Annotated in this window: 49 protein-coding genes and 1 pseudogene (2 of these 50 cut by a window edge); 34 read left to right on the top strand and 16 right to left on the bottom strand. The window is 72.8% G+C overall.

All coding sequences use genetic code 11. From position 1 onward, the window contains the following. The 3 genes from IE277_RS09130 to IE277_RS09120 form a co-directional block, all read left to right on the top strand. Positions 1 to 759, top strand: the 3' portion of a protein-coding gene (locus IE277_RS09130) for an SCO1167/SCO6262 family helicase (RefSeq protein ID WP_189950356.1). It extends 2112 nt beyond the left edge of the window; 759 of the gene's 2871 nt are visible here — the last part of the coding sequence; the start codon falls outside the window, past its left edge; its stop codon occupies positions 757 to 759. A gap of 650 nt (positions 760 to 1409) precedes the next feature. Beyond that, entirely contained in the window at positions 1410 to 3230 is a 1821-nt protein-coding gene (locus IE277_RS09125) for an SWIM zinc finger family protein (protein ID WP_229881056.1), read from the top strand. Between the two features lie 278 nt (positions 3231 to 3508). Beyond that, positions 3509 to 6238 carry an MFS transporter gene (locus tag IE277_RS09120; protein WP_189950354.1) on the top strand — a complete coding sequence of 910 codons (2730 nt, stop codon included), beginning with the start codon at positions 3509 to 3511 and terminating at the stop codon, positions 6236 to 6238. Between the two features lie 92 nt (positions 6239 to 6330). Here IE277_RS09120 and IE277_RS09115 read toward each other — a convergent pair whose 3' ends face one another. Beyond that, entirely contained in the window at positions 6331 to 6669 is a 339-nt protein-coding gene (locus IE277_RS09115; protein WP_189950352.1) for a hypothetical protein, read from the bottom strand. A gap of 303 nt (positions 6670 to 6972) precedes the next feature. Between IE277_RS09115 and IE277_RS09110 the strand changes: the two genes are divergently transcribed. From IE277_RS09110 to IE277_RS09070, 9 genes are all read left to right on the top strand, one after another. Continuing rightward, positions 6973 to 7500 carry a hypothetical protein gene (locus IE277_RS09110; protein ID WP_189950350.1) on the top strand — a complete coding sequence of 176 codons (528 nt, stop codon included), beginning with the start codon at positions 6973 to 6975 and terminating at the stop codon, positions 7498 to 7500. Positions 7501 to 7669: 169 nt separating this feature from the next. Beyond that, entirely contained in the window at positions 7670 to 8959 is a 1290-nt protein-coding gene (pcaDC, locus tag IE277_RS09105) for a bifunctional 3-oxoadipate enol-lactonase/4-carboxymuconolactone decarboxylase PcaDC (protein ID WP_229881054.1), read from the top strand. 35 nt (positions 8960 to 8994) lie between these two features. Beyond that, the gene (locus tag IE277_RS09100) at positions 8995 to 9630 is read left to right on the top strand and encodes an MBL fold metallo-hydrolase (protein WP_189950345.1); all 636 of its coding nucleotides are present in this window, start codon (positions 8995 to 8997) and stop codon (positions 9628 to 9630) included. Between the two features lie 36 nt (positions 9631 to 9666). Beyond that, entirely contained in the window at positions 9667 to 10446 is a 780-nt protein-coding gene (locus IE277_RS09095; RefSeq protein WP_189950342.1) for an exodeoxyribonuclease III, read from the top strand. 15 nt (positions 10447 to 10461) lie between these two features. Next, positions 10462 to 10881 carry a DUF6278 family protein gene (locus tag IE277_RS09090; RefSeq protein WP_189950341.1) on the top strand — a complete coding sequence of 140 codons (420 nt, stop codon included), beginning with the start codon at positions 10462 to 10464 and terminating at the stop codon, positions 10879 to 10881. Between the two features lie 132 nt (positions 10882 to 11013). After that, positions 11014 to 11757, top strand: coding sequence for an amino acid ABC transporter ATP-binding protein (locus IE277_RS09085; protein ID WP_189950339.1), 744 nt, complete (start codon positions 11014 to 11016; stop codon positions 11755 to 11757). 17 nt (positions 11758 to 11774) lie between these two features. Further along, positions 11775 to 12698, top strand: a complete 924-nt coding sequence (locus tag IE277_RS09080; RefSeq protein WP_189950337.1) for a glutamate ABC transporter substrate-binding protein — start codon at positions 11775 to 11777, stop codon at positions 12696 to 12698. A 10-nt stretch (positions 12699 to 12708) separates the two neighbouring features. Then, positions 12709 to 13353 (top strand): amino acid ABC transporter permease, encoded by a 645-nt coding sequence (locus IE277_RS09075; RefSeq protein ID WP_189950336.1) that lies wholly within the window; start codon positions 12709 to 12711, stop codon positions 13351 to 13353. Further along, entirely contained in the window at positions 13350 to 14228 is an 879-nt protein-coding gene (locus IE277_RS09070) for an amino acid ABC transporter permease (RefSeq protein WP_189950334.1), read from the top strand. Before IE277_RS09075 ends, IE277_RS09070 begins: the two co-directional genes overlap by 4 nt. A gap of 61 nt (positions 14229 to 14289) precedes the next feature. On the opposite strand, the gene IE277_RS09065 is transcribed toward IE277_RS09070, so the two are convergent. Further along, positions 14290 to 15858: an alpha/beta fold hydrolase gene (locus IE277_RS09065; RefSeq protein WP_189950332.1), complete on the bottom strand. Its 1569-nt coding sequence runs from the start codon at positions 15856 to 15858 to the stop codon at positions 14290 to 14292. Positions 15859 to 15966: 108 nt separating this feature from the next. Further along, positions 15967 to 16710 carry a hypothetical protein gene (locus IE277_RS09060; protein ID WP_189950330.1) on the bottom strand — a complete coding sequence of 248 codons (744 nt, stop codon included), beginning with the start codon at positions 16708 to 16710 and terminating at the stop codon, positions 15967 to 15969. A 142-nt stretch (positions 16711 to 16852) separates the two neighbouring features. Between IE277_RS09060 and ggt the strand changes: the two genes are divergently transcribed. Continuing rightward, entirely contained in the window at positions 16853 to 18679 is a 1827-nt protein-coding gene (gene ggt / locus IE277_RS09055) for a gamma-glutamyltransferase (protein WP_189950328.1), read from the top strand. A gap of 3 nt (positions 18680 to 18682) precedes the next feature. Here ggt and IE277_RS09050 read toward each other — a convergent pair whose 3' ends face one another. After that, positions 18683 to 21259: an ATP-dependent Clp protease ATP-binding subunit gene (locus IE277_RS09050; RefSeq protein WP_189950325.1), complete on the bottom strand. Its 2577-nt coding sequence runs from the start codon at positions 21257 to 21259 to the stop codon at positions 18683 to 18685. A gap of 197 nt (positions 21260 to 21456) precedes the next feature. Between IE277_RS09050 and IE277_RS09045 the strand changes: the two genes are divergently transcribed. From IE277_RS09045 to IE277_RS09005, 9 genes are all read left to right on the top strand, one after another. Then, positions 21457 to 21708, top strand: a complete 252-nt coding sequence (locus IE277_RS09045; RefSeq protein ID WP_189950323.1) for a helix-turn-helix domain-containing protein — start codon at positions 21457 to 21459, stop codon at positions 21706 to 21708. A 140-nt stretch (positions 21709 to 21848) separates the two neighbouring features. Continuing rightward, complete coding sequence (locus tag IE277_RS09040) at positions 21849 to 23696, top strand: hypothetical protein (RefSeq protein ID WP_189950322.1); 1848 nt, start codon at positions 21849 to 21851, stop codon at positions 23694 to 23696. A 207-nt stretch (positions 23697 to 23903) separates the two neighbouring features. Further along, on the top strand, positions 23904 to 24746 hold the full coding sequence (locus tag IE277_RS09035; RefSeq protein ID WP_189950320.1) for a nitrilase-related carbon-nitrogen hydrolase: 843 nt from the start codon (positions 23904 to 23906) through the stop codon (positions 24744 to 24746). Beyond that, a complete protein-coding gene (locus IE277_RS09030; protein ID WP_189950318.1) occupies positions 24743 to 26026 on the top strand; it encodes an aspartate aminotransferase family protein in 1284 nt (427 codons plus the stop codon). Before IE277_RS09035 ends, IE277_RS09030 begins: the two co-directional genes overlap by 4 nt. Positions 26027 to 26044: 18 nt before the next feature. Continuing rightward, entirely contained in the window at positions 26045 to 27610 is a 1566-nt protein-coding gene (locus IE277_RS09025; RefSeq protein WP_189950316.1) for a PucR family transcriptional regulator, read from the top strand. A 155-nt stretch (positions 27611 to 27765) separates the two neighbouring features. After that, the gene (locus IE277_RS09020) at positions 27766 to 28608 is read left to right on the top strand and encodes a nitrilase-related carbon-nitrogen hydrolase (RefSeq protein WP_189950314.1); all 843 of its coding nucleotides are present in this window, start codon (positions 27766 to 27768) and stop codon (positions 28606 to 28608) included. A gap of 72 nt (positions 28609 to 28680) precedes the next feature. Next, positions 28681 to 30084 (top strand): dihydropyrimidinase, encoded by a 1404-nt coding sequence (gene hydA, locus IE277_RS09015; protein WP_189950312.1) that lies wholly within the window; start codon positions 28681 to 28683, stop codon positions 30082 to 30084. Positions 30085 to 30095: 11 nt separating this feature from the next. Continuing rightward, positions 30096 to 31115, top strand: coding sequence for a TIGR03842 family LLM class F420-dependent oxidoreductase (locus IE277_RS09010; protein ID WP_189950310.1), 1020 nt, complete (start codon positions 30096 to 30098; stop codon positions 31113 to 31115). A gap of 121 nt (positions 31116 to 31236) precedes the next feature. Further along, positions 31237 to 32763: an NCS1 family nucleobase:cation symporter-1 gene (locus IE277_RS09005; protein ID WP_189950308.1), complete on the top strand. Its 1527-nt coding sequence runs from the start codon at positions 31237 to 31239 to the stop codon at positions 32761 to 32763. A 19-nt stretch (positions 32764 to 32782) separates the two neighbouring features. Here IE277_RS09005 and IE277_RS09000 read toward each other — a convergent pair whose 3' ends face one another. Further along, complete coding sequence (locus tag IE277_RS09000; RefSeq protein ID WP_189950306.1) at positions 32783 to 33466, bottom strand: hypothetical protein; 684 nt, start codon at positions 33464 to 33466, stop codon at positions 32783 to 32785. Between the two features lie 261 nt (positions 33467 to 33727). Here IE277_RS09000 and IE277_RS08995 point away from each other — a divergent pair, with 261 nt between their 5' ends. From IE277_RS08995 to IE277_RS08980, 4 genes are all read left to right on the top strand, one after another. Beyond that, a complete protein-coding gene (locus tag IE277_RS08995) occupies positions 33728 to 35533 on the top strand; it encodes a gamma-glutamyltransferase family protein (protein ID WP_189950304.1) in 1806 nt (601 codons plus the stop codon). A 117-nt stretch (positions 35534 to 35650) separates the two neighbouring features. Then, positions 35651 to 36496 carry an inositol monophosphatase family protein gene (locus tag IE277_RS08990; RefSeq protein WP_189950302.1) on the top strand — a complete coding sequence of 282 codons (846 nt, stop codon included), beginning with the start codon at positions 35651 to 35653 and terminating at the stop codon, positions 36494 to 36496. A gap of 115 nt (positions 36497 to 36611) precedes the next feature. After that, positions 36612 to 38030: a phytoene desaturase family protein gene (locus tag IE277_RS08985; protein ID WP_189950300.1), complete on the top strand. Its 1419-nt coding sequence runs from the start codon at positions 36612 to 36614 to the stop codon at positions 38028 to 38030. Then, positions 38027 to 38536, top strand: coding sequence for an O-acetyl-ADP-ribose deacetylase (locus tag IE277_RS08980; protein WP_189950298.1), 510 nt, complete (start codon positions 38027 to 38029; stop codon positions 38534 to 38536). The genes IE277_RS08985 and IE277_RS08980 overlap by 4 nt, the downstream gene beginning before the upstream one ends. Positions 38537 to 38565: 29 nt before the next feature. On the opposite strand, the gene IE277_RS08975 is transcribed toward IE277_RS08980, so the two are convergent. Both IE277_RS08975 and IE277_RS08970 read right to left on the bottom strand, forming a co-directional pair. After that, on the bottom strand, positions 38566 to 39210 hold the full coding sequence (locus tag IE277_RS08975; protein WP_189950296.1) for a response regulator: 645 nt from the start codon (positions 39208 to 39210) through the stop codon (positions 38566 to 38568). Next, positions 39207 to 40388, bottom strand: a complete 1182-nt coding sequence (locus IE277_RS08970; protein ID WP_229881052.1) for a sensor histidine kinase — start codon at positions 40386 to 40388, stop codon at positions 39207 to 39209. Before IE277_RS08970 ends, IE277_RS08975 begins: the two co-directional genes overlap by 4 nt. A 123-nt stretch (positions 40389 to 40511) precedes the next feature. Between IE277_RS08970 and IE277_RS08965 the strand changes: the two genes are divergently transcribed. The 3 genes from IE277_RS08965 (at position 40512) to IE277_RS08955 (ending at position 43197) form a co-directional block, all read left to right on the top strand. Beyond that, the gene (locus tag IE277_RS08965; RefSeq protein ID WP_229881049.1) at positions 40512 to 41441 is read left to right on the top strand and encodes an ABC transporter ATP-binding protein; all 930 of its coding nucleotides are present in this window, start codon (positions 40512 to 40514) and stop codon (positions 41439 to 41441) included. Beyond that, complete coding sequence (locus IE277_RS08960) at positions 41438 to 42295, top strand: ABC transporter permease (RefSeq protein WP_189950293.1); 858 nt, start codon at positions 41438 to 41440, stop codon at positions 42293 to 42295. The genes IE277_RS08965 and IE277_RS08960 overlap by 4 nt, the downstream gene beginning before the upstream one ends. 71 nt (positions 42296 to 42366) lie before the next feature. Beyond that, entirely contained in the window at positions 42367 to 43197 is an 831-nt protein-coding gene (locus IE277_RS08955; protein ID WP_189950291.1) for a hypothetical protein, read from the top strand. A gap of 180 nt (positions 43198 to 43377) precedes the next feature. Here IE277_RS08955 and pdxR read toward each other — a convergent pair whose 3' ends face one another. The 4 genes and pseudogenes from pdxR to IE277_RS08935 all read right to left on the bottom strand — a co-directional run bounded on the left by pdxR (position 43378) and on the right by IE277_RS08935 (position 48069). Further along, a complete protein-coding gene (gene pdxR, locus IE277_RS08950) occupies positions 43378 to 44847 on the bottom strand; it encodes a MocR-like pyridoxine biosynthesis transcription factor PdxR (protein ID WP_189950920.1) in 1470 nt (489 codons plus the stop codon). Positions 44848 to 44891: 44 nt separating this feature from the next. Then, on the bottom strand, positions 44892 to 45593 hold the full coding sequence (locus IE277_RS08945; RefSeq protein ID WP_189950289.1) for a B3/B4 domain-containing protein: 702 nt from the start codon (positions 45591 to 45593) through the stop codon (positions 44892 to 44894). A gap of 78 nt (positions 45594 to 45671) precedes the next feature. Beyond that, positions 45672 to 45878: pseudogene (locus IE277_RS08940) on the bottom strand (respiratory nitrate reductase subunit gamma); the annotation flags it as partial. Between the two features lie 325 nt (positions 45879 to 46203). Beyond that, positions 46204 to 48069, bottom strand: a complete 1866-nt coding sequence (locus tag IE277_RS08935; RefSeq protein WP_189950286.1) for a chloride channel protein — start codon at positions 48067 to 48069, stop codon at positions 46204 to 46206. Between the two features lie 509 nt (positions 48070 to 48578). Between IE277_RS08935 and IE277_RS08930 the strand changes: the two genes are divergently transcribed. The 4 genes from IE277_RS08930 (at position 48579) to IE277_RS08915 (ending at position 52216) form a co-directional block, all read left to right on the top strand. Further along, on the top strand, positions 48579 to 49136 hold the full coding sequence (locus IE277_RS08930) for a MarR family winged helix-turn-helix transcriptional regulator (RefSeq protein WP_189950284.1): 558 nt from the start codon (positions 48579 to 48581) through the stop codon (positions 49134 to 49136). A 78-nt stretch (positions 49137 to 49214) separates the two neighbouring features. After that, entirely contained in the window at positions 49215 to 50099 is an 885-nt protein-coding gene (locus IE277_RS08925) for a methylenetetrahydrofolate reductase (protein ID WP_189950282.1), read from the top strand. Positions 50100 to 50185: 86 nt separating this feature from the next. Then, on the top strand, positions 50186 to 51667 hold the full coding sequence (locus tag IE277_RS08920; RefSeq protein WP_189950280.1) for an AlkA N-terminal domain-containing protein: 1482 nt from the start codon (positions 50186 to 50188) through the stop codon (positions 51665 to 51667). A 33-nt stretch (positions 51668 to 51700) separates the two neighbouring features. After that, the gene (locus IE277_RS08915) at positions 51701 to 52216 is read left to right on the top strand and encodes a methylated-DNA--[protein]-cysteine S-methyltransferase (protein ID WP_189950278.1); all 516 of its coding nucleotides are present in this window, start codon (positions 51701 to 51703) and stop codon (positions 52214 to 52216) included. Here IE277_RS08915 and IE277_RS08910 read toward each other — a convergent pair. From IE277_RS08910 to IE277_RS08895, 4 genes are all read right to left on the bottom strand, one after another. Next, a complete protein-coding gene (locus IE277_RS08910) occupies positions 52208 to 53194 on the bottom strand; it encodes a molybdopterin-dependent oxidoreductase (protein WP_229881197.1) in 987 nt (328 codons plus the stop codon). The genes IE277_RS08915 and IE277_RS08910 overlap by 9 nt on opposite strands. A 116-nt stretch (positions 53195 to 53310) precedes the next feature. After that, a complete protein-coding gene (locus IE277_RS08905) occupies positions 53311 to 54045 on the bottom strand; it encodes an SIR2 family NAD-dependent protein deacylase (RefSeq protein ID WP_189950274.1) in 735 nt (244 codons plus the stop codon). A gap of 82 nt (positions 54046 to 54127) precedes the next feature. After that, positions 54128 to 54622: an NUDIX domain-containing protein gene (locus tag IE277_RS08900; RefSeq protein ID WP_189950272.1), complete on the bottom strand. Its 495-nt coding sequence runs from the start codon at positions 54620 to 54622 to the stop codon at positions 54128 to 54130. Positions 54623 to 54649: 27 nt separating this feature from the next. Further along, positions 54650 to 55726 carry an ADP-ribosylglycohydrolase family protein gene (locus IE277_RS08895; protein ID WP_189950270.1) on the bottom strand — a complete coding sequence of 359 codons (1077 nt, stop codon included), beginning with the start codon at positions 55724 to 55726 and terminating at the stop codon, positions 54650 to 54652. A 165-nt stretch (positions 55727 to 55891) separates the two neighbouring features. Here IE277_RS08895 and IE277_RS08890 point away from each other — a divergent pair, with 165 nt between their 5' ends. Beyond that, entirely contained in the window at positions 55892 to 57028 is a 1137-nt protein-coding gene (locus tag IE277_RS08890; protein ID WP_189950268.1) for a glycerate kinase, read from the top strand. A gap of 89 nt (positions 57029 to 57117) precedes the next feature. Here IE277_RS08890 and pssA read toward each other — a convergent pair whose 3' ends face one another. After that, positions 57118 to 57356 carry the final stretch of a CDP-diacylglycerol--serine O-phosphatidyltransferase gene (gene pssA / locus IE277_RS08885; protein WP_189950918.1) on the bottom strand. 583 nt of this gene lie beyond the right edge of the window, so only the last 239 of its 822 coding nucleotides appear in the window; its start codon lies off the right edge, out of view — the gene reads right to left on this strand; it ends in the stop codon at positions 57118 to 57120.

The following is a 57356-nucleotide window of genomic DNA, read 5'->3' as shown; positions in this document are numbered from 1 at the left end:
ATCGTCCCGGAACTGCCCCCCAAGACCGAGACGGACCACCCGGTGCCCCTCACCCGCGAGCAGGCCGCGCTGTACGAGGCGGTGGTGCGCGAGTCGATGCTGGCCATCGAGACCGCCGAGGGCATCGCGCGCCGGGGCCTGGTCCTGAAGCTGCTCGGCGCCCTGAAGCAGATCTGCGACCACCCCGCGCTGTATCTGAAGGAGGAGGGCGACATCTCCCGGGCGGCCCACCGCTCCGGCAAACTCGCCCTGCTGGACGAGCTGTTGGACACCCTGCTCGCCGAGGACGGCTCGGCGCTCGTCTTCACCCAGTACGTCGGCATGGCCCGCCTGATCACCGCCCACCTCTCCGCCCGCGCCGTCCCGGTCGACCTGCTGCACGGAGGGACCCCGGTCCCGGAGCGCGAGCGTATGGTGGACCGCTTCCAGAGCGGCGAGACCCCCGTCCTGGTGCTCTCCCTGAAGGCCGCCGGCACCGGCTTGAACCTCACGCGCGCGGGCCACGTCGTCCACTTCGACCGTTGGTGGAACCCCGCCGTGGAGGAGCAGGCCACCGACCGCGCGTACCGCATCGGCCAGACGCAGCCGGTCCAGGTCCACCGCCTGATCACCGAGGGCACGGTCGAGGACCGCATCGCCGAGATGCTCATCGCCAAGCGCGCCCTGGCCGACGCCGTCCTCGGTTCCGGCGAGGCGGCCCTGACCGAACTGACCGACCGTGAGCTGTCCGACCTCGTCTCGCTGCGGAGGCCGTCATGACGAGCGCGGAACAACGCCCCGGTGACGCCGCCCGACGGGCCCTGCGGGAGGCCCGGCAGCGGGCGGAGGCCGAACGCGCCGAATCCGAACCGCGGGGGACCGAACCGCCGGGATGCGAACCGCCGGGGTCGGAACAGCCGGGTGCCGAGCGGGCGGAGACCGGGCGGAAGAAGCCTGGGCAGGCGAGGGCGGCGTCCGGGTACGCGGCACCGCGGGCCGGCACCGTGGGGCCGAGGCCCGCGGATGTCGTCCGGGCCGCTCTCCGGTCGGCCGTATCGGCACTGCCCGCCCGGCCGGGCGGGGACGGCGCGACGGAGGAGACGGCCGGCGCGGCGGACGAGCGCGGAGAGTCCGCCGCATCTGGCGACGGCGACACGACCGACGCTTCGGCGCACCCCGCGCACCCCGCGCACCCCGCGCACCCCGCGCACCCCGCGCACCCCGCGCACCCCGTGAACGTTGTTGACGGTGTGTGGCCCGGTGCCACGACACAGTCCGCGGACACGGGTGACGGGGGCGCGCCCGGAGCCGCTGGTGTGGTTGACAGGGCTGTGCCTGGGACCGCTGGTGCGGATGAGCGGGCCGTGTCCGGGGCCGCTCGTGCGGATGACCGGGCTGTGCCCAGGGCCGCTCGTGCGGATGACCGGGCCGTGCCAGGGACCGCTCGTGCGGATGACGGGGAGGCGCCCGGGAGCGGTCGCGCGGATCATCGGGGCGCGCCCGGAGCCGCTCGTGCGGAACGGCTCACCGGGAGCCCTGCCGACCGGGCCCGAGAGGCGCTCCGGGCCGCCCGGCGGGAGGCGCTGCGCGCCGAGGCCGAGGCCGCCGCGCGCGGCGAGCAGACGGCCGAGCCGGGCAGGCGGCGCGGCCCCCGCGCCACGGGGAGTCCCGCTCCCGCGCCGCGCGTGACACCCGCCCCTGGACCGGGCTCCCCGACAGCCCGCGTCAAGGCCGCCCAGGACATGCGCCAGTACCTGGCGAACGCCTTCCGCATGCCGGCCTGCTCCGACACCCCGGAAGAGGAGCCACACCCCGTCGCCACCGGTGCCGCCACCGACGGCACGGATACCACCGACGGCACGGGCACCACCGGCGGGACCGACAGCACCGGCACCACCGACAGCACCGGCGCCACCGACACAGCCGAGCCGCCCCCCGTGACCGAGACCGCGACCGTCGGATCCCCGCACGTGCCGTCCACCATGGCCTCCCCTCACCGCGACAGCGAACTGCGCCGCACTTTCCCGGCGTTCCCGCCCCGCGCGGCCGGTGCCGAGGATGCGCCGTTCGCCGCCACCTGGTGGGGCAACGCATGGACGGCCGCGCTGGAGCGGGGCGCGCTGGACGCCAAGCGGGTGGCCCGGGGCCGCGGCTATGCCGACCAGGGGCATGTCGACGCGATCACCGTGACACCGGGGCTCGTGCTGGCGTACGTGCGCGGGAGCCGGCCCCGCCCGTACCGCGTGCAGATGCGGGTGCGCACGCTGGAGGGCGAGGACTGGGCGCGGTTCCTGGACGCGGCCGCCGACCGGCCGGGGGACATCGCCGCGCTGCTCGACAAGGAACTGCCCCAGTCCCTCGCCGACTGCGGTGTCCCGCTGCTGCCCGGCCCCGGCGACCTCGCCCCGCGCTGCAGCTGCCCCGACTCCGGTCACCCCTGCAAGCACGCGGCCGCGCTGTGCTACCAGACGGCACGACTGCTCGACACCGACCCGTTCGTGCTGCTCCTGCTGCGCGGCCGCGGCGAGAACGACCTGCTGGACGCGCTGTCCCGGCGCAGTGCCGCCCGCGCGGCCCGGGCCGCCCAGGAGCGGCAGCCGCGCTCCCTGCCCGGGGTACGCGCCGCCGACGCCCTCGCCCCGCGCCAACTCCCCCCGCTGCCACCGCCGCCCGCGCCGCCCCCGCACCCCGAGCAGCCCCCGGTGTATCCGGCGGCCCCCGGCGGCCCGGACCCCTTTGCGCTGGACCAGCTGGCGACCGACGCCGCCGGCCGTGCCCACGCCCTGCTCACCACCGGAGCCGACCCGGTCGGCGAACTGACCCTGTGGCAGGACGCCGTGCGACTGGCCGCCGCCCGCCCCGGTTCCGGACTCACGGCCGCCACCCGCACGCTGTACGCCACGCTCGCCACGGCCGTCGGCCGCACCCCCGCCGACCTCGCGCGTGCCGTCGCGGCCTGGCGGCAGGGCGGGAGCGCGGGGCTCGCGGTCCTGGAGGAGGCGTGGGACCCGCCGGCCGGGCGCTTCGACCGGGCCCGCCCGCTGCTGCTCGCCGCCGACCTGCCGGCGTTCCGCCCCTGGCGCAACCACCTCACCCACCCGCGCGGACATGTCCAGCTCCGCCTCGGCCGGGACGGCCTGTGGTATGCGTACGAGTCGGAACCCGGCCGCGACGACTGGTGGCCCCGCGGCACCCCGGACCTCGACCCGGTCGGCGCCCTGACCGGCCTCGGCACCCCGGACGACACCTGAGCGACCCACGACCACGGCCAAATGCCCCCGAGGAAGGGGCTCCTGGCCCGCCGCCGCGGCCGTGACCTCGTCGCTCTCGGCTGTCGGCAGAGGGGTGACGCGGCCCGTGCCGGCCGGGCCTACACTCACTTGGTAGCCGCAAGCAACAGAATGTGGCGCGGCCGCGGCGGGGTCGCCACGACGACCGGTTCACCGCAGCACACGAGTTCACCGCACAACACGAGCCTCGGGGCCGGGCAGCGCTCGGGCGGCGAGGCGAGGCAAGGAGATCCGCACGCATGACCACGTCCGCATCCCCGGCCCGCGGGGGAACCGTAGCGATATCCGGGTCGGCGCCGCCGGCCGACGGCAGGCTGACCCATCGTCAGATCATGACGATCCTCAGCGGCCTGATGCTGGGGATGTTCCTTGCGGCGCTCGACCAGACGATCGTCAGCACCTCGATCCGTACCATCGCCGACGATCTGCACGGCCTGAGCGCACAGGCGTGGGTCACCACCGCGTACCTGATCACCTCCACCATCAGCACGCCGCTGTACGGAAAGCTCTCCGACCTCTACGGCCGTAAGCCCTACTTCCTCGCGGCCATCACGATCTTCGTCATCGGCTCGGCGGCCTGTTCGTTCGCCACCTCGATGACGGAGCTGTCCGCCTTCCGGGCCTTCCAGGGCATCGGCGCCGGCGGTCTGATGTCCCTGGCGCTGGCGATCATCGGGGACATCGTCCCGCCCCGCGAGCGGGCCCGCTACCAGGGCTACATGCTCGCGACGTTCGGCTCCTCCAGCGTGCTCGGCCCGCTCATCGGCGGCTTCCTGGCGGGCCGCAGCAGCATCCTGGCCATCTCCGGCTGGCGCTGGGTGTTCCTGGTCAACGTGCCCATCGGGATCATCGCGCTGTTCGTCGTCGCCAAGGTGCTGAACCTCCCGCACACCCGGCGCGAGCACCGCATCGACTGGTGGGGCGCGCTCACCATCGCGATCGGCGTGGTGCCGCTGCTGCTGGTGGCCGAGCAGGGCCAGAGCTGGGGCTGGACCTCCACGAAGGCCTGCGTCTGCTACGGGGTCGGCGTGGTCGGCCTGATCGCCTGGGTCTTCATCGAACGGGCCATGGGCGAGGAGGCCCTGATCCCGATGCGGCTGTTCCGCAGCCCGGTCTTCAGCAAGATGAGCCTGCTGTCCGTGATCGTCGGCATGGGCATGTTCGGCGGGCTGATGATGGTCCCGCTGTATCTGCAGATCGTGAAGGGCGTCAGCCCCACCAAGTCCGGTCTGCTGATGCTCCCGTTGATGATCGGGATGATCGCCGGGACCGTCGTGGTCGGCGGCATCATCCAGAAGACCGGCAAGTACAAGGTCTACCCCGTCATCGGCACCCTGCTGATCATCGCCGCGCTGCTGCTGTTCCACTACCGGGTGCAGTGGGACACGGCGCTGCCGGAGACCATGGCCTACATGGCGCTGTTCGGCGTCGGCCTCAGCGGCTGTATGCAGATCCTGACCCTGGCCGTGCAGAACGACGTCGAGCCCAAGGACATGGGCGTGGCGACCGCCTCGGCCACTTTCTTCCGGCAGATGGGCGGCACCGCCGGTACGGCGATCTTCCTCTCCGTGCTGTTCAGCACCGTCGGCGACAAGATCGGCTCGGCCTTCCGGGACGCCGCGCGGACGCCCGCGTTCCAGGCCGCGCTCCATGACCCGGCCGTGCGCGCCGACCCCGCGAACAAGCCGGTGCTGCAGATGCTGTCGCACCCCGGGGCGAGCGGCGGCAGCGGCTCGGGCGTCCTCGACGACTCCTCGTTCATCCAGCGGCTCGACCCGCGGCTGGCCCAGCCGTTCAAGGCCGGCTTCACCGACTCGATGCAGCTCGTGTTCCTCATCGCGGCGGCCGTGATGGTCCTGGGCTTCCTGGTCGCCGTGTGGACCAAGGAGGTGCCGCTGCGCCAGGTCTCCGGACTGGAGGCACGGGCGGCGGAGGAGAACGGCACCCCGGCGCCGGCGCCGGCGGCGACCACCGCCGAGCCGACCACCGCCGAGCCGACCACCGCCGAGCCGACCACCGCCGAGCCGGTCGTCGCCCATCCGGTCGTCGCCGAGTCCGCCGCGGCCGAGTCCGTCGCCGCCGAGCCTGCCGCGCCCGCGCGCACCGCCGCCGAATCGGCACCCGGCGGGAGCCGTCCCCCATCCGGCCCGGTGGCCGACCGGTTCGAGCCCGTGCCCGGTGCCGGGCGGCACAGCGTCCACGGCCGGGTGCTGGACGGCACGGGCGCCGCGGTGCCACAGGCCGTCGTCACCCTGATCGACGTCAAGGGACGGCAGCTCGGCCGTGCCGTCAGCGGCGCGGACGGCGGCTACACCCTGGCCGTCGGCGGCCCCGGCACCTATGTGCTGATCGGCGCCGCCGGTGCCCGGCAGCCGCAGGCCGTCACGGTGCTGGTCGGCGAGGAGCCGGTCGAGTGCGACCTCGCGCTCAGCGGCACCGTGGCCCTCACCGGGTCCGTGCGGGACGCCGTCGACGGACGCCCGCTGCCGGGAGCGCTGCTCGTCGCCACCGACGTACGCGGCGAGGTCGTGTCCTCCGGAACGTCGGCCGCGGACGGCGCCTTCGCGCTGAGCGACCTGGTCCCCGGCGGCTACACGCTCGTGGTGAACGCGCCCGGATACCGCCCGGCCGCCCTCGCGGCCGACGTCGCACCGGGAACCGGCGAGGCCTGCGAGGTCCGCCTCGAACCGGGCGCCCGGCTGGGCGGCGTGGTCAGCACCGCCACCGGCGACCCGCTCGACGAGGCCAAGGTCACCCTGCTGGACTCGGCCGGGAACGTGGTCGGCACCGCGATCACCGGCCCCGACGGCGCCTACGGCTTCACCGACCTGGACGGCGGCGAGTACACCGTCATCGCCAGCGGCTACGCCCCGGTCGCCGCGTCGCTGCGCGTGGACGGCGGCGGCACCACCGGCTTCGACCTCGAACTGTCCCACCAGGACGCCCACCAGGACGAAGCGGCCCGATAACACCCACGCCCGGGCCGCGCCCACGAAGCCCCGCCGGAATCTTCCGGCGGGGCTTTCGCGTACGGCGGAGCGGGGAAGCGGGGCTTCTCGGTCTACCCCGGTCGTCCCTCCGTCTCCTCCACCGCCCCGGTCTGCTCCGGCGCCCGGCCGAGGGCGAGACGGCACTCGGCCTCCGAGACCCGGTTGGCGAACTCCAGCAGGGGCAGATGGTGCGACACGGCCAGCCGATGGCTCTCGGCGTGCAGATCCAGCGCCGTCTCCAGCCGCCCCAGGACCCGCGCGGTGACGGCGAGGCCGCGCAGCGCGGCGCACTTGCCGCGGGGGTCGCCGAGTTCCTCGAACGCGCGCAGGGCGGCGCGGCCGGCCCGGAGGGCTGCCCCGGGCCGGACCCGGTGCGGATTCACCATGATCGAGACCTGTGCGTCGGCCACGGTCCAGCGGCTGTGGTGCGCGCGCCCCAGTTCGACGGCCCGCTCGTAGCACGCGCGCGGTGTCCTTGTCGCCCTGGTAGGAGGCGGCTGTCCCGCGGCAGATGACGCTCTCCGCGTGCCCACCGCATCGCCGCGAACCACATCGGGGTGCCCGTGGGCACGGTGAAATCCCGCACCCACTACGCGATACGCACCCTCCGGCCGATTCCGCAGCGGCACGGACTCGTACCCCAGTGCGCCTGAATCGCCGTAGGGACCACGTCGTTGGGCCTCTTGCCGAAGACCTTTCGAGAGACGGACGGAATGCGCAGAACTTTCCTGGCGACGGGCGTCGCACTGGCCGCCACCCTCACCGGCTGCACCGCCGCACAACCCCCGGCCGCTGGATCGCCCTGGAACGCCGAGGCCGTGCGGGAAGCCACCGAGGAGTTCACCTCCCTCTGCGCCGAGCCGGCCGGACCGCCCGGAACCGGCGGCGGCGCTCCGCCGGCCGCCCAGGCCGTCGCGAGGACGGGCGCGGCGAGAACCCTCGCCGCGCGGACAGAGCCGAGCGAGGGCGACGAGGAACCCATGCCCCCCTTGCCGGACGCGACGCTCCTCGTCTTCTGTGTCTACAGCCCACCGCCCGTGTCCACGTCCCCCGTCCCGGCACCCGAGCCGCCGTCCTGCCCGGCCCGGCAGGTCTCCGTCGCCCGGCCGAGGGCCGGGGTCGCCTGGGCCGTCGCACCCGACGGCACGCCCACGCCCTTCCCGTACCCACGGCTCGCGGCCCTTCACGAGGAGAACTGCGCCCCCGTGGTGGAGGACTCCGAGGCCTGGCTGTGGCATTGAACTCCCTTAGAATTCCACGGAGTTGATCCCCGCGGCCGGGATCAATGCGAGGTGCCGGTGACAAGAACGAGAAGGCGAAGGACACGTGAAACGGCGCGCGTGACGTGTTCACCCCACGGCCTCCCGCCCCCGGCGCAGGCCCGGCCGTCAGATGTGGCACCGTGAGCGGGTGAGCACGACGACGACCAAACCCCTGGAATACGGCTTTGACGGGCCGGACGGCGCCCCGGTCCTGGTTCTCGGACCCTCCCTCGGCACGACACGCCATATGTGGGACCGTCAGGTGCCGGAACTGACCAAACAGTGGCGAGTCCTCCGGTTCGACCTGCCCGGCCACGGCGGCGCCCCCGCCCACCCGGCCGGTTCCGTCGCCGAGCTGACCACCCGGCTGCTGGCCACGCTGGACGCCCTCGGCATGCAGCGGTTCGGCTACGCGGGCTGCGCGCTGGGCGGTGCGATCGGCGTCGAGCTGGCCCTGCGCCACCCCGAGCGGCTCGCCTCGCTGGCGCTGGTCGCGACCTCGCCCCGGTTCGGGACCGCCGACGAGTTCCGCCAGCGCGGGGTGATCGTCCGTACGAACGGCCTGGAGCCGATCTCCCGGACCGCCCCGGAGCGCTGGTTCACCGGCGGGTTCGCCGCGGCCCAGCCGGCGATCACCGAGTGGGCGGTGCAGATGGTCCGCACCACCGACCCGGGCTGCTACATCGCCGCCTGCGAGGCCCTCGCCGCCTTCGACGTGCGGCCCGAGCTGGGCCGGGTCGGCGTACCGACGCTGGTGCTCGTCGGCTCCGACGACCAGGTCACCGGGCCCGCCGAGGCCCGCACCCTGGTCGCGGGCATCCCGGACGCCCGGCTCGCGGTCGTCCCCGGGGCCTCCCATCTGGTCCCGGTCGAGCAGCCCGCGGCCGTCACCGACCTGCTGGCGCACCACTTCGCCACCGCCTGGCAGCAGCCCTACGACACCGGCCAGACGGTCCTGCCGACGGCGTCGGCCCTGCCCGTCCCCGCGGTGGCGCCCGCGCCCATGCCGCGCGCCGAGATAGCCCCGCTCGCCGTACCGGCCCAGCCGGCCGCGCGGGCCGACCGGTACGAGAACGGGCTCAGGATCCGCCGGGAGGTGCTGGGCGACGCGCACGTGGACGGGCAGCTGGCGCAGTCCGACGGCTTCACCGGGGACTTCCAGGACCTCGTCACCCGCTACGCCTGGGGCGAGATCTGGGACCGGCCGGGTCTGGACCGCCGTACCCGCAGCTGTGTCACCCTGACCGCGCTCGTCGCGGGCGGCCACCTGGAGCAGCTGGCCGTGCACACCCGGGCCGCCCTGCGCAACGGGCTCACCCCGGACGAGATCAAGGAGGTGCTGCTGCAGACGGCCGTGTACTGCGGAGCGCCGGCCGCGCAGAGCGCGTTCCGGGTGGCCCGGCAGGTCATACAGGAGGAGACCACCCCCGCGGAGTGAGCCGTCCGCCGCCGCACGGGGCAGGATGGGGAGCCATGAAGCTCACGAAGAAGTCCCATGCCTGTGTGCGGCTGGAGAAGGACGGGCGGACGCTCGTCATCGATCCCGGCGGGTTCAGCGAGCAGGACGCGGCGGTCGGCGCGGACGCCGTCCTGGTCACCCATGAGCACCCGGACCACTTCGACGAGGGCCGGCTGCGGGCCGCCCTGGAGGCGAACCCGGCCGCCGAGATCTGGACGCTGAAGTCCGTCGCCGACCAGCTCACGGCGGCCTTCCCGGGCCGGGTGCACACCGTCGGCCACGGCGACACCTTCACCGCCGCCGGCTTCGACGTCCAGGTCCACGGCGAGCTGCACGCGGTGATCCACCCGGACATCCCGCGCATCACCAACGTCGGCTATCTGATCGACGGCGGCCGGGTCTTCCACCCGGGTGACGCCCTCACGGTCCCCGACCGGCCGGTTCAGACACTGATGCTTCCGGTGATGGCCCCATGGAACAAGATCTCCGAGGTCATCGACTATGTCCGGGAGCTGAGGCCGCAGCGCGCCTACGACGTCCACGACGCCCTGCTCACCGACCTCGCCCGCCCGATCTACGACCGCCAGATCGGCGCCCTCGGCGGCACCGACCACCAGCGGCTGACCCCGGGCGCCTCGGCGGAGCTCTGAGGCCCGTTGTCAGACCCTCCGGGTAGGTTGTGAGACATGCGCATCGCTACCTGGAACGTGAACTCGATCACCGCCCGCCTTCCGAGGCTGCTGGCCTGGCTGGAGAGCAGCGGCACCGATGTGCTGTGCCTGCAGGAGGCCAAGGTCGCCGAGGAGCAGTTCCCGTTCGACGAGCTGCGCGAACTGGGCTATGAATCGGCGGTCCACGCCACCGGCCGGTGGAACGGCGTGGCGGTGCTCTCCAGGGTCGGCATCGAGGACGTCGTGAGGGGCCTGCCCGGCGACCCCGGTTACGACGGGGCCCAGGAGCCCCGCGCCCTCTCGGCCACCTGCGGCCCGCTCCGCGTCTGGTCGGTGTACGTCCCCAACGGCCGCGAGGTGGAGCACCCGCACTACGCGTACAAGCTCCAGTGGTTCGAGGCCCTCAGAGCGGCCGTCGCCGGCGACGCGGGCGACAGCCGCCCGTTCGCCGTCATGGGTGACTACAACGTGGCGCCGACCGACGACGACGTCTATGACGTGGCCGCCTTCGAGGGCTCCACCCACGTCACCCCCGCCGAGCGCGCCGCCCTGGCCGCCCTGCGCGAGGCGGGCCTGAGCGATGTGGTGCCCCGCCCCCTGAAGTACGACCACCCGTACACCTACTGGGACTACCGCCAGCTCTGCTTCCCGAAGAACCGCGGCATGCGCATCGACCTGGTGTACGGCAACGAACCGTTCGCGAAGGCCGTCAAGGACGCCTACGTCGACCGCGAGGAGCGCAAGGGCAAGGGCGCGTCCGATCACGCTCCGGTGGTGGTCGACCTCGACGTCTGATGCCACGCTGGGTCCATGAACCTTCCGTTCCTGGGCCACCGGCACAAGAAGAACGGTGACACGGCGCTCCCCTCGGACCCCGAGGCGGTGGCCGCGCTGCTGTCCGAGTGTGAACTGCTCCGCTCGCAGGCGGCCGAGGCGGGCGTCGGCCTCGATGACACCCCGGCCTCCCTGGAGGCCCTGGACCAGCTCGTCCCGCGCTGGCGCGACGACGCCGAGACCCTGCCCTGGCTGGGCCATGACGCGGGGCTGTATCTGGGCACGGTCGTGGTGCGCACGGTGCCCGGCGCCGCCTGGCTGATCCGCCCCGACGGCGAGCCCGTCCTCCGGCTGGCCTCCGGCCGTGAGGTCGAGGTCGCGGGCGCCGGACGGGACTGGGCCGCGAGCGGTGTCCCCGAGCTGTCCCAGCTGTACGCGGAGATCGCCGAGCCCTGAGCCCCCTCCTGCCGCCCCCTACCGGGCTTAAATACGGCTTATGCCCGAAAAGTGCGTGTCGTCCCTGAACTCCGTCGGCCGCTGGATAGTTTGCGGCGACCACGACACAGCGGAGAGTGGGTAGGGCTGCTTATGGCCGTCGATCCGTTGATCGAGCTGCAGGGCGTCAACAAGTACTACGGAGAACTGCACGTCCTCAAGGACATCGATCTCGCCGTCGGCAGGGGCGAGGTCGTCGTCGTCATCGGCCCGTCGGGATCGGGCAAGTCCACGCTGTGCAGGACGATCAACCGGCTGGAGACCGTCCAGTCCGGCACCATCACGCTCGACGGACGGCCGCTGCCCGAGGAGGGAAAGGCCCTCGCCCGGCTCCGCGCCGAGGTCGGCATGGTCTTCCAGTCCTTCAACCTCTTCGCCCACAAGACGGTCCTGCAGAACGTCTCCCTCGCCCAGGTCAAGGTCCGAGGACGCAAGAGGGACGAGGCCGACCGCCGCTCCCGCGAACTGCTCGAACGCGTCGGTCTCCGCGCCCACGCGGCCAAGTACCCCGCCCAGCTCTCCGGCGGTCAGCAGCAGCGTGTCGCCATCGCCCGCGCCCTGGCCATGGAACCCAAGGCGATGCTCTTCGACGAGCCCACCTCCGCCCTCGACCCGGAGATGATCAACGAGGTGCTGGAGGTCATGCGGCAGCTCGCCCGCGACGGCATGACCATGGTCGTCGTCACCCATGAGATGGGCTTCGCCCGCGCCTCCGCCAACCGGGTCGTCTTCATGGCCGACGGACGGATCGTCGAGGACCGCGCCCCGGAGGAGTTCTTCACCGACCCGCGCAGCGAGCGCGCCAAGGACTTCCTCTCCAAGATCCTCAAGCACTGACCGGGGGAGTGCGACCCATGTTCCGTACCACCCGGGTGCCCCTCGGACCGCGCGCCGCGCTGTGCGCCGCGCTCGCGCTGCTCGCCGTCGCCTGCGGCAAGGAGGGCAGCCCGCCGGGCAAGGGCCCGGCGGCCGACAAGCTCCCGCACTACCAGGTGGCCCAGGGCTACCGCCTGCCCGCGTCCGCCACCTGGCAGCGGGCGAAGCGGCGCGGCCACCTCGTCGTCGGCGCCAAGGAGGACCAGCCCTACCTGGGCGAGAAGGACCCGGCGACCGGCACCTACTCCGGCTTCGACATCGAGATCGCCAGGATGATGTCCGCCTCCCTCGGCTTTTCGCCGCAGTCGGTCCGCTTCCGCACCATCGCCTCCGCCAACCGCGAGACCGCCCTGCAGAACGGCCAGATCGACTACTACGTCGGCACCTACACCGTCAACGCGGGCCGCAAGAAGCTCGTCGGATTCGCCGGCCCCTACTACCTGGCCGGCCAGTCCTTGCTGGTCCGCAAGGACGAGAACGACATCCACGGCCCCCGGGACCTCGACGGCAGACGCGTGTGCTCGGCGGCCGGTTCGACGCCGTACCAGCGCATCAGGGCCGACTACCCGAAGGCGGACCTGGTGGCCTACGACACCTACTCCGTGTGCGTCGACAACCTCCTCACCTACCAGGTCGACGCGGTCACCACCGACGACGCCATCCTCATCGGCTACGCGGCGAAGGCCCCGGGCGAGCTCAAGGTCGTCGGCCGGCCCTTCTCCGCGGAGCCGTACGGCATCGGCGTCCCGCACGGCGACACCACCCTGCGGTTCGCCCTGGACGACGCGCTGGAGGCACGGGAGAAGAACGGCGACTGGAAGAAGGCGTACGAGGCCACGCTCGGCCTGTCCGGCGTGCCCGCCCCCGCCCCGCCCGCGATCGACCGCTACCCGGCGAGCTGACGAGGACGGCATGAACGTACTGACAGACAACCTCTCGACCTACTGGGAAGGTTTCCTCGGCACGGTCGAACTGACCGTCTACTCCTCCCTGCTGGCCCTTGTGCTGGGCTTCGTGATGGTGTCCTTCCGGGTCGCGCCCGTCGCGTCGCTGCGCGTCTTCGGCACGGTGTGGGTCACGGTGCTGCGGAACACCCCGCTCACCCTGCTCTTCTTCGCGGTGCTGCTCGGACTGCCGCGGTTCGGACTCGTCCTCCCCTTCAAGGTGTTCGCGGTCCTCGCCCTCGGCTGCTACACCTCCTCGTTCATCTGCGAGGCGCTGCGCTCGGGCATCAACACCGTGCCGACGGGACAGGGCGAGGCGGCCCGCAGCCTCGGTATGACCTTCGCTCAGACGCTGAGCGCGGTCGTGCTGCCGCAGGCCTTCCGCTCGGTGATCCCGCCGATCGGCTCCACACTCATCGCGCTCGCCAAGAACTCCGCGATCGCGGGCGCCTTCAGCGTCACCGAACTGCTCGGCACCTACAAGACCATGAGCGAGCTCGGCTACAACATCGTCTGGACGTTCGCCTGGATCGCCCTCGGCTACCTCGTCGTCACGCTCGCCATCAGCGCGCTGTTCCATGAGCTGGAACGGACCTGGGGGGTGGCGCGATGACCGGCGCCACCGCCCTGTACGACGTCCCCGGTCCCCGCACCCGGCGGCGGCACCGCCGCTACGGCGTCCTCGCCACCGCCGTGCTCCTCGGCCTGCTCGCCTGGGTGCTGTATCTCCTGTTCAGCACCGGGCAGTTCACGTACACCAAGTGGATGCCCTTCGCGTACAAGGGCATCCAGGAACTGCTGCTGCGCGGCCTCGGCAACACGCTCAGGGCCTTCGGGCTCGCCGCCGCCTTCTCCCTGGTCCTGGGCGGGGCGCTGGCGACGGGCCGGCTGTCGGACCACCGGCCCGTGCGCTGGGCGGCCACGGTCGTCGTGGAGTTCTTCCGCGCCATGCCCGTACTGGTGATGATCTTCTTCATCTTCGTGGCGCTGAAGGTGCAGCCGCTGCCCGCGCTGGTCGCCGGGCTCACCCTCTACAACGGCTCGGTGCTCGCCGAGGTCTTCCGCTCCGGGGTGAACGCCGTCGAACGCGGCCAGCGCGAGGCCGCGTTCGCGCTCGGCATGCGCAAGACGCAGGTCATGGCGCACGTCCTCGTCCCGCAGGCCGTACGCGCCATGCTGCCCGCCATCATCAGCCAGTTGGTGGTCGCCCTGAAGGACACCTCCCTCGGCTATCTCATCACCTACGAGGAGTTCCTCCATGCCGGGAAACTGATCGCCTCCAACCTCGACTACGATTTGCCGTTCATCCCCGTGGTGATGGTGATCTCGCCGATCTACATCGGGATGTGCATGCTGCTCTCGTGGTTCGCCGGCTGGGTGTCCCGCCGTGAGCAGCGCAGTCCCAAGACCGAGGCCGTGGCTGTCGCCGCGGCCGAGCCTGGGACGCTGCTGCCGGGTGGGGAGCCCCCCACGGCCCCGAGACCCTAGGTCCCGGCCCCCAGGGGGCAGCAGTTCACACGGGCCAGGCTCGTCCGGCGGCAGCCGGAGATCACTGCTCGCGCACGGGGACGGACACGTACGACGGGTCGTCCGGGGGCGAGGAGAAGGTCAGCTGCGCGCCGGACGGGTTGTGCTCGATGTACAGCGGGTCGACCGTGTCGGCCACGACCGCGAGGCGGTGCCCCGCGGGAACGTCGTAGGCTGTGGAGAACAGATCCAGGTCGACGTCGAACGGCTCGCCGGGCGTCCGCCCGTGCCAGGTGTACGGCGCGTGCGTGACCAGCTTGCCGACGCCGAGCGGCCCCACGTCGTACAGATAGGCCACGAGCGTGCCGCTCTCCGCGCTCGGGGTGAGCGTGGTGTGCAGGGCGGCCGTGCCGCGCACCTGCTGGGCGCTGCCGTACGTCTGCGACTGCCAGACGGCGGCCCAGCGGCGCGGCAGCAGCGGGATCGCGGCCATGGGCGGCAGCTGGGCCACCTGGTCCAGGATGCTGGAGAGGAACACGATGCCGCCGTCCGCGCCCGAGTCCACGCCTGCGTGGATGGTGGTGGAGCCCGCGAGCGCGATCTTCCGGCGGGTCGCGGCGACCGACTTCCAGTCCGGGTAGCCCTCGTATCCCCCCGCGCTACGGGACTTCAGCTGGACCGGCTGCTCGCGGTCGATGCCGTTGTCGGCGTCCTTCAGATAGTGGTCGAACCAGCGCTCGGTGTCCGTCCAGACGTCGTTGGGCAGCCCGAACAGGCCGGTCAGCTCGGCGGTCGCGTGGTCGCCGGGGCGCAGCTCCAGGCGCTTGGGCACCTTCAACTTCTCGTAGAAGTCGGCGTACTGGTTCGCCGGGAAGATGGTGTCGCCCCAGGCGTTGGCGAGCATGACGGCCGCGCCGTTCTTGTTCAGCTGGTCGACATAGGTCATGGCGGAACGTTTCCGCCCCCAGTCGATCATCTGCTGTTCCTTGGCCAGGTTCGACGAGTACAGGTTGTCGAAGATGTCCCGCAGTTCGGGGCTCTCCCGGCCGGTGAGGGTGGCCGCGCCGTCCAGTACGCCGAGCGCCTGGACGTGCTGGGTGCGGCCCGAGTAGATCGAGGCGACCAGGTCCGCCCAGCCGCTGAGCGCCGCCACCGCCTTGATGCGCTTGTCGTGCGCGGCGGCGAGCAGGCTGATCCCGGCGCCGTACGACACCCCGCCCATGCCGACGTGCGCCGGGTCGGCCGGAGTGTGGGCGAGGGCCCAGTCGATGACCTTGGAGGCGTCCGCTATGTCCGGCGGACCGGCCACTTCTATCCGGCCGCCGGACTGCCAGAAGCCGCGCACGTTGTAGGTGAGCACCACATAACCGGCGTCGGCGAGCTTCTGGGCCTGGGCGAGGTACTCCACCTGGGGCAGGGACCAGCTCGTGGGCAGCACGATGAGCGGGTAGCGCTGCGAGCCGTCCGCGCCGGCGGGCGTGACGACGTTCGCCTTCAGCACGGTGCCGCCGTCGCCGGTGATGTCGACGAAACGGACGGACGGGGCGGCGGCCTGGGCCGAGGGTGCCAGGCCGACGACGGTGCCGGCGATCAGCGCCGCCGAGACGGCTGTGGCGGCTGCGGTGCGCAAAGTGGTGCGACCGTGTCCCATGGGTCACTCCTTCAACTGTTGCAAAGAAAAGTGACCCGACGGTAACCGGGCGCCCTTACCGCAAGTAACCCGTCGGTAAGTTACGTACCAGTAAAGATTGTTGAACCGCTACGTGGCCGTGTCGGCGGAAGCCGTCTCCGGGAGGGGTGTCCGCGCCGCCCGTGTCACGTCGGCCACCAGCTCGACCACGTCCGGGCCGTACGCCTGCGAGTTGACCACCTTCAGCAGCAGGACGAAGGAACCCGTGGCGTACTTGCGGTGCAGCCGCTCGTGGTGGCGGGCGAGATAGCGGGTGGCGGCCTGGTTGGTGATGGCGCTCTGGCCGCAGAAGAGGTACACCGGGCGCGCCTGGCCGCCGCCGGTGACCCGGGCGAGGAGCACGTACTCGGCCGTGCCCCGCTCCATGGGGTAGTGCTCACTGCCGACTCGGAACGCGGCCCGTTCGGGCCCGGGCTCGGGGTCGGTGTTGATCCACACACCGGGCAGCATCGCCGATATGTGTGCAGCCATGCGCCGGTTCGCCGCCGGACCGCCCACACAGAACTCGGTGCGCTCACCGAAGCCCTGTTGGACCGCGTCCTGGGTGACCACCCGGGCGTGCGCGCCGCATTCCTTGATGAGGGCGGAGAGCTCCAGCAGGGCGAACACGTCGTACCGGTGCACGGCCGGTTCGGTGGCGGCCGGATCGCGGCTGACGACGAGCAGCGACTCCGAGTTCTCCGGCAGCCCGAAGAACGCCTGCTTGCGTCGCAGCTTGCGGCGCCACAGATACGTACGGGCCAGCCAGCCCAGCGAGGCCGAGATGCCGGTCCCCACCAGGCCCAGGACGATGTTGCGCACGTCGTCGTTCATGGCCGCGCATGGTAGCGGGCCCGGGCGACGGGTGCGTACCGGTGTTCGACGCGTGACGTTCGTGTGGCAGGGCACCCCGGCGTACTGTCGGTATGACGATGCTCTGGTTACGCTGCGCGGACTGTCCCGACGGGAGGTTCGGATGGATCGTCCTGGCATGCGGAAGCTGGCGGTTCTGGCGGTCTCGGCCGCCATGGTGTCGATGGGGGCGGCGGCGCCGCCCGCCGCGACAACGAGCGAGAAAGTCACCAAGGTTCCCGTCGCCGTGGGCTACGGCGGTGCCGTCGCCAGCGTCGACGCCGATGCCACCGCCGCCGGCATCGAGGTCCTCAGACACGGCGGCAACGCGGTCGACGCGGCCGTCGCCACGGCCGCCGCGCTCGGCGTCACCGAGCCCTACTCCTCCGGCATCGGCGGAGGCGGCTACTTCGTCTACTACGACGCCAAGTCCCGCACCGTGCACACCATCGACGGCCGCGAGACGGCGCCGCTCAGCGCCGACTCCGACCTGTTCGTCGAGAACGGCAAGCCGCTCGCCTTCGCCGACGCCGTCAGCAGCGGCCTGAGCGTCGGCACCCCGGGCACGCCCGCGACCTGGCAGCAGGCGCTGGACGAGTGGGGCAGCAGGAGCCTTGGTTCGGTCCTGAGGCCGGCCGAGCGGATCGCCCGCGACGGCTTCACCGTGGACGACACCTTCCGCGCGCAGACCGCGTCCAACGAGACCCGCTTCCGCTACTTCCCGGACACCGCGAAGCTGTTCCTCCCGAACGGACAGCTGCCGGTCGTCGGATCCACCTTCAAGAACCCCGAACTGGCCCGTACCTACGAGGAGCTGGGCCGGGAGGGCACGGACGCCGTCTATCGCGGGGACATCGGCGACGACATCGTCGAGACGGCCGAACATCCGCCGGTCGACCCCGCCTCCGGCTGGAAGGCCCGCCCCGGCCAACTGGCCGAGAAGGACCTCGCCGTCTACCGGGCCGAGTTCCAGGCCCCCACCAGGACGTCGTACCGGGGTCTGAACGTGTACTCCATCGCGCCCTCCTCCTCGGGCGGCACCACGGTCGGCGAGGCGCTCAACATCCTTGAGGGGGCCGACCTGTCGAAGGCGAGCGAGGTGCGGTATCTGCACCACTTCATCGAGGCGAGCCGGATCGCGTTCGCCGACCGGGGGCGCTGGGTCGGCGACCCCGCCTTCGAGGACGTACCGACCAGGCAGCTGCTGGCACAGCGGTACGCCGACTCGCGCGCCTGTCTGATCAAGGACGACGCGGTCCTCACCAGCCCGCTCGCCCCCGGCGACCCGCGTCACCCGAAGGCCTGCGACGAGGGCGGCAAGGCGGCCCCGACCACGTACGAGGGCGACAACACCACGCATCTGACCGTGGCCGACAGATGGGGCGATGTCGTCTCCTACACGCTCACCATCGAGCAGACCGGCGGCAGCGCCATGACCGTGCCCGGCCGGGGCTTCCTGCTCAACAACGAGCTGACCGACTTCTCCTTCACCCCGGCCGACCCGGCCGTGCACGACCCGAACCTGCCAGGACCGGGCAAGCGGCCCCGCTCCTCGATCTCCCCGACCATCGTGCTCGACCCGTACAACAGGCCGGTCGTGGCGCTCGGTTCGCCCGGCGGCGCGACCATCATCACCACCGTGCTGCAGACCCTCACCGAGTTCCTCGACCGGCATCTGCCGCTGGTCGACGCCATCGCCGCGCCACGCGCCAGCCAGCGCAACGCGGCCCAGACCGAACTCGAACCGGCCCTGTACAACAGCGATCTGAGGTCTCAGCTGGAGGCCATCGGGCACCGCTTCAAACTGAACCCCGAGATCGGCGCGGCGACCGGAGTGCAACGGCTGCCGGGCGGGAAGTGGCTGGCCGCCGCCGAGAAGGTACGACGGGGCGGCGGCTCGGCGATGGTGGTGGACCCGGACCCGGACCCGGACCCGGACCCGGAGCCGTAACCGTCACTGATCGGGCGCGGGCGGCCGCGTCTGGTCCGCGCGGGCATCCCGGGCAGGGGCGTCCGTGCGGAAGTCCAGCCGCCCGTCCCGGACGTCCACCGTCACCCGGCCGCCCTCGCCGATCGTGCCGTCGAGGAGCCGCTTCGACAGCTGGTTGTCGACCTCCCGCTGGATGGTGCGGCGCAGCGGCCGGGCACCGTACTCCGGCTGATAGCCGCGCTCGGCCAGCCAGTCGACGGCCGCGTCCGTGAACCGGACCGAGACGCCCTGCCCGTCCAGCAGCCGCCGGGTGCCCTCCAGCAACAGGTCGGTGATCTGCCGTAGTTGCTCGCTCGTCAGCTGCCGGAACACCACGATCTCGTCGATGCGGTTGAGGAACTCCGGCCGGAAGTGCTCACGCAGCGGCCGCAGGATCTGCTCGCGGCGCGCCTCCTCGTCCGCGTCCGCGCCGCCCGGCCCGAACCCGATCCCGGCGCCGCGCCGGGTGATCGCCTCCGAGCCGAGGTTGCTCGTCATCACGATGACCGTGTTGGTGAAGTCCACCGTCCGGCCCTGGGAGTCGGTCAGCCGGCCGTCGTCCAGGACCTGCAGCAGGATGTTGAAGACGTCCGGGTGCGCCTTCTCCACCTCGTCGAGCAGCAGCAGCGAGTACGGGTGCCGGCGCACCACCTCGGTGAGCTGCCCGGCCTCCTCGTGACCGACGTACCCGGGCGGGGCGCCGACCAGCCGGGATACGGTGTGCCGCTCCTGGTACTCGCTCATGTCCAGGCGGACCATCCGGTCCTCGCTGCCGAACAGGGCCTCGGCGAGCGCCCGGGCCAGCTCGGTCTTGCCGACGCCGGTCGGACCGAGGAACAGGAAGCTGCCGATCGGCCGGTTCGGGCTCGCGAGCCCCGCCCGGGAGCGCAGCACGGCCTCGGAGACCACGCTCACGGCCTCCTCCTGGCCGACGACCCGCTGGTGCAGATGCTCCTCCAGGCCGAGCAGCCGCTCCTTCTCCTCCTGGGTGAGCCGGCTGACCGGGACGCCGGTCCGCCGGGACACCACCTCGGCGATGGCCTCCCCCGTCACCTCCAGGTCCAGGCCCTCGTCGGCCTTCTCGTCACCGCTCGCCTCGGTGATCCGCTGCTTCAGCTCGCCGATCCGGTCGCGCAGCTCCTTGGCCTTGTCGTAGTCCTCGTCCGCGACCGCCTGGTCCTTGTCCCGGACCAGCTGCTCGGCCTCCCGCTCCATCGCGCGCACATCCGTGCCCTTGGTGCGCGCGCCGAGCCGCACCCGGGCGCCCGCCTGGTCGATCAGGTCGATGGCCTTGTCCGGCAGCCGCCGGTCGGTGAGATACCGGTCGGACAGCTCCACGGCCGCCACGAGCGCCTCGTCGGTGTAGCGGACCTGGTGGTGGGCCTCGTACCGGTCGCGCAGCCCGCGCAGGATCTCGATGGTGTCCGCGACCGTCGGCTCGGGCACCAGGATCGGCTGGAAGCGGCGGGCCAGCGCCGCGTCCTTCTCGATCCTGCGGAACTCCTCCAGCGTGGTTGCGCCCACGATGTGCAGTTCGCCCCGGGCGAGAGCGGGCTTGAGGATGTTGCCGGCGTCCAGCGCGCCGCCCTCGCCGCCGGAACCCGCGCCCACCACGGTGTGCAGCTCGTCGATGAACACGACCAGCCGGTCGGAGTGGGCGCGGATCTCCTCCACGATGGAGTTCAGGCGCTCCTCGAAGTCGCCCCGGTAGCGGGTGCCGGCGACCACCCCGGTCAGGTCCAGCGCCACCACCCGGCGCTCCGCCAGCCCGTCCGGCACGTCCCCGTCGGCGATCCGCTGGGCGAGGCCCTCGACGACGGCCGTCTTGCCGACCCCCGCGTCCCCGATCAGCACCGGATTGTTCTTGCCACGCCGGGACAGCACCTCGATGGTCTGCTCGATCTCGGTGTCCCGGCCGATGACCGGGTCGATCCGGCCCCGCCGGGCCAGGTCGGTCAGATCGCGGCCGTACTTGTCCAGGGTGGGCGTGCCGGTGGCGCGCTGCCGCTCCGGGCGGGTCTGGGTGATCTCCGGGGCCTCGGGCGGCACGGAGGCCGCCGGGAACCGGGCCGCGTGCAGGATGTGGCCGGCCGCCGAGTCCGGGTTGGCGGCCAGCGCGCTCAGCACATGCTCCGGGCCGATGTACCCGGCGCCGCTCGCCCGCGCCAGGTCGTGCGCGTCCAGCAGGGCCCGCTTGACGGCCGGGGTCAGGGACAGCGAGGTCGGCGGCGGCGCCTCGCCGGGCGGGTGCTGGACGGGGCCCGCCCGTTCGTCGATCTCCGTCGCGAGCGAGTCCGGGTCCGCGCCCGCCCGGCTCAGCAGGCTCCGGGTGGGCTCGGCCGCCACGGCGGCGCGCAGCAGGTGCTGGGTGTCCAGGTCCCGGCTGCCGTGCTCGGCGGCGTACTGCGCGGCCCCTCTGACCAGCTCCCGGGCCGGCTGGCTGAGCAGCCGGCCGATGTCGATGTGCCGGGGCGCGGGGGCTCCGCCGGTTCCGCCGGCGGCTCCGCTGAAGAAGCGGCCCAGGAAATCGCCGAAGGGATCAGGAGGGTAGCCGTTGGTCATGGCGTTCCGTTCCTTCGCTGGCTGTTCATGCCCACGATGACACGATCCGTGGGGGTGGGCATGTTCGCCTGTGGGGGTGGGGGCCCTGGGCGCCGGCGGCCTGCGGGAGCGTCGTGCTCGTCCGCGCCCCGCGGCGGAGCCGCCTACCGCACAGACCCGCGCCCCTTGGGGCGGCGGCCGGTATTAGAATGGGTGGCATGGTGCGCACCCCTCTCACCCCCGAAGAACGCGAACGCGGCGAGCGGCTCGGGCGGTTGCTGCGCGAGGCGCGTGGTGGCCGGAGCATGGTCGAGGTCGCCGCGCAGGCGGGTGTCTCCGCCGAGACGCTCCGCAAGATCGAGACGGGCCGGGCACCGACCCCCGCCTTCTTCACCGTCGCCGCCCTGGCCGGCGCCCTCGGGCTGTCGATGGACGAGCTGGTCGCGCACTGTGTGCTCGTGCCCGTGTGAACCGCCCGGCCCGCTCAGCGGCCGCGGACCCGCGCTGAGCTGTCCGCGCACTGTCGGAAAACTCTGTGTAGCAACGCCGTAACACGACTGGTGTTGCCTGGCCGACGAGGAAGTGCCGGCGGCCGGGCGGGAGCTGAGCGATGGCAGGGGATCAACTCCCTGACGGAGTACGGGAGTTCGCGAGCTGTCTGGAGGGTCTGCTGGCGCGCCTGGACCAGGGCGGAGGCTGGAGCGGGGTCTTCTGGCAGCGCGATCCCGACGGCATGCGGGCCTGCCTGGACGGGCGCGAGGTGCCGCCGTGGGACGTGGTGGAGGCGCTGCTGGAGGACCTCGCGGGGGTGTACGGCCGGGCCGCCGCGGTGGCCGAGCGGGAGCGCGCCCGCGCCCTGCACCGGGCCGCCCTCCTCGCGTACGACGCGCGGCCCGGCGCGCGGGACACCCTGGCCGACCGTCTCGATGTGATGCTCCGGGAACAGCGCTACGCCGCCGAACGCCAGGCCGGACTGACCCGACTGCTCGCCGCGCCGGCCTCCGCCGAGGACGCCGGCGCCCTCCGCCTCGACCTCGCCTGGGCCCAGGACGACCATGAACGCGCCACCGCGAGGTGTGCGGAACTGCGGTTCCGCCTGGCCGAGTTGGACCGCCGCGGAGCGGGGGACGTGCTGGGCGTGCGGCGAGCGGGCGGGTCCGGGCCGGTGTGGGGCGAGGCCGGGGAAGCGCAGGCACCGGGACCCGCGGCCGCCGCTGACGCGCCGCCGCGCCTCGCGGGCCCCGATGGCGGGGGCCGCGCGGCGGATCGGGCGGCGTCCGCCGGGATGCCGTCGCGCTTCCACGGCGCCGACCGCGAGCGCGCCGGGCGCCCGGCCTGTTCCGCCCCTGGCCACGCCTCCCCGCGCCCCGAGTCCGCCGGCCTCCCGACGCCGGCCCCGGAACCTTGGCCCACGGCCCTCGCCCCTTCTTCCGCTGTGCCTGCCTTCGACGCCGCACCCTCCGCCTCCGGCCACGCCTCCCCGCGCCCCGAGTCCGCCGGCCTCCCGACGCCGGCCCCGGAACCTTGGCCCACGGCCCTCGCCCCTTCTTCCCCCGCGCCCGCCTTCGACGCCGCACCCTCCGCCCCGGCCGCCGCCCCCCGGGCGGGCGCGTCGCCTGCGCCGACACTCGGCGCCTCGGGACCCGAGGCAGGCTCTCCCGCTGCTCCCGCTGCTCCCGCTGCTCCCGCTGCTCCCGCTGCTCCCGCTGCTCCCGTTGCTCCCGACAAGTCCCGCAAGCGTCGGCGGGGCAGTGCGCGGTTCGCCGGGATGGCGGAGGACGTGGCCGCTCCTGTCGTCGTACCGCAGGATCCGCGGCCGGCCGTGCCCGCGGACCGGCCCGTGGGCCGTACGCCGCGTGGGGCCCGGTTCGCCGGGGCCGGGGAGCCGCCGGCGGAGCCCGTGGCGGCCCCCGTCGAGGCCGTGGACGCCGAGGCGGCGGCCGCGGTGGCCGCGGTCGTGGAGCGGCTCGCGTGGCTGCGGGCGGGGGGACGCAGCGGGGAGGCGCATGTGCTGCTGGCCGAGGTCGCGCAGTGGCCGCCCGGCCGGTTCCCCTCGCTCGCGCACGCGATGCACCGGGCGGGGCTCGGCGCCGACTGGGCGACACTGCTGTGGGAGGCAGCCTCGCTGCCCGCCGAGCGGCTGGCCGGTGTCGCCGACGCGCTCGCCGCCGCCGGCCGGGACGCCGATGGACGGCAGCTGCTGCGGCAGGGCGTGTCCCGCCCGGCGGAGCAGATCGGCGCCGCCGTGCTGCGGCTGGCGGAGGCGGGGCGCCGGCGGGAGGCGGAGGCCCTGGTGGAGGCCTGTGTGCGGGTGCGCACGGCGGAGGAGGCCGCCCGGAGCGTCGTACCCGATCCGCCCCGGCTCGTGCCGCTGCTGCTGCGGGCCGCGCAGGCCGTCTCCGACGAGCGGCACTGGGATCTCTTACACGCCTTGCGGGTGGCCGGACACGCGACGTGACCGACGGGTAGGCCATCCCGTCCCGGTATGCTCCGGTTCATCCCTTCGAGCGGTCCCTTCCCTCACTCGCGGGGGTGTGACACGTGATCATCTCCGCGGGATGACGACGATGGTCTTGGCAAGGGCCTCCCGGAGGCTTACGTTCGACCCTCTACCGCCTGCTCTACGGGCGTAGAGGCTTTGACGGTCCCGTCGAAGGAGCAGCTCATGGCCAACGTCGTACGAGCCGCACTGGTCCAGGCCACCTGGACCGGCGACACCGAGTCCATGGTGGCGAAACACGAGGAGCACGCCCGTGCGGCCGCCCGGCAGGGTGCCAGGATCATCGGGTTCCAGGAAGTCTTCAACGCCCCCTACTTCTGCCAGGTCCAGGAGCCCGAGCACTACCGCTGGGCCGAGCCGGTGCCCGACGGGCCGACGGTGCGCCGGATGCGGGACCTCGCGCGCGAGACCGGCATGGTGATCGTCGTCCCGGTCTTCGAGATCGAGCAGTCCGGCTTCTACTACAACACCGCCGCCGTGATCGACGCCGACGGGACCTGCCTCGGCAAGTACCGCAAGCACCACATCCCGCAGGTCAAGGGATTCTGGGAGAAGTACTACTTCAAGCCCGGGAACCTGGGCTGGCCCGTCTTCGACACGGCCGTGGGCAAGGTCGGCGTGTACATCTGCTACGACCGGCACTTCCCGGAGGGCTGGCGGCAACTCGGGCTCAACGGCGCCCAGTTGGTCTACAATCCGTCGGCCACGCACCGTGGGCTGTCCGCCCATCTGTGGCAGCTGGAGCAGCCCGCCGCGGCGGTCGCCAACGAGTACTTCATCGCCGCCATCAACCGGGTGGGGCAGGAGGAGTACGGCGACAACGACTTCTACGGGACCAGTTACTTCGTCGATCCGCGTGGGCAGTTCGTGGGCGAGGTCGCGAGCGACAAGTCCGAGGAACTCCTCGTCCGTGACCTCGATCTCGACCTGATCGAGCACGTGCGGCAGCAGTGGGCCTTCTACCGCGACCGCCGCCCGGATGCCTACGAAGGGCTGGTGCAGCCGTGAACGACCTCTACTCCCGCCACCGCCAGGTGCTGCCCGACTGGCTCGCCCTCTACTACGACGAGCCGATCGAGATCACCCACGGCGAGGGCCGCCATGTCTGGGACTCCGCGGGCAACAAGTACCTGGACTTCTTCGGCGGCATCCTGACCACGATGACCGCGCACGCGCTGCCCGAGGTCACCAAGGCGGTCGCCGAGCAGGCCGGGCGGATCATCCACTCGTCCACGCTGTACCTCAACCGGCCGATGGTCGAACTCGCCGAGCGCATCGCCCAGGTGAGCGGCATCCCGGACGCCCGGGTCTTCTTCACCACCTCCGGCACCGAGGCCAATGACACCGCCCTGCTGCTCGCCACCGCCCACCGGCGCAGCAACACCGTGCTGGCCATGCGCAACAGCTATCACGGCCGCTCCTTCAGCACGGTCGGCATCACCGGCAACCGCAGCTGGTCCCCGACCTCGCTGTCCCCGCTGCAGACCCTGTACGTGCACGGCGGCGTCCGCACCCGCGGCCCGTTCGCCGGGCTGGACGACCGCGCCTTCATCGACGCGTGCGTCGCCGACCTGTCGGACCTCCTCGGACACACCCGCCCGCCCGCCGCGCTGATCGCCGAACCCATCCAGGGCGTCGGCGGTTTCACCTCCCCGCCCGACGGGCTCTACGCCGCCTTCCGCGAGGTCCTGAAGGAGCACGGCATCCTGTGGATCGCCGACGAGGTGCAGACCGGCTGGGGCCGCACCGGCGAGCACTTCTGGGGCTGGCAGGCGCATGCCCGAAGCGGCCCCCCGGACCTCGTCACCTTCGCCAAGGGCATCGGCAACGGCTCCTCGATCGGCGGGGTCATCGCCCGCGCCGAGATCATGAACTGCCTGGACGCCAACAGCATTTCCACGTTCGGCGGCACCCAGCTCACCATGGCCGCCGGTCTCGCCAACCTCAACTACCTGCTGGAGCACGACCTGCAGGGCAACGCCCGCCGGGTCGGCGGCCTGCTCATCGAGCGGCTGCGGGCCGTCGCCGCCCAGCTGCCCGGGGTGCGGGAGGTGCGCGGGCGCGGGCTGATGATCGGTATCGAGCTGGTCAGGCCGGGGACCGACGAGGCCGATCCGCAGGCGGCCTCCGCCGTCCTGGAGGCGGCCCGCGAGGGCGGCCTGCTGATCGGCAAGGGCGGCGGCCACAACACCAGCGCCCTGCGCGTCGCCCCGCCGTTGTCGCTCACCGTCGCGGAGGCCGAGGAGGGCGCGACGATCCTGGAACGGGCGCTTCGCAGTACGTACTAGAGAAACAGGTGTACGGCCATGACCACCGCCTCGGAGCCCCGCCACGGCGGGGAACCCGCGCTCTCCGTCCGCCATGTGCTGGCCCTGGAACGGGTCCTGGCCGGGGAACCCGAGGTGGTGGCCGGCGCCGGACACCTGGACCGGCCGGTGCGCTGGGTGCATGTCGCCGAGGCCGCCGACGTCGGGGTGATGCTCAGTGGCGGCGAGATGGTGCTCACCACCGGTGTGCTGCTGGCCGGTGACGAGGCCAAGCAGGCCGAGTACATCCAGTCGCTGCACCGGGCGGAGGCCGCCGCCGTCGTGCTCGGCCTCGGGCGGGCCTTTCCCACACCGCCGGAGGTGATGCGCCGGGCCGCCGAGCGGTGCGGACTGCCGATGGTCGTGCTGCACCGGCCCTTCCCGTTCGCCGAGCTGACCGAAGAGGTCCAGTGCCGGTTGGTGCGGCGGAAGTTCGCCGCCGTCAGCCTCTCCGAGACCGTACGCACCGAGCTGACCGCCCTGATCACCGCAGGCAGCCCCCTGCAGCGCCTGCTCGACGAGGTCGCCCGGCACAGCGGCTGCCCGGTCGTCCTCACCAACCTCGCCCACCGCGTCCTCGCCACGGCGGGGGAGCGGTCCTCGGTGGACGATGTGCTGCGCGACTGGGAGCGCATCGCCCGGCAGGCCGGGGCCGGCGCGGGCGGCGGCTGGATCAGCGCCGAACTCGGCGGGCGCGGGGAGCGCTGGGGCCGGCTGCTGCTGTGCGGCTACCGGGGCGGGCCGGCCACCGGCCGGCTGCTGGCCGACCGGGCCGCCGAGGCGCTGGTCCTGCACCGCATGCTCGGCGGCGGCGCCGGGCCCAGCTGGGAGGAGGAGTCCGCGCAGAGCCTGCTGACCGACCTGGTCTCCGGTGCCGTACCGGCCCGTCAGCTGCTGCCCCGGGCGCGCGCGGCCGGACTGCCCGTCAACCGGCGCACCTTCGTCCCGCTCGTCGTCCCGGGCCGCGCCGCGGACGAACTCGACCGGGTGCTGCGTCTGCTGGGGATGTCCGGACTGGTCGCCGAACTCGCCGACGGCGCGGCCGCCGTCCTGCTCAGCCTCCCCCGTGACCAGGACGCCGAGGCCCTCACCGGGCACTTCGCGGCCCGGCTGCACGCGGGGGCAGGGGGCGTCATCGCCGCCGCCGCTCCCCGTGGCGCCTGGGAGGACGTGCCCGCCGGACTGCGCGAGGCCCGGCATGTCGCCGACGCCGTCGCCGACTCCTCGGCCGGCCGCGAACTGCCGGCCGTGGTCCGGCTGAAGGACGTCCACCTGCGCGGGCTGATCCGGCTGCTGCGGGACGACCCGCAGGTGCAGTCCTTCGCCGAGCGGGAGCTGGACGGGCTGCTCCGCGAGGCCGAACCGGAGCTGCTGAACGTCCTGCGGACCTATCTCGCGACCGGCCGCAACAAGTCCCGCACCGCCCGGCTCCACCATGTCTCCCGGCCCGCCCTCTACCGCCGACTGGAGTCCATACAGGCCCGCCTCGGCGTCGACCTGGACGACTTCGAACAGGCGGCCTCCGTCCACATCGCGCTCCTCGCGCACGATGCGCAACAGGGGTGAAACTTCCGACGACCTGGGAAAACGGCGGTGAAACATGGGCCAGCGAACATGTGACACGGTGGCACGCGCACGGCCCGCAGACGTGACACGCTGCCAGTCGAACGGCCCTCGCGGGCTTCCTAGGCTCACGGAACACCGAGCTACCGGAGGTCCCGATGAGCCGAGTGATCCGTGCCGCCCTGTTCCAGACCGCGTGGACCGGCGACAAGGAATCCATGATCCAGGTCCACGAGCAGGCGGCCCGCGACGCCGCCGCGCAGGGCGCCCAAGTCCTCTGCTTCCAGGAGCTGTTCTACGGCCCCTACTTCTGCCAGGTCCAGGACAAGGCCTTCTACGAGTACGCCGAGCGGATCCCCGAGGGTCCGACCGTCCGGCGCTTCCAGTCCCTCGCCCGCGAGCTGGGCATCGTCCTGGTCCTGCCGATGTACGAGGAGGAGCAGCCGGGCGTCCTGTACAACACCGCCGCCGTGATCGACGCGGACGGCTCCTACCTCGGCAAGTACCGCAAGACCCACATCCCCCAAGTGCAGGGATTCTGGGAGAAGTTCTACTTCCGCCCCGGGAACAGCGGCTGGCCCGTCTTCGAGACGGCCGCCGGGAAGATCGGCGTGTACATCTGCTACGACCGGCACTTCCCGGAGGGCTGGCGGGCACTCGGCCTCGCCGGAGCCGAGATCGTCTTCAACCCCTCGGCGACCTCGCGCGGTCTGTCCCGCTACCTCTGGCAGCTGGAGCAGCCGGCGGCGGCCGTCGCCAACGAGTACTTCGTCGGCGCGATCAACCGCGTCGGCGTGGAGGACCTGGGCGACAACGACTTCTACGGCACGACCTACTTCGTCGACCCGGAGGCCCGGTTCGTCGGCGAGGTCGCGAGCGACAAGGAGACCGAACTCGTGGTCCGCGACCTCGACCTGGCGAGGCTCCGCGAGGTCCGCGACCGCTGGCAGTTCTACCGCGACCGGGCACCGGGGGCGTACGAGCCTTTGACGGCGCCGTAAGGCGCGCCAAGGGACGCGGGGAACTGCGCGACCAGCCACAGACGGCCCGCACGTGACGACGAAGGAGAACCAATGAGCGGCCGAACCATCATCCGCGGTGGTCTCGTCATCACCGCCTCCGACGAGATCCACGCCGACGTCCTGATCGAGGACGGGCGCGTCGCCGCCCTCGCCGCCTCGGGCACGCCCGCCGCCGGGGCGTTCACCGCCGAGAGGGTCATCGACGCCACCGGGAAGTACGTCATCCCGGGCGGCGTCGACGCGCACACCCACATGGAGCTGCCGTTCGGCGGCACCTTCGCCTCCGACACCTTCGAGACCGGCACCAGGGCCGCCGCCTGGGGCGGTACGACGACGATCGTCGACTTCGCCGTGCAGAGCGTCGGCCACACCCTGCGCGAGGGCCTGGACACCTGGCACGCCAAGGCCGAGGGCAACTGCGCGATCGACTACGCCTTCCACATGATCGTCTCGGACGTCAACGACGAGACGCTGAAGGAGATGGATCTCCTGGTGGAGGAGGGGGTGACCTCCTTCAAGCAGTTCATGGCGTACCCGGGCGTCTTCTACTCCGACGACGGCCAGATCCTGCGCGCCATGCAGCGCTCCGCCGAGAACGGCGGGCTGATCATGATGCACGCCGAGAACGGCATCGCCATCGATGTCCTGGTCGGGCAGGCGCTCGCCCGGGGCGAGACCGACCCGCGCTACCACGGCGAGGTCCGCAGGGCCCTGCTGGAGGCCGAGGCCACCCACCGCGCCATCCGGCTCGCGCAGGTCGCGGGCGCCCCGCTGTACGTCGTGCATGTCTCGGCCATGGAGGCAGTGGCCGAGCTGGCACGGGCGCGTGACGAGGGGCTCCCGGTCTTCGGCGAGACCTGCCCGCAGTATCTGTTCCTGTCCACCGACAACCTCGCCGAGCCGGACTTCGAGGGCGCGAAGTACGTGTGCAGCACCCCGCTCCGGCCACGCGAACACCAGGCCAAGCTGTGGCAGGGGCTGCGCACGAACGACCTGCAGGTGGTCTCCACCGACCACTGCCCCTTCTGCTTCGCCGGCCAGAAGGAGCTGGGCCGCGGCGACTTCTCCAAGATCCCCAACGGTCTGCCGGGCGTGGAGAACCGGATGGACCTGCTCCACCAGGCCGTCGTCGACGGGCACCTCTCCCGCCGCCGCTGGATCGAGATCGCCTGCGCCACCCCGGCCCGCATGTTCGGCCTGTACCCGAAGAAGGGCACCATCGCCCCGGGCGCCGACGCCGACATCGTCATCTACGACCCGCACGCCGAGCAGGTCATGTCGGCCCGGACACACCACATGAACGTCGACTACTCGGCCTACGAGGGCAAGCGCACCACCGGCCGGGTCGAGACGGTCCTCTCGCGCGGCGTGCCCGTCATCACCGAGCGGGAGTACACCGGACGCGCCGGCCACGGCGTGTTCACCCCGCGCTCCACCTGTCAGTACCTCACCTAGGAGTGGCGCCCATGGACTTCGGACTCGTCCTGCAGACCGACCCGCCGGCCTCCCGTGTCGTCAGCCTGATGAAGCGGGCCGAGCGCAACGGCTTCACCTACGGCTGGACCTTCGACTCCGCCGTGCTCTGGCAGGAGCCGTTCGTGATCTACAGCCAGATCCTGGCGAACACCGACCGTCTGACGGTCGGCCCGATGGTCACCAACCCGGGCACCCGCACCTGGGAGGTCACCGCCTCCACCTTCGCCACCCTCAACGACATGTTCGGCAACCGCACCGTCTGCGGCATCGGCCGCGGCGACTCCGCGATGCGGGTCGCGGGCCGCAAACCCAACACGCTCGCGCGGATCAGCGAGTGCATGAAGGTCGTCCGGGCGCTCGCCCGGGGCGAGGAGGCCGACCTCGGCGGCACCAAGATCCGGTTCCCCTGGATCAAGGAGGGCGCCGAACTCCCCGTCTGGATGGCCGCGTACGGCCCGAAGGCGCTGAGGATGACCGGCGAGGAGGCCGACGGTTTTATCCTCCAGCTGTCCGACCTGTATCTGACCGAGTACATGGTGAAGGCCGTCAAGGACGCGGCGGTCGCCGCCGGACGCGACCCGTCGCAGGTGACGATCTGCGTGGCGGCCCCCGCCTACGTCACCGAGGACGACTCGCCCGAGGCCCTCGCCCACGCCCGCGAGCAGTGCCGCTGGTTCGGCGGCATGGTCGGCAACCACGTCGCCGACCTGGTCGCCAAGTACGGCGCGCACTCCGCCCAGGTCCCCGAGGAACTCACCGACTACATCCAGGCACGACAGGGCTACGACTACGCCCACCACGGACGCAGCGGCAATCCGGACACCGCGTTCGTGCCCGACGAGATCGTGGACCGGTTCTGTGTGATCGGCCCCCCGGAGAAGCACATCGAGAAACTCAACGCCCTCCGCGCGCTGGGCGTCGACCAGTTCGCGGTCTACGACATGCACGACGCCCAGGAAGCCACCATCGACGCCTACGGCACACAGGTGATCCCGGCCATCAACACCTGACCGCTTCCCCTCGTCCGGCTTCCCCCACCGCCCCTCCTGGTCACCCCTCCCCGCCGTCCCGGGGAGGGGGCTGGTGCCCGCACGGCCAACTCCCCTCCCATCTCACCCGATTGGCCAGCCCATGACCGACACCGCTCCCTCGGCCATACCCCTCTCCAGACAGGTCACCCTCCCCGACGGGCGCGTGGAACTCGCTCCCGGCACCCCGCCGCCCAGCGGTCCCTACGCCAACGAGGACCTGCTCCCGGTCCCGGCCGGGAAGCGCACCTGGACCACGTACAACTTCTCCGCACTCTGGGTCGGCATGGCCCACAACACGGCCTCCTGGACGCTGGCCTCCGGTCTGGTCGCCGTCGGCATGGACTGGAAGCAGGCGGTGTTCACCATCGCCCTCGCCAATCTGATCGTGCTGGTGCCGATGCTGCTGACCGGACACGCGGGCCCCAAGTACGGCATCCCGTTCCCGGTGTTCGCCCGCGCCTCCTTCGGGGTGCGCGGCGCCAACCTGCCCGCCGTCGTACGGGCGTTGGTGGCCTGCGGCTGGTTCGGCATCCAGACCTGGATCGGCGGCGAGGCGATCTACTTCCTCGCCGGAAAGCTGATCGGCGACAGCTGGTCGAACGCGGCGCACGTCGGCGGCTACGCCTGGACCATGTGGCTGTCGTTCGCGATCTTCTGGGCGATCCAGGTCGCGATCATCTACCGGGGCATGGAGACCATCCGCCGCTTCGAGAACTGGGCGGCGCCCTTCGTGCTCGTCGGCGCGTTCGTGATGCTGTGGTGGATGAGCAGCAAGGCCGGCGGCGTCGGCCCGCTCTTCGATCAGCCCTCCAGGCTGGGCTGGGGCGGGGACTTCTGGAAGCTGTTCTGGCCCTCGTTGATGGGCATGATCGGCTTCTGGTCCACGTTGAGTCTGAACATTCCCGACTTCACCCGCTACGGGCGCAGCCAGAAGGCCCAGACCTGGGGCCAGGCCCTCGGCCTGCCGACGACGATGACCCTCTTCGCGTTCCTGTCCGTCCTGGTCACCTCCGGCTCCCAGGCGGTGTACGGCAAGCCGGTCTGGGACCCGGTGCAGCTGGCGGCGAAGACGGACAACGCGGCCGGGCTGCTCTACGCGCTGGTGACGGTCCTGGTCGCGACCCTGTCGGTGAACATCGCGGCGAACCTCGTCTCGCCGGCCTTCGACTTCTCCAACGTGGCGCCGAGAAAGGTGAGCTTCCGCACCGGAGCGCTCATCACGGCCGTCCTCGCGGTCCTGATCTTCCCCTGGAAGCTGTACTCCGACCCGCAGGGCTATATCTTCACCTGGCTCGGCCTGGTCGGCGGCCTGCTCGGCACGGTCGCGGGCATCCTCGTGGCCGACTACTGGTTCCTGCGCCGCACCCGCCTGGACCTTGCCGACCTCTACCGCACGGGCGGCCGCTACTGGTACGCGGCCGGCTGGAACTGGCGGGCCGTCGTCGCCTTCCTCGCGGGCGGCGTCCTCGCGATCGGCGGCGCCGACTTCAAGCCGCTGATCGACGGCCGCCCCATCCCGGCCCTGGCGCCTTTGGCGGACTACGGCTGGGCGGTGGGCCTCGGCACGTCCTCGGTGCTGTATCTGGGCCTCACGCTGCTGACGGGGCGCAGGGCGGCCCTGGCGTAAGGGCGCCGGGGGTGGGCGGTCAGCCGGACTGCGACTGCCCGCCCCCGAGGGCGCCGACCGCGGCCCGCGCCGCCTGGATGGCACCCTTGTTGATCTCGTCCGTGTCCGGAGCCTTCTTGGTCTCGAAGTCGCTGCCGTTGTACGTGACGATCACCAGGGCGTTGGACAGCCGGACCATCACCACGCCCTCACGGGTCTGCTGCTTGTCCTCCGTGGTGAGGTTCACGACCGAGTAGGCGCTGTCCCCGAGCCCCGGCACGGCCCCGCCGCCGCTCTTCTCCTTCACCCGCTGCTGATACTCCTGCTGCGCCTCCTGCTGCGACCCGCTGACCTCGAACGACACATCGAGCCAGCGGTAGTCGTAGCCCTGCAGCGCGTTCCAGGAGCAGGTGCGGCGCAGCCGGGCGTCCGTGGAGGGGATCTCCTTGCCGGCCGTCTTCGCCCCGGGCACCAGGGACTTGACGGCCGCCGCGGGCACACTGCCGCACGGCGAGGGCGCGGCCGAGAACGCCTTCGCCGCCGCCGCGGACGACGGGTCGGAGGAGCCGGAGGAGGACTGGGTGGACGTCGACCGGTCCTTCTGATGCCCGGCCGCCGCGGACGGCGCTGCCGGGCCGGATGTCAGCACCCAGCCGGCACAGGCGAGGACGGCGACCGGCGAGATCCGCGCGGTGAGGGCGAGCGGCAGAGGAAGAGAACGCACGGCGCACTTCTCGTGGGGGAAGGGGGTGGGGAAGGTCCGCATGGTGGACGGGGACGCCAGTGTCACACGACTCACTGTGGGGCGGAAGTGGTAACTCCGCTGTGCACCCGGGCGGTCACGGCGATACGGGCCCGACATACCGTCCCGCCCTGTTTTGTCCCCCCTCGGGGCGGCGGCCCACACTGGCTTTCCGGCCTTCCCGCACAGTGATCACGCTCGTACGATCACCCGGAAGACGTACCCGAGCCGAGGAGCCCGCCCGTGTTCACCACCCGGCCCACCTTGCAGGGAACGTTCGGCATGGTGTCCTCCACCCACTGGCTGGCATCCCAGTCGGCGATGGCGGTCCTGGAGAACGGCGGCAACGCCTTCGACGCCGCCGTCGCGGGAGCCTTCGTCCTGCACGTGGTGGAGCCGCACCTGAACGGGCCGGCCGGTGAGGTGCCGATCCTGCTCGCCCCGGCGGGCGGCGAGGTACGGGTGCTGTGTGGGCAGGGCGTGGCCCCGGCCGGCGCCACCGTCGCGCACTACCGGGGGCTCGGGCTGGACCTCGTACCCGGCACCGGGCCGCTCGCGGCCGCCGTGCCCGGCGCCTTCGACGCCTGGCTGCTGCTCCTGCGCGACCACGGCACGAAGTCCCTGGACGACGTCCTCGCGTACGCGATCGGATACGCCGAGCACGGGCACGCGCCCGTGGAGAAGGTCGGCGCCACCGTGGCGGCCGTACGGCGGCTGTTGGAGACGGAGTGGACGTCGTCGGCCGCGCTGTACCTGCCCGAGGGCCGAGCGCCCCGGCCCGGGGCGCTGCTGCGCAATCCCGCCCTCGCCGCCACCTGGAAACGGCTGCTCGCGGAGAGCGCGGGGGCCGGCGGCCGTGAGGCGCGGATCGACGCCGCGCGCGAGGTGTGGCGCTCCGGCTTCATCGCCGAGGCGCTGGTACGGCAGTCCCGGCGGCCCACGATGGACACCAGCGGGACGCGCCACACCGGCACACTCACCGAGTCCGACCTCGCCGGCTGGACGGCCACCTACGAGAGCCCGGTGAGCTACGACTGGAACGGCTGGACCGTGTGCAAGGCCGGCCCCTGGAGCCAGGGCCCCGCCCTCCTCCAGCAGCTCGCCCTGCTCCCGCCCGACCTGCCGGCCTACGGCTCCGCCGACTACGTCCACCTGCTGATCGAGGGCTGCAAACTCGCCATGGCCGACCGCGAGGCCTGGTACGGGGACGCGGCCGAGGTGCCGCTCGCCGAACTGCTCTCGGACGACTACAACGCCGGGCGACGGGCGCTGGTCGGTGCCAAGGCCTCCTGGGAGCTGCGGCCCGGCAGCCCCGGCGGACGCTCCCCACGGCTGCCGGCGCGGGAGTACGCGCGCGTGGAGAGCGGCTTCGACCCGCTGGGCGCCGGTGAGCCGACCGTCGCGGAGTTCCCCGGCGAGGCGGACGTGAGCGCCGACGGCACCACCCGTGGCGACACCTGCCACCTGGACGTCGTCGACCGCTGGGGCAACATGATCGCGGCCACGCCCAGCGGCGGCTGGCTCCAGTCCAACCCGGTCGTGCCCGAGCTGGGCTTCCCGCTCGGCACCCGGCTGCAGATGGCCTGGCTGGACGAGGGCCTGCCGAACTCCCTCACCCCGGGCCGCCGCCCCCGCACCACCCTCACCCCGTCCCTCGCGCTGCGCGACGGCGTGCCGGTCCTGGCCTTCGGCACGCCCGGCGGAGACCAGCAGGACCAGTGGCAGCTGCACTTCCTGCTCGCCGCCACATTGCGCGCCCCGGTCCGCGGCGGCCTCGACCTGCAGGGCGCGATCGACGCCCCGAACTGGCACAACGACAGCTTCCCCAGCTCCTTCCACCCGCGCGGCCGGCGCCCCGGCAGCGTCACCGTGGAGTCCCGCACGGACGCGGACGTGATCGAGGAGCTGCGGCGGCGCGGCCATGACGTCACCGTCGGCCCCGCCTGGTCCGAGGGGCGCCTGTGCGCGGTGGCCCGGGACCCGGAGACCGGGGTGCTGTCGGCGGCGGCGAATCCGCGCGGGATGCAGGGGTACGCGGTGGGCCGCTGAGCGACGCCCAGGGGCGAGGGGCGAGGGGCGAGGGGCGACCCCCGTTCTTCATCCCGATTCCACCCTGGGTGCACCGGGCGGGCGGGGAATGTCAGTGCGACATGTTCTCATGGAGGCATGATCCAAGACACGGAAACCATCGACGAGTTTCTCGCGCGCTGCTCGGCCGACGTGGAGGAAGCGGTCCGCAAGGCCGCCGCGGCCGAGATCCTGCCCCGCTTCCGCCGCCTCGCCGAGCACGAGGTGGACCAGAAGAGCGGCCCCCACGACCTGGTCACGGACGCCGACCGGCTCGCCGAGCTGCGGCTGACCCACGACCTGGGTGCCCTGCTGCCCGGCTCGGTCGTGGTCGGCGAGGAGGCGGTGCACGCCGACCCGGCCGGCTACCTGGCGCTCCAGGGCGACGCACCGGTGTGGATCGTCGACCCGGTCGACGGCACCCGCCAGTTCGTGCACGGCGACGACGGGTTCTGCACCCTGGTCGCGCTCGCCCACCGGGGCGTCGTCCTCGCCTCCTGGACCTATGCCGCGGCGCGGGGCCAGCTCGCCACCGCGGTCCGCGGCCGGGGCGCCTTCCTCGACGGCGAGCGGCTGTTCGCGGGCCCGCCCGCGCCCGGCCGGGACCTCGCCGTCGCCCACTCCCACCCGGACTACACCACCGACGAGCAGAAGCGCGCGCTCAGCCCCCTGTGGACCGACGGCTTCGCCCCCCGCGCGTGCGGATCGGCGGGCCTGGAGTATCTCGCCGTCGCCCGGGGCGAGTTGGACGCCGTCGCGTTCTCCTGGGAGGCCGCCTGGGACCACGCGGCGGGTCTGCTCCTGGTCGAGGAGGCGGGCGGCGCGCACCTCACGCTCACCGGCGAGCCGTTCCGTGTGACCGGCGGCAACGCCCTGCCGTTCACCGCCGCCCGGGACGCCGAGACGGCCCGCCGGGTGTCCGATCGGCTGCGCACGGGGGCCTGAGACCCCGGCCCGCGCCGCCCCGGCGCCGGGCTCCGGCCACCCGGGCCCGGGGAGTGTCGGTCCTCCGGCATATCCTGAACCTCGAGTGACCATCGGCTGACGAAGGGGTCCGAAGGTGCCGTCGATGCTCGATGCCGTCGTGGTGGGTGCGGGGCCGAACGGACTGACCGCCGCCGTGGAGCTGGCCCGCCGCGGATTCTCGGTCGCGCTGTTCGAGGCGAAGTCCACCGTGGGCGGCGGCGCCCGCACCGAGGAGCTGACCCTGCCCGGCTTCCGGCACGACCCGTGCTCGGCCGCCCACCCCCTCGGCATCAACTCGCCCGCGTTCCGCGCCCTCCCCCTCGACCGCTACGGCCTTGAGTGGCTGCACGCCGAGCTGCCGATGGCGCACCCCTTCCTCGACGGCACCGCGGCCGTGCTGTCCCGCTCCGTGGCCGAGACGGCCGCCTCCTTCGGACCGCGCGACGCGGGCGCGTACCGCAGGCTGGTCGGCCCGTTCCTCGGCCACTGGGACACGCTCGTCCGGGACTTCATGTCGCTGCCGCTGACCGCGCTGCCGCGCGACCCGGTCACCCTGGCCCGCTTCGGGCTGGCCGGGCTGCCGCCGTCCACCTGGCTGCTGCGCCGCTTCAAGGACGAGCGGGCCAAGGCCCTCTTCGCCGGCCTGGTCGCGCATGTGATCGCGCCGCTCGGCGGCCTGGCCACCGGCGCCATCGGCCTGGTCTTCGCGCTGGCCGCGCACGCCCGCGGCTGGCCGGTGGCCCGCGGCGGCTCCCAGGCGATCTCCGACGCCCTCGCCGGGTATCTCACGGACCTCGGCGGCGCCGTGCACACCGACTACGAGATCAAGCGCCTGGACGACCTGCCGCCCGCACGGGCGTACATCTTCGACACCTCGCCCACCGCGCTCGCCCGCATCGCCGGATTCGGCGACCACTACGCGCACTACCGGTACGGCCCGAGCGTCTTCAAGATCGACTACGCGCTGGACGGCCCGGTGCCCTGGACCGCGCCCGAGGCCCGTACCGCCGGGACCGTCCAGATCGGCGCGAGCCAGGCCGAGATCGGCGCCGCCCTCGACGCCGCCTCCCGCGAGGGCCGCGCCCCCGAGCGTCCGTTCCTGATCACCGTCCAGCCCAGCGTGGTCGACCCGACCCGCGCACCCGAGGGCAAGCATGTCTTCTGGGCGTACGGCCATGTCCCGAACGGCTGGTCCGGCGATCTCACCGATGCCATGGAGCGCCAACTGGAGCGCTTCGCCCCCGGGTTCCGCGACCGCGTACTCGCCCGCGCCGTCGCCGGGCCCGCCGAGATGGCCGCCCACAACGCCAACTACGTCGGCGGCGACATCGCCTGCGGCGCGGCGTCCGGACTCCAGCTGCTGCTGCGCCCCAGACTGTCCCTGTTCCCGTACCACACCCCGCATCCGGCCGTCTTCATCTGCTCCTCGGCCACCCCGCCGGGCCCCGGTGTGCACGGCATGTCGGGGCACAACGCGGCCAAGGCCGTGTGGCGAAGACTGAGGCAGACATGACCACCATCACCCTCGTCCAGGGCGACATCACCCGGCAGAGCGCCGACGCGATCGTCAACGCCGCCAACTCCTCCCTGCTCGGCGGCGGAGGAGTCGACGGCGCCATCCACCGGCGCGGCGGCCCCGCCATCCTGGAGGAGTGCCGCGCCCTGCGCGCGTCCCGGTACGGCAAGGGCCTGCCCACCGGCCAGGCCGTCGCCACGACGGCGGGCGCACTCGACGCCCGCTGGGTCATCCACACCGTCGGCCCCCGGTTCACCCATGATGAGGACCGGTCGGAGCTGCTGGCCTCCTGTTATCGGGAGTCGCTGCGGGTCGCGGACGAACTCGGTGCTCGCACGGTCGCGTTTCCCGCCGTCTCCGCCGGTATCTACGGCTGGCCGATGGAGGACGCGGCCCGGATCGCGGTGGAAACGGTGCGGGCGGTGGAGACGTCGGTCGAGGAGGTCCGGTTCGTGCTCTTCGATGAGCGGGCGTACGAGGCGTTCGCCGCGCAGCTTCGCTGACGGAACCACACGTTCTTTACTTCGGATGGTCAGACCAGGCCTGACTCGTAGGCGGCGATCACCAGTTGGACTCGATCGCGGGCGTCGAGTTTGGTCAGCAGCCGGGCTACGTGGCTTTTGGTGGTGGCCATGCTGATGTACAGGTGGGCGGCTATCTCGGCGTTTGACATGCCGCGTCCGATAAGGGTCAGTACCTCGCGTTCGCGGTCGGTGATCCCCTTGATGTCACGCCGGCGTCGTGCAGGGAGGACGCCCCGGCCAGTGAACTCCTTGATGAGACGGCGGGTGACGCCTGGCGCGATCAGCGCGTCGCCGGCGGCGACGACGCGGACCGCCGTCACGATGTCGTCCAGCACCATGTCCTTGATCAGGAAGCCGCTCGCGCCGGCGTGCAACGCGGCGTAGACGTTCTCGTCGTCGTCGAAGGTGGTGAGGATGACCACGCTGGCCCCGGTCTCCACCGTGATGAGCCGGGTGGCCTCGATGCCGTCCATGACGGGCATCCGGATGTCCATCACGACGACGTCGGGGCGGAGATCGGTGGCCGACTGGACGGCATCGGCGCCCGTTCCGGCTTCACCGACGATCTCGATGTCCGCGATGTCGTTGATCAGCATGCGCAGTCCGGCGCGGACTATCGGCTGGTCGTCGGCGAGGAGCACACGGATCGTCATATCGGCAGCCTAGCTGCGACCAGGAAGCCGCCTTCGGCCCGCGGTCCGGAGCTGAAGTGGCCGTGGAGCAGAGCGACGCGCTCGCGCATTCCGGTGATCCCGTAGCCGCTGCGCGGGTTCCTGGTCGCGCCCACGCGTCCGTCGTCGGTGATCTCGATGGACAGCTCCTCGTCCGCGTACTCGACGCGGACGAGGCAGTGGGCGGCGCCCGCGTGACGTACGACGTTGGTCACCGACTCCTGGATGACGCGGTAGGCCGCGAGCTCGATCTCGGGGGTGAGCGTCCGTCGTCGGCCATGCCATCGCACCTCGAGCCGCACTCCGGCGTCCGCCGCCGTCGCGGCCAGCCGGTCGACGTCCGCCAGGCCCGGTGCCGGGGTGGACGGCGCCGGTTCCGCTTCGGCCTCGCGCAGGACGCCGAGCATGCGCCGCAGCCCGGTGAGCGTCTCCCGGCTGGTCTGCTCGATGCTGCCCAGCGCCTCGCGCACGCCGTCCGGCTGGCTGTCGACGGCCCGCTTCGCCGCTCCGGCCTGGATCGCGATGGCGCCGATGCTGTGGGCCACCATGTCGTGCATCTCCCGGGCGATCCGCAGCCGCTCGGCCTGGACCGCCTGCGTCGCGGCCTGTGCTCGCAGGGCCCCGGCGTGGTCCTGCCGCAGTCGGATCCAGCTGCCGAGGATCCAGGCGACCGTGGTGGTCACGACGAGGACCGACCACGGACCGGTGAGGACCTCGAAGGCCGCCCTCCCAGGGACGAAGACCGTCGCGGCCAGGGCCCAGACGGCCAGCACGGCGACCACCGCCGCGGCGGCGGCCCGGCGCGAACGGGTGACGGCTATGTAGAAGACCAGCACGTCCGCCGCGAGGAACAACGGCCACGTCGCGTCCCCGCACACCCGGGCCACGACCGCCTCGGCCAGCAGCACCGCAAGGACCGGCGACGGTCGGCGGCTCGCCCAGCCGACCGGCCATGCCACCAGGAAGGCCAGCCCCACCAAGGCCCAGCGCCCGATGCGAACGAAGTGACCGGCCGACAGGAAGACCGGGTGCGCGGGTTGCGGCATCGCTGTGTACAGAACCAGAGCGAACACGGGGACGGCGCACCAGCCGACGGCTGCCAGCGGGTCCGGCGACAACCGGCGCAGCAGGGCGGCGGGCGTCAGGAGGTGGGGTCGCACCCGGCGATGCTATCCACCGAGGTCGACGGTGGTATCGGACCGTGGTCTGCATCCCCTGGGCTGACAAGGCGGGAGCCCGCGGACCGATGTGACACCGATCCGGTCACCGGCAGCCTGGACGGCGTGATCGAAATCAACCAGCTGACCAAGCGCTACGGCAGCGTACTGGCCGTCGACGACCTGACCTTCTGTGTCCGGCCCGGGCAGGTGACCGGGTTCCTCGGCCCCAACGGCGCCGGCAAGACCACCACGATGCGCATGCTTCTCGGCCTGAACGCCCCCACCGGTGGCACCGCCACCATCAACGGTCGTCCCTTCTTCGCGTTCGGTACCGGCCTGCGCCATGTGGGCGCCCTGCTGGACGCGGGCGACGTCCACCGGGGGCGCACCGCGAACGCGCATCTGGCCGCACTGGCCCGCAGCAACGGCCTGCCCCGCCGCCGGGTTCAGGAGGTCCTCGAGACGGTGGGTCTGGGCGAGGCGGGCCGTCGGCGGGTCGGCGGGTTCTCGCTCGGAATGCGCCAGCGCCTGGGAATCGCCACCGCGCTGCTCGGAGATCCGCCGGTCCTGGTCTTCGACGAACCGATCAACGGCCTGGACCCCGAGGGCATCCGGTGGGCCCGCGAGCTGTTCCGTCGCCTGGCCGCCGAGGGACGTACCGTGTTCGTCTCCAGCCACCTGATGAGCGAGATGGAGCACACCGCCGACCACCTGGTCGTCGTCGGCGGCGGCAGGCTGCTCGCCGACGAGCCCCTCGCCGACTTCGCCGCCCGGGCCACCACCGCCGGCGTCACCGTGCGGACCCCCGACCCGGCTGTGCTGGCCGAGGTGCTGCGCAACGCGGGAGCCTCGGTGCTGGCGGAGGGCCATGACGCCCTCACCGTCACCGGCCTCACCGCGGCCCGCATCAACGAACTCGCCTTCACCCGTCGTGTCCTGGTCCACGAGGTCAGCGCGCACGACGGAACGCTGGAGGACGCCTTCATGGAACTGACCGCCGCCAGCGTCCGGTACCGCGCCTCAGCCACTCCCGCAAGGAGCAAGGACCGATGACCACTCTCGCGACGACGTCCACAGCCGCCACCCGACGCGGTGCTGCCGGACCTGCCCGCCGGCGCGACCTGCTCGGCGCCGAATGGATCAAACTCTGGTCGCTGCGCTCGACCCCTGTCGTGCTGGGCGTCCTCCTCGTCTCCTACCTCTACCTGGCCTACCATGCCGCCCAACTCGCCCACGACTCCTACCCGACGTGGCCCGCCTTCGCCAAGCTCGACCCCGACCCCGCGCACGACGCCTTCGACTTCCCGAAGTTCCTCCTGCTCATGGCCACCGCCGGCACGATCGGCGCGATGACCGTGGCCGGCGAACACGCGAGCGGGCTGATCCGCACCACCCTCATCGCCGTGCCGGCCCGAGGCCGCGTGATGCTCGCCAAGGTCACGGTGGTGAGTGTCGTGCTGGCCGTCCTCGGTCTGCTCATCGGAGTCGGATGCTGGGGCATCACCCTGGCCGTCGTCTCGGACCGGATCACCGGCTTCTCCTTCACCACCCCCGGCATCTGGCGCGTCATCACAGGCACCACGGTCGTGGTCCCGGTCTGTGGCCTGATCGGCATGGCCGTCGCCACACTCATCCGCAACACGGCGGGCACCGTCTTCGCCGTCCTCGCCTTCTTCCTCGTCGGTCCACTGGCCGTCAAGGCGCCCCTCCCCCTGCTGTCCGCCAACCAGCGGGCAGACCTGGGTAACACCCTTCCCGCGTACGCCTGGGGCCGCCTCACCATCATGAGCCACGGCCGGCTCGTCGAACACGTCTCCTCCATCCCGGCGGCCTGGACCTCGCTCACCCTCTGGGCCCTCGTCTCGGTTGCCATCACCGTGACGGTCCTGCGGCACCGCGACGTGTGACGGCGGCGCCGACGCCGGACACCCGACCCAGCACACCCACCCGGACCGACACATGGCGACAAGGAACCCTGATGGCCACGACCACCGAACCGACAACAGTCACAGCCCGCGACGAACTCCACGGCCGTTTCGGCGACCTGCTCGCCGCAGAGCGGATCAAACTCCTCTCGCAGCGCTCGACCCACATCCTGCTGGTACTCGCTCCGGTGATCACCGTCTGCGGTGAGTGGTTCACCTGCTCGGGTGTTCACCTTGCCGGCGCGTCGGCGCATGCGGCTTACGATCCGCTGAGAGGCTCCTTCAACTCCGGCACGTGGGGCTTCCTCATGGTCGGCGCCAGCATTCTCGGTGTCCTCGCAATGAGCAGCGAGTACTCCAGCGGCCTGATCCGCACGACCTTCCTCGCCGTTCCGAACCGCCGGTGTGTCGTACTGGCCAAGGCGGTCGTCGTCACCGGTGTCACATCCGTCGTCGGCCTGGTCACCGCGATCGCTTCGTTCGTCACAGCCCAGGCGATCCTGTCCGGCGAGCACCTCGGCATCTCGGTCAGCCGGCCCGCTGTCCTTCAAGGCTTCGTGGCATCCGCCGTGATCCTGCCGGTATGCGCGGTCGTCGGCATGGCCGTCGGCACACTCATCCGGACCTCCGTGGCTGCCCTGTTCACGGCCCTTCTGGCCCCGGTCCTGCTCGGCGCCGTCCCTTCCGGCAGCGACCAGTTGACGGCCGCTCTCAGCAACTCGGCACCCCAGAACGCGTGGAGCGCCCTGACCAGCCTCGGCACCGAGTGGGACGACGTCGGTTCCTTTCCTCCCACGGCACTCCAGTCCTGGACCGCGCTCGCCTTCTGGCCGCTTCTCACCCTCCTCGCCGCACTGATCGCCGTGCGCCACCGCGACGTCTGACCCCCACCCCACCAGGGCCCCGCCGGCCCCGCCGAAGCTCATGTTCCAGCGTGTGCCGTCGTGGCGGCGGCCGTCCCCGGCGGTGAAGTAGCTGTGGGAGGCAGGCGGCTCGCCGCGGGGGGACAGCACCCGTGCCTCATGGGGGGAGACCCCCCGTGACACGCGTCGCGCAGCGAGCGGTCAGGACAGCTCGCGCAGGGTGCGGCCGAGGAGCGCCACGCCCCCGGCGATGACGCCCGGCGGGGTGGCCGCATAGCCGAGGACGAGACCGGGCGGGCCGGGCAACTGCCGGTGCCAGGACAGCGGTTGGCACTTCACCCCGCGGGCCAGCGCGGCGGCCGCGACCGCGGTGTCGGGCACATCCGCGGCGTAGGTGAGGGTCAGATGGAGGCCTGCGGCGGCGCCGTGCACCCTCCCGCCGGGCAGGTGCTCGGCGAGCGCGGCGATCATCGCGTCGCGGCGGTCGCGGTGCCGGCGCCGCAGCAGCCTCAGCTGACGCTCCAGCCCGCCGGACTCCATCAGCCGGGCCAGCACCAGTTGCGGCAGCACCGGGTTGCCGAGGTCGTTGAAACGCTTGGCGTCGACCAGGGCCGCGCGATGGCGGGACGGCGCCACCAGCCAGCCGATCCGCAGTGCCGGGGCCAGCAGCTTCGACACACTGCCCAGGTAGCAGACCCGGTCGGCGAGCAGGGCCCGCAGCGCGGGCACCGGGGCCCGGTCGTAGCGGTGCTCCGCGTCGTAGTCGTCCTCCAGGATCAGCCCGCCCTCCCGGGCCCAGCCGAGCAGTTCACGCCGGCGCTCGCCGCTGGTCACCACGCCGGTCGGGAACTGATGGGCCGGGGTGAGCAGGACCGCGCGGGCACCGGTCGCACGCAGCGCGTCCACCCGCACCCCCTCTTCGTCGACCGGCACCGGCGGGGTGGCGAGGCCGCCGTTCGCCAGATGCTGGCGGCCGCCGAGCGAGCCCGGGTCCTCCACGGCGACGGCGTCGATGCCGTCCGCCCGCAGCACCTGGTGCAGCAGCGTGAGCGCCTGGGCGGTGCCCGCGACGATCAGCACCTCGTCCGGTGCCACCCGCACCCCCCGCATCCGCGCCAGCCAGTCGGCCACGGCCCGCCGCAGCGCGGGAGCGCCACGGGGGTCGCCGTAACCGAGGTGCTCGGCGGACAGCTCCGCGAGCACGGCACGTTCGGCCCGCAGCCAGGCGGTACGCGGGAAGGTGGTGAGATCCGGCCGCCCGGGAGTGAAGTCGACGTCGGCCGGGGCATCTCGCAACGCGTCGAAGACATCGGGACCGGGGGCGCGGGAGAAGGGCGACGCCCCGCCCCGCTCCGGCCCGCCCTCGGACGCACCCCGCGCGGCACGGGGTGCCGCCACCACCACGGTGCCCCCGCGGCGGCGCCCCTGAAGATGGCCGTCCTCGGCGAGCCGGCGGTAGGCCTCGGTGATCACCCCGCGGGAGACCCGCAGTTCGGCGGCGAGCACCCGGGTGGGCGGGAGTCTGCTGCCCACCGCCAGACGGCCGTCCGCTATCGCCTGCCGCAGCCGGCCGGCCAGCCACTCCGCCTTCCCGCCGGCGGGCAGGTCGCCGACCGCCAGCTGCAGGAAGTCCGAGCCACGGGCGGGGAGTGCACCCGCGCCGACCGGCATCTCTCGCTCCTCGTCCACGCGGGTGATGCTGTCATGAGCCGGGCTCAGCCACCGAAGACGAACTCCGGTACGGCCGCGCTGAGCACGGCCTGCTCCGTGACGGCCCCCCAGTGCGCCGTCACCTCCTCCTGCACCGTCTTCAGCAGCTCGGGCACGATCTCCGCGCCGCCCTCGTGCATCGCCTCCGCCACGACGAGCACCCGGCGGGTGGGCGCACCGACCGCCGAGTGGCCGCTCTGCCGGTGGGTCCAGCGCCGGGCGTGCGCCCGGCCAGTGGAGTCGACGAAGGTCACCTCGCCGGGCGCGGGCCGCTCGACGCCCCCGCCGAACGCCGTGTACGTCTCGTCGCCGGCGGCCGGCCGCACCTCCAGGAGTGGCTCGGCGACCCGGTCGACGTCGAGGACGGCCACCGGGACCGCGTACGCCACGGACAGCGCGTTGCACAGATCGACCAGGGGATGGATACACGGCAGCGTCCCCTCCTTCCGCAGCCGGCGCAGCAGCGACTCCGCGGCACACCGCACCTGCGTCGGCTTCAGCCCCATACGGCTGAACGTCCGCCGCCAGGCCAGCACTTCGGGGAACTCGCCCTCGGTGGCACCGGCCAGCCGGTCCAGGGCGCGGGCGGTGTACACGGCGGCGCGCGGCCCGGTGTCCACGCGGGCGTCGACACCGGTGGCGTACAGCGCGCCACAGGTCAGTTCGGGGTACGTGGACCAGATGCTCGCCGCGTGCCGGAATCGCATGCTCGGGTTCTCCTCGGGTTCGGGATCACCACCCTGCCGGGGCAGTGGTCCGGTCACCAGGGCCAAACCCGGTGCGTCTCACCGGTCCATAACCGAGCCACGGGCAACGGCGCCGCCCCGCGAGCGGTAGACGACGTACGGGCGGACCGCATAGCCGAGCGGGACGGCGAACGCGTGCACCAGACGGCCGAACGGCCACAGCGCGAACAGGGCGAGGGCGAACAGCGCGTGCAGCCGGTGGACGAGCGGGGCGTGGGCCATCACGCCGACGTCCGGGTCGAGGGCGCCGGCCGCGCAGCGAGCCGCCGCCCGAGCCTCCGCCGACGCCGTGGAACGCCTCCGGCCCTCCGGCCCCCTCATGGCTGCACCCCGTGCCGGCGGGACCGGCACCGCCCGTGTCGACGGCGTACGCGGTGGGGACGACGTACCGTCGCACATGGGGGTACCGCACGCGCGTCGGCGAGTAGGTGTGCCAGGAGAACGAGGCGCCGCGCGGACAGCCCCGCGGCTCGTCCTGGTCGGTGCGGTAGACCGCTCTCAGGTCCGGTGTGGTCGCGGTCCGCCGCAGCCGATCGGCGGCACAGGCCGCCACGCGTTCCGCTTCCCGGACTCAGTTGGCCGCCTGCGCCCGGGCCGGGGCGCGCCCCCGGGTGCGCAACGCCAGGACGCGCTCCGCGTGCTGCTCCTCGTGCAGGTCGATCCGGCGCGCGGCCAGCAGATGCCGCAGGCTGACGATGCCCTCGACGCGGGGCCGCGGCTCGCGGGTGACCACCAGCAGCCGGGTGACCTCCTGCTGGGCCATGCGGTTGGCGAGCGTCCGCAGGGTCTCGTCGGGATGGGCGGTCACCGCCGGCCGCGCCAGCTCGGCGAGTGGGGTCGGGTCGCCGGGGTCTGCGTGCACCAGCGCGCCGCGCGTGACGACACCGGCCAGCTCCCCGGCGGCGTCCAGCACCGGGTACAGGCGCTGGGCGAGCAGCCCCTCGGGGTCGCCCGCGTCGTGCGCGGCCCGCAGCAGGGCGGTGACCTCGCCCGCGGGGCGGCCGGCGGCGAAGGTGACCCCGGCGGGCGTCTCCAACTGCCGTACGAGGTGCACTTCGAGCGGGTCGACGGAGTACTCGCGGGTCAGATGCAGGCCGCGCCGGGCGAGCTTCTCGGTGAGCACCGACCGCTTCAGCAGCACCACCGACAGCAGATAGGCGGCCGACGCGGTGATCACCATGGGGATCAGGGCGTTGACCTCATGGGTGAGCTCCAGGCAGAAGACGATGCCGGTGAGCGGGGAGCGCATGACGCCGCCCAGCACCCCGGCCAGCGAGACCAGGGCCCAGAAACCGGGGCTGACGTGCGGGAACACCAGGGCCTCGGCCGCGCCCAGCGCGCCCCCGACCATGAACATGGGCGCCAGGACGCCGCCGGAGGTGCCCGAGCCCAGCGACAGACCCCAGATCAGGGTCTTCACGACCAGGATGCCGACGATCAGGCCGACCGTGGCACGGCCCGTCAGCAGCGCGCCGATGACGTCGTAGCCGACACCCAGGGCGCGCGGCTCGACGAGTCCGCCCGCACCGATGATCGCGCCGCCGATCGCCGGCCACCACATCCAGTGGATCCGCAGCCGCGAGAACAGGTCCTCGGAGACGTGGACGAGGGCGGTGGCGCCCAGGGCGAGCAGCCCGGCCACCGCCCCGGCGACGACGCACAGACCGTACGCCGGCAGCCCGATCCGCTCGGGCACATGAGCGCCGCCGAAGAGCGGGTCCGTGCCGAGCAGGGGCCCGCGCACCAGGGTGGCGGTCACGGCGGCGACGGCGACCGGCAGATACGAGCGCGGCCGCCACTCGAAGAGCAGCAGTTCCACCGCGAGCAGGATGGCGGCGAGAGGCGCGTTGAAGGTCGCGGCCATGCCCGCGGCGGACCCCGCCACCAGCAGCGCCTTGCGCTCGTCCGTGGTGACCTTGAGGAACTGGGCGAACAGGGAGCCGACGGCGCCGCCGGTCATGATGATCGGGCCCTCCGCGCCGAACGGCCCGCCGGTGCCGATGGATATCGCGGCCGAGGCGGGCTTCAGCACGGCGACCCGCGGCTGCACCCGGCTGCCGCCGACCAGTATCGACTCGATCGCCTCCGGCATGCCGTGGCCCCGTATCTTCTCCGAGCCGTAGCGGGCCATGACCCCGATGACCAGCCCGCCCACGACCGGCATCACGGCCAGCAGCCAGCGGTGCGGGGTGTCCGCGGGCACGGCGGAGCCGAAACCGGGGCGGCCGAGGAAGGCGAGGTTGGTGATCAGCGCGATCAGCTTCAGCAGACCGGCGGCCACGAGTGCGGCGACGGCGCCGACAGGGACGGCGAGCGCCGTGATCACGACGACCCGCGGCGGTACATGGAAGTCGCCCAGGTGCGCGACCTTGGGCGCGGGGGGACGGCGGCGGACAGGGCTGCGGGGATCGGCGGGCGTCGGTGACTGCGGCGGCATGGTGGCTCCGTAAGGGGTACGGCGACAGGGGCTGACAGAGGCGGACAGGGGTAGGGCCGGGCGGGCCGGGGCGGCGCTGAGCGCGGGCGAGGTCGCCCGCGCATGAGTCAGGGGACCCGTGCATGAGTCAGGGGAGTGCGGCGGGGGAGGGAGGAAAGGCGGCGGACGTCGGTGTGCGGTGCGGTGCGGTGCGGCCGGAGCCGTCAGCCGGGCATGGCGCGCGCGGAGTCGACGCGCCCGGGGCGCCGGATGTCGTAGGCGCCCTCCAGGGCGTGCCCGCAACGCGGGCACACGAAGGACACGAAGGAATAGGCTTCGCGCATCGGCTCGGATCTCATCGTCATCACCCTCGGCACCGGAGCCGTCGCGCCCGCTCGGTCCGGTTGCCCGCAGCTTATCATTGCAGTCTGCAATGGTCACCATGGGTGACGGATGGCATCCGGATCGTGGACAGCCGGACAGCCGGACAGCCGGACACAGCCGGACAGTGGACAGCGGAGTGAGGGGCGATGGGTGTCGAGGGTGTGCCGGCCGGTGCGGCGGGGGCCGAGGAGGAGCTGGACCGGGAGGCCGAGGCGGTCACCCTCGCGGTGATGGCGGCCTCCCGCCTGGTCGTCGCCCTCTCCGCCCGCGCCCTCGCCTCGGTCGACGTGCCGCTCACCCTGCCCCAGCTGCGCTCCCTGGTCGCGCTGCACACCTGCGGCCCGATCAAACTCGCCGCCATGGCCGCCACGCTGGGCGTCACGCCGTCCACCGCGCTGCGCATGGCCGAGCGCCTGGAGGCCCTGGGACTCACCGACCGGCGGGTCAACCCGGACAACCGCCGTGAGGTCGTCCTGCGGCTGACCACCGCCGGCGAGGAACTGGTGGACCAGGTGCTGAGCCATCGCCGCGCGGAGATCAGGGCGCTGGTGGAACGGCTGCCCGCGCAAGCGCGCGCCGGTCTCGTCCCCGCGCTCACCGCCCTGACGGCCGTGGCCGGCGACCTCGATCCCGGACTCACCCCGTCCGAGGAGGCGGGCCGGCTGGCGGGCGTGGTCGACGATCCCCTCAACCCGGCGCCGTAGCGGACCCTGCGCCGGGCCCTCCCCGGCCCGCGTGGCATCATCGGCCGAGGTCAGGAACGCAGCCGTACGAGGAACACGATGAACCCCGCTCTCACCGCCACCCCGGCCGTCCGTGCCGCACTGCTGGACGACTTCTCCCTGGAGATGACAGGCAAGGACGTGCCGCGGCTGGAGGAGGCGCGGGGCAGCATCCCGCCGGGCACCCGGATCAACATCACGTTCCTCGCCGGTGAGGACCTCGGTATGCGGCTGGCGGCCGCCCGCGCGGTCAAGCGGCTCGGCTTCGTCCCCGTACCGCACATCTCGGCGCGCCGGCTGCCCTCCCGCGCCGCCCTGGAGGAGTTCCTGTCCGGGCTGGCCGCGGACGGCACCGCCGAGAACGTCTTCGTCGTCGGCGGCGACCCCGCCCGGCCCGAGGGCCCCTACGCGGACGCCCTCGCCGTACTGCGCACCGGGCTGCTCCAGGGCCATGGCGTCCGCCACATCGGCATCAGCGGCTACCCGGAGGGCCACCCCGCGATCACCGACCGCACCCTGTGGTCGGCGCTCACCGACAAGACGGCGGCTATCGCGGCGCACCGGTTCGGCGGCGATGTCATCACCCAGTTCGGCTTCGACGTCGACCCCGTCCTCACCTGGCTGGAGGCCGCCCGCGCCCGGGGTGTGCACCTGCCCGTCCGCATCGGCGTGCCCGGACCGGCGGGCGTCCGCCGGCTGCTCGGCTACGCCACCCGGTTCGGGGTCGCGACCAGCGCCTCCGTCGCCCGCAAGTACGGCTTCTCGCTGACCAACCTCATGGGCACGACCGGCCCGGACCGCTTCCTGCACGCCCTCGCCCACCGCTACGACCCCGAGCGGCACGGCGCGGTGAAGGTGCACTTCTACACCTTCGGCGGACTGCGCCGCACCGCCGAGTGGATCAGCGGCTTCCGGCAGACCGCCCCCACCACGCCCGAGCCCTGACCCGGATCGGGAACCCGGCAGGCCCGTGGACGCTGGTGTCGGATTTCCGCCAGCGGGCGCCGCCCCGGGTGGACGATGCTGGAGGCATGCAGACAGCGACGACGCACCTCGACCGGGAGCACTGTGTGCGCGCCGTGCAGTCCAAGGACGCCCGGTTCGACGGGTGGTTCTTCACGGCCGTCCTGACCACCCGGATCTACTGCCGGCCCAGCTGTCCCGTCGTCCCGCCCAAGCCGGAGAACATGACGTTCTACCCGAGCGCGGCCGCCTGCCAGCAGGCCGGGTTCCGGGCCTGCAAACGCTGCCGCCCGGACACCAGCCCCGGCTCCCCGGAGTGGAACCAGCGCGCCGACCTGGTGGCCCGCGCGATGCGGCTCGTCGCCGACGGCGTCGTGGACCGCGAGGGCGTGCCCGGACTCGCCGCCCGGCTCGGCTACAGCACCCGCCAGGTGGAGCGGCAACTGCTCGCCGAACTCGGCGCGGGACCGCTCGCGCTCGCCCGCGCCCAGCGTGCCCAGACCGCGCGGCTGCTCATCGAGACCAGCACGCTGCCCATGGCCGAGATCGCCTTCGCGGCCGGCTTCTCCTCGATCCGCACCTTCAACGACACCGTCCGCGAGGTCTTCGCCCTGACCCCGAGCGAACTGCGCGCCCGCGCTCCGAAGTCCGGGGCCGGCACCCCGGGCGGGCTCAGGCTGCGGCTGCCGTTCCGCGCCCCGCTCAACCCCTCCAACCTCTTCGGCCACCTCGCCGCCACCGCCGTACCCGGCGTCGAGGAGTGGCGGGACAGCGCCTACCGGCGCACGCTACGGCTGCCGTACGGCCAGGGGATCGTCTCCCTCGCCCCGCGCCCCGACCACATCGCCTGCCGGCTCACCCTCAGCGATCTGCGCGACCTCACCGTGGCGATCAGCCGCTGCCGCCGCATGCTCGACCTGGACGCCGACCCCGTCGCCGTGGACGACCATCTGCGCGCGGACCCGTTCCTCGCGCCCCTGGTCGACAAGGCCCCGGGGCGCCGGGTGCCGCGCACGGTCGACGAGGCCGAGTTCGCCGTCCGCGCCGTCCTCGGACAGCAGGTGTCCACGGCCGCCGCCCGCACCCACGCGGCCCGGCTGGTGGTCGCGCACGGCAAGCCCCTGGACGACCCCGAGGGCGGTCTCACCCATCTCTTCCCGGCGCCCGAGGCGCTGGCCGCGGTCGATCCCGAGTCCCTGGCGATGCCCCGCACCCGGCGCACCACCTTCACCACCCTCGTCCGTGAACTCGCCGACGGAACCCTCCCCTTGGGCGTCGAGTCCGACTGGCCCGAGGCCCGCGCCCGCCTCCTGGCCCTGCCCGGCTTCGGGCCCTGGACGGCCGACGTCATCGCCATGCGCGCCCTCGGCGACCCCGACGCCTTCCTCGCCACCGACCTCGGCATCCGGCGCGCGGCCCAGGAGCTGGGCCTGCCGTCCACGCCGGCCGCGCTGACCGCCCGCGCGGAGGCCTGGCGGCCCTGGCGGGCGTACGCCGTCCAGTACCTGTGGGCGACCGACAGCCACCCCGTCAACTTCCTGCCCGTGTAAGCCCGCACCAGCCGGTGGAAGAAGGTTCCTCCCGTGACATCCACGTTCCACACCGTGATCGACAGCCCGTACGGCCCGCTCACCCTGGTCGCCGACACCGACGGCGCCGCCGACGGCGTCCTGTGCGGCCTGTACATGGCCGGCCAGCGGCACCGCCCGCCCGAGGAGGACTTCGGCCCCCGCGACGACGGCCTGCCCTGCTTCGCCGCGGCGCAGGAGCAGCTGTCGGCCTACTTCGCCGGCGAGTTGCGGCACTTCACCCTCGAACTCGCCCTTCAGGGAACGCCGTTCCAGCGCAGCGTCTGGCAGCAACTCACCCGCATCCCCTACGGCGAGACCCGCAGCTACGGCCAGCTCGCCGACGCTCTCGGCAACCCCCAGGCCTCCCGCGCGGTCGGCCTCGCCAACGGCCGCAACCCGGTCGGCATCATCGTCCCCTGCCATCGCGTGGTCGGCTCCGACGGCAGCCTCACCGGCTACGGCGGCGGCCTGGACCGCAAGCGCCGGCTGCTGGACCTCGAACGCGGAGCGGCGCTGTTCTCAGCGTGAGCGAGCCTGCTCCACGAAGACGACGCGCTGATGCACCCGGTTGCGGCGCGGCGTGGTGGGCTGGGTCGCCCCCGAGCCCGTCGTGGCGCGGCAGGCGAGGACGTGTTCCCCGACCGTGCCCGGCGTCCAGGAGCAGCTGAACCGCTGCCATCCGTACCCGCGGCGCCGGGCGACGCGGGCCGGGGTCCAGTGCCGGCCGCCGTCGGTCGTGACCTCCACGGAGCTGACCGGCTCGCCCGCCCAGGCCCACCCCCAGATCTCCACCGGTTCGCCGGCGTGCACGGCTCCGTCGACGGGGGCCACGAGACACGAGTTGGGGGCCAGCTCCCACACCGGAACGGCGGCGCCGGAGCCGTCCTCGGGCCGGTCCATGTAGTACGTGGTGGTGAACGCCCCCGTGCTGCGGTGCGCCGAAACGGTCAGGGAGTCCAGCCACTTGGTCGAGTTGGTGCCGTAGTAGCCGGGCACCACCAGTCGCAGCGGACCACCGCGTCGCACGGGAAGCGGGGCGCCGTTGACCGAGAGGGCCACCAGGGCGTCGCCGTCCCGGGCCTTCGCCAGGGGAAGGTCCTTCTCGTACCGCTCGTGGTGGGTGCCGTCGTAGACACCGTGGTCGAGGCCGGTGGAGATGACATAGCGGGCGTCATCCTCGACCCCGGCGAGGTCGAGGAGGTCGCGGAGCCGCACACCCCTCCAGCGGACGTTGCCCACCCGCCGCTGCGGAACGGTGGGTGCCAGCGGGCTGCCGGCGCATTCGTGCACGGAGACGATCTCGGTCTGCGGCATCCCTCTCAAGTCGCCCAGGGACAGGGTCAGTTCGTGGGAGACCAGCCCGCCGACGCGCAACGTCCAGGAGTCGGGGCCGACATCGGGGATGCCCAGGTGCCAGACCGAGAACAGATCAGCCTCCGCCGTGATGAACGACGTCAGGTGCTCCGGCCGCAACCTCTGTACCAGGCCGAAACCCTCATGGAGCATCGCGGGCAAGATCCTCTCCTTTCACATGAGTTCCTCCCGCCACGCTAGACACCGCCCTGAGCCCGGTGAAATGCCGGTCAGGCCGCGACCATGCCGCACAGACATGGATGACCGGATCACCGGCCGGTCCGCCGCAGCCGGTCCAGCAGTGCGGGCAGCGCCGTGCCGATCGGCTCGCGTACGACCTCGTGGGCCAGCTCGTCGTACGGCGTCGGCTCGGCGTTGACGATGATCAGGTGCGCGCCGTTGTCGGCGGCGACACCGACCAGTCCGGCGGCGGGCTGCACCTGAAGGCTGCTGCCGACGGCGAGGAACACCGTGCACGCCTTGCTGACCGACAGGGCCTCGCCGAGCACCACCGGATCCAGCTGCTCACCGAACATGACCGTCGCCGACTTCAGGATGCCCCCGCACTCCCGGCAGGCCGGGTCCTCCTCGCCGGCCTCCACCCGGGCGAGGGCGTCCTCCATCGGCCCGCGCGCATGACAGCCCGTGCACACGACACTGCGCGCGCTGCCGTGCAGTTCGAGCACCTTGCGGGCGGGCATCCCGGCCAGCTGGTGCAGCCCGTCCACGTTCTGTGTGAGCACCCGCACCGGGACGCCGGACCGCTCCAGCTCGGCGACGGCCCGGTGCGCCGCGTTCGGCTCGGCCTTCAGCGTCCGGTTCCCGCGCCGCATCTGCCAGGACCGCCGCCGGATCTCCGGGTCCGCCATGTAGTACTCGTACGTGACGAGCTTCTCGGCCTCGGGATCGCGCCGCCAGAGCCCGTTCGGACCGCGGTAGTCGGGGATCCCGGAATCGGTGGAGATACCTGCGCCACTGAGAAGGGCTACGAGGGGCCTGTCCATGGGCCGAGACTAGGACGCCGCCCGGCCCGCGGCGAGTGGGTTTCGGGCGGTCGGGGCCGAGCCGCGCGGCAGCCGGGGGCGGTCAGGCCACCCGGTGGCCGTTCTCCAGTTCCGCGGTGCCGGAGCCGTCGGCGAGGACGTCCAGGGCGGTCAGCACGCGCCGTCCGAGGGCGCCGGGCAGATGGCTGGTGATCTCCTCGCGCGCCACCAGCCGCCAGGACAGCAGTTCCTCCTCCTGCAGCCGGATCGCCTTGAAGTCGGCTTCGTCGAGGACACCGCCGTCGTACAGGTACGCCACCAGCGGCGGCCGGCCCGTGCCGCACACCCAGTCCACGGCCAGCAGCCGGCCCAGCTCCCGGTCGAGCCCGATCTCCTCCAGCGTCTCGCGGCGGGCGCCCTGGCGCGGGCTCTCCCCGTCGTCCGACTCGATCGTGCCGCCCGGCAGCGCCCAGCCCTCGCGGTAGTTCGGCTCGACGAGGAGCACGCGCCCCTCGGCGTCCCGGAAGAGCGCGGCGGCGCCGGCGAGGACACGGGGCAGGCTCGCGATGTACGCGGCGAAGTCAGGAGTCGTGGTCATTGAGGAAGGGTAACCAGCCACGGCACCTCACGCCGCGGCCGTCGCCAGGCGCAGGGTGCGTTCCGCCAGCGCACTGATCCGTACACCGTCGAAGCCGAACACCGCGCTCCGGACGGTGTCCTCCAGCGGATCCTTCCACCGGTCGGGGATCGCGGCCGCGCCGGTGCGGACCCCGGCCACCGAGCCGGCCGTGGCCCCGTTGGAGTCGGTGTCCAGGCCGCCGCGCACGGTCAGCGCGATGGTCCGGGTGAAGTCGCCCTCGCCGTACAGCAGCCCGGCGGTGAGGACGGCGGCGTTCGGCACGGTGTGGATCCAGCCGAGGCCGGCGGTCTCCGCGGTCAGCGTGGCCACGTTCTCCTCCCAGGCCAGCCGCGTCTCGTGCAGCGCGATGACCCGCCGCACGGTACGGGCGAGCCGGCTGCTCGCCGGGATCACCCCGAGTGCGCTCTCCAGCGCCTCGCGCACGGTCGGCGCGGTGAACGCCGCCGAGATCAGCGCGGCCGCCCACATGGCGCCGTAGACGCCGTTGCCGGTGTGCGACAGCACCGCGTCCCGGCGGGCGAGGCCGGCGGCGCGGGCCGGGTCGCCGGGGCGCGTCCAGCCGTGCACATCGGCCCGGATCAGCGCGCCGATCCACTCCTGGTACGGGTTGTCGTACGTCGCCGTCAGCGGCGGCTTCAGCCCGTTCGCGAGATTGCGGTACGCCGCCCGCTCCGCGGTGAAGGTCTGCAGATACGGCAGTCTGAGCAGCCACAGCTCGCCGACCTGCTCGGTGCTGAAGCCGAAGCCGTGCGTCTCCAGCAGATGCAGCCCGAGGATCGCGTAGTCGACGTCGTCGTCCCGGCAGCTGCCGTGGATCCGGCCGCGGACGCACCGGCGCCACTCCGGGCGCAGTACGGCGCCGTCGGCCGGGTCGGCGGGCTCGGGCAGATAGTCGGTGAGGGGCAGGGCCGCCGCCCTGCGCAGATAGCGGTCGATGCGCTCGCGGGTCCACACCTCGCCCTGTTCGACCGGTTTGCCGAGCATGTTGCCCGCGATCCGGCCGAGCCAGCCGCCATGGATTCGGTCGGCGAGATCGGCGGATCCGGGGTGCTCGCTGGTCATGGCTGGGGTCTACCCGTTTTCCCCGGGATGCTCCCAGCCGCTTCCCAGCCTTCGGTCGGAGCATGACGACAGGGGCCTGCTGAGGTTAAGGTCGCAGCGGCGCGACTGGCCCTGACGTGCGCGGGGCCCGGAGAGCAAGGGGAAAGCAAGGTGGCGGACGCTGCAATGAACGAGACCCGTCGGGTGCTCATCGCCGCGGACAAGTTCAAGGGCTCGCTGACGGCCGTGCAGGTCGCCGAGCGGGTCACGGCCGGGCTGCGCCGGGTCGTGCCGGACCTCCAGATCGAGGCGCTGCCCGTGGCCGACGGCGGCGACGGCACCGTGGACGCGGCGGTCGCGGCCGGTTTCGAGCGGCGCGAGGTGCGGGTCGCCGGGCCGCTCGGCCAGGAGGTGACGGCCGCGTACGCGCTGCGCGGCTCGACCGCGGTCGTGGAGATGGCGGAGGCCAGCGGCCTCCAGCGCCTCCCCGCCGGTGTCTTCGCCCCCCTGACGGCCTCGACGTACGGCTCCGGTGAGCTGCTGCGGGCCGCGCTCGACGCGGGCGCCCGGACGATCGTGTTCGGCGTCGGCGGCAGCGCCACGACGGACGGCGGCGCCGGGATGCTCTCGGCGCTGGGTGCCCGCTTCCTCGACGAGGACGGCGAGCCGGTGCCCCCGGGCGGCGGCGGCCTCGCCGGGCTGGCCCGCGCCGATCTGTCCGGTCTGGACCCCCGCCTCTCCGAGGTGGAGCTGGTGCTCGCGAGCGACGTCGACAACCCGCTGACCGGCCCGAAGGGCGCGCCGGCGGTGTACGGCCCGCAGAAGGGCGCCTCGCCGGACGACGTGGCGGCCCTGGACTCCGCCCTCGCGCACTTCGCCGAGGTGCTGGAGGCGTCCGTGGGGTCGCGGGCCGCCGAGTACGCGGCGGCGCCGGGCGCGGGCGCGGCGGGCGGCATCGGCTACGGCGCGCTGCTGCTGGGCGCCCGCTTCCGGCCCGGCATCGAGGTCATGCTGGACGTCCTCGGCTTCGCGCCCGCGCTGGAGCGGGCGTCCTTGGTGATCACCGGCGAGGGCTCGCTGGACGAGCAGACCCTGCACGGCAAGGCGCCGGCCGGTGTCGCCGCGGCGGCGCGTGCGGCGGGCAAGGGCGTGGTGGCGGTGTGCGGCCGGCTCGCCCTCCCGGAGGAGACCCTCCTTGGGGCCGGCATCGAGCGGGCCTACCCCCTGACGTCCGTCGAGCCGGACGTGGCCACGTGCATCGCGGACGCGGGGCCGATCCTGGAGCGGGTCGCCGCGCGGATCGCCGAGGACTACCTGGGCTGAGCTCCCCGGGGGCTCCGCCCCCAGGCCGGAACACAAAAGCGAGGGGCCCCGGACCGGAGAACGGTCCGAGGCCCCTCGCCGAAGCGCCGCTACGGCAGCTGCGTCGCCCGCGCCTCACGCCGGTTGTCGCGGAAGTTGTTCACTCGCCGAGCCGTGGCGAACAGCGGAATCACCGCGCCCATCACCAGCTGCAGCGCACAGCCCGTCTGCAGCAGCAGCTGCCCGCTGGGCGCGTCGAAGGCCCACGCGGCCAGCAGCCCCATCGAGAGCACGATCCAGGCCAGCATGGCCCCGGCCAGGCGCCCCCGCGGCTTCGGGTACTCGACCC

The sequence above is a fragment of the Streptomyces alanosinicus genome, assembly GCF_014650595.1.
Classification (GTDB): domain Bacteria; phylum Actinomycetota; class Actinomycetes; order Streptomycetales; family Streptomycetaceae; genus Streptomyces; species Streptomyces alanosinicus.
Note: the sequence above shows the minus strand (reverse complement) of the source record. Positions and strands in the feature narration are given on the sequence as shown.

Bases quoted from the DNA above. Each gene is read 5' to 3' on its own strand.
- IE277_RS08955 (WP_189950291.1), top strand. From the start codon at position 42,367: ATGGCCACGACCACCGAACCGACAACAGTCACAGCCCGCGACGAACTC.
- IE277_RS08890 (WP_189950268.1), top strand. From the start codon at position 55,892: ATGAACGAGACCCGTCGGGTGCTCATCGCCGCGGACAAGTTCAAGGGC.
- IE277_RS09090 (WP_189950341.1), top strand. From the start codon at position 10,462: ATGAACCTTCCGTTCCTGGGCCACCGGCACAAGAAGAACGGTGACACG.
- IE277_RS08910 (WP_229881197.1), bottom strand. From the start codon at position 53,194: ATGCTCCATGAGGGTTTCGGCCTGGTACAGAGGTTGCGGCCGGAGCAC.
- IE277_RS09070 (WP_189950334.1), top strand. From the start codon at position 13,350: ATGACCGGCGCCACCGCCCTGTACGACGTCCCCGGTCCCCGCACCCGG.
- IE277_RS09085 (WP_189950339.1), top strand. From the start codon at position 11,014: ATGGCCGTCGATCCGTTGATCGAGCTGCAGGGCGTCAACAAGTACTAC.
- IE277_RS09065 (WP_189950332.1), bottom strand. From the start codon at position 15,858: ATGGGACACGGTCGCACCACTTTGCGCACCGCAGCCGCCACAGCCGTC.
- IE277_RS09100 (WP_189950345.1), top strand. From the start codon at position 8,995: ATGAAGCTCACGAAGAAGTCCCATGCCTGTGTGCGGCTGGAGAAGGAC.
- IE277_RS09020 (WP_189950314.1), top strand. From the start codon at position 27,766: ATGAGCCGAGTGATCCGTGCCGCCCTGTTCCAGACCGCGTGGACCGGC.
- IE277_RS09095 (WP_189950342.1), top strand. From the start codon at position 9,667: ATGCGCATCGCTACCTGGAACGTGAACTCGATCACCGCCCGCCTTCCG.
- IE277_RS08920 (WP_189950280.1), top strand. From the start codon at position 50,186: ATGCAGACAGCGACGACGCACCTCGACCGGGAGCACTGTGTGCGCGCC.
- IE277_RS08895 (WP_189950270.1), bottom strand. From the start codon at position 55,726: ATGACCAGCGAGCACCCCGGATCCGCCGATCTCGCCGACCGAATCCAT.
- IE277_RS08925 (WP_189950282.1), top strand. From the start codon at position 49,215: ATGAACCCCGCTCTCACCGCCACCCCGGCCGTCCGTGCCGCACTGCTG.
- IE277_RS08990 (WP_189950302.1), top strand. From the start codon at position 35,651: ATGATCCAAGACACGGAAACCATCGACGAGTTTCTCGCGCGCTGCTCG.
- IE277_RS08905 (WP_189950274.1), bottom strand. From the start codon at position 54,045: ATGGACAGGCCCCTCGTAGCCCTTCTCAGTGGCGCAGGTATCTCCACC.
- IE277_RS08945 (WP_189950289.1), bottom strand. From the start codon at position 45,593: ATGCGATTCCGGCACGCGGCGAGCATCTGGTCCACGTACCCCGAACTG.
- hydA (WP_189950312.1), top strand. From the start codon at position 28,681: ATGAGCGGCCGAACCATCATCCGCGGTGGTCTCGTCATCACCGCCTCC.
- IE277_RS09040 (WP_189950322.1), top strand. From the start codon at position 21,849: ATGGCAGGGGATCAACTCCCTGACGGAGTACGGGAGTTCGCGAGCTGT.
- IE277_RS09060 (WP_189950330.1), bottom strand. From the start codon at position 16,710: ATGAACGACGACGTGCGCAACATCGTCCTGGGCCTGGTGGGGACCGGC.
- IE277_RS08900 (WP_189950272.1), bottom strand. From the start codon at position 54,622: ATGACCACGACTCCTGACTTCGCCGCGTACATCGCGAGCCTGCCCCGT.
- IE277_RS09080 (WP_189950337.1), top strand. From the start codon at position 11,775: ATGTTCCGTACCACCCGGGTGCCCCTCGGACCGCGCGCCGCGCTGTGC.
- IE277_RS09110 (WP_189950350.1), top strand. From the start codon at position 6,973: ATGCGCAGAACTTTCCTGGCGACGGGCGTCGCACTGGCCGCCACCCTC.
- ggt (WP_189950328.1), top strand. From the start codon at position 16,853: ATGGATCGTCCTGGCATGCGGAAGCTGGCGGTTCTGGCGGTCTCGGCC.
- IE277_RS08980 (WP_189950298.1), top strand. From the start codon at position 38,027: ATGACCACCATCACCCTCGTCCAGGGCGACATCACCCGGCAGAGCGCC.
- IE277_RS08960 (WP_189950293.1), top strand. From the start codon at position 41,438: ATGACCACTCTCGCGACGACGTCCACAGCCGCCACCCGACGCGGTGCT.
- IE277_RS09045 (WP_189950323.1), top strand. From the start codon at position 21,457: ATGGTGCGCACCCCTCTCACCCCCGAAGAACGCGAACGCGGCGAGCGG.
- IE277_RS09120 (WP_189950354.1), top strand. From the start codon at position 3,509: ATGACCACGTCCGCATCCCCGGCCCGCGGGGGAACCGTAGCGATATCC.
- IE277_RS08935 (WP_189950286.1), bottom strand. From the start codon at position 48,069: ATGCCGCCGCAGTCACCGACGCCCGCCGATCCCCGCAGCCCTGTCCGC.
- IE277_RS09010 (WP_189950310.1), top strand. From the start codon at position 30,096: ATGGACTTCGGACTCGTCCTGCAGACCGACCCGCCGGCCTCCCGTGTC.
- IE277_RS08975 (WP_189950296.1), bottom strand. From the start codon at position 39,210: ATGACGATCCGTGTGCTCCTCGCCGACGACCAGCCGATAGTCCGCGCC.
- IE277_RS08930 (WP_189950284.1), top strand. From the start codon at position 48,579: ATGGGTGTCGAGGGTGTGCCGGCCGGTGCGGCGGGGGCCGAGGAGGAG.
- IE277_RS09050 (WP_189950325.1), bottom strand. From the start codon at position 21,259: ATGACCAACGGCTACCCTCCTGATCCCTTCGGCGATTTCCTGGGCCGC.
- IE277_RS09025 (WP_189950316.1), top strand. From the start codon at position 26,045: ATGACCACCGCCTCGGAGCCCCGCCACGGCGGGGAACCCGCGCTCTCC.
- IE277_RS09075 (WP_189950336.1), top strand. From the start codon at position 12,709: ATGAACGTACTGACAGACAACCTCTCGACCTACTGGGAAGGTTTCCTC.
- IE277_RS09035 (WP_189950320.1), top strand. From the start codon at position 23,904: ATGGCCAACGTCGTACGAGCCGCACTGGTCCAGGCCACCTGGACCGGC.
- IE277_RS09005 (WP_189950308.1), top strand. From the start codon at position 31,237: ATGACCGACACCGCTCCCTCGGCCATACCCCTCTCCAGACAGGTCACC.
- pdxR (WP_189950920.1), bottom strand. From the start codon at position 44,847: ATGCCGGTCGGCGCGGGTGCACTCCCCGCCCGTGGCTCGGACTTCCTG.